General features: G+C 38.0%; 50 protein-coding genes, 1 tRNA gene and 4 pseudogenes (2 of these 55 only partly in view). 34 read left to right on the top strand and 21 right to left on the bottom strand.

Translation table 11 applies throughout. The features are described 5' to 3' along the window. The 3 genes from F944_RS14485 to F944_RS14475 all read left to right on the top strand — a co-directional run. Positions 1 to 269: the end of a DUF1266 domain-containing protein gene (locus F944_RS14485; protein WP_004992035.1), read on the top strand. 496 nt of this gene lie to the left of the window's left edge; 269 of the gene's 765 nt are visible here — the last part of the coding sequence; its start codon lies off the left edge, out of view; it ends in the stop codon at positions 267 to 269. A 484-nt stretch (positions 270 to 753) separates the two neighbouring features. Beyond that, a complete protein-coding gene (locus F944_RS14480; protein ID WP_004992034.1) occupies positions 754 to 2,286 on the top strand; it encodes an MFS transporter in 1,533 nt (510 codons plus the stop codon). A gap of 18 nt (positions 2,287 to 2,304) precedes the next feature. After that, positions 2,305 to 3,393 carry an HlyD family secretion protein gene (locus tag F944_RS14475; RefSeq protein WP_004992031.1) on the top strand — a complete coding sequence of 363 codons (1,089 nt, stop codon included), beginning with the start codon at positions 2,305 to 2,307 and terminating at the stop codon, positions 3,391 to 3,393. A 4-nt stretch (positions 3,394 to 3,397) separates the two neighbouring features. Here the strand turns inward: F944_RS14475 and F944_RS14470 are convergent, their stop codons facing one another. Together F944_RS14470 and ycaC are read right to left on the bottom strand one after the other, a co-directional pair. Continuing rightward, a complete protein-coding gene (locus F944_RS14470) occupies positions 3,398 to 4,324 on the bottom strand; it encodes a LysR substrate-binding domain-containing protein (protein WP_004992030.1) in 927 nt (308 codons plus the stop codon). Between the two features lie 104 nt (positions 4,325 to 4,428). Then, entirely contained in the window at positions 4,429 to 5,058 is a 630-nt protein-coding gene (gene ycaC / locus F944_RS14465; RefSeq protein WP_004992029.1) for an isochorismate family cysteine hydrolase YcaC, read from the bottom strand. Between the two features lie 286 nt (positions 5,059 to 5,344). Between ycaC and F944_RS14460 the strand changes: the two genes are divergently transcribed. The 3 genes from F944_RS14460 (at position 5,345) to F944_RS14450 (ending at position 8,757) form a co-directional block, all read left to right on the top strand. Next, on the top strand, positions 5,345 to 6,229 hold the full coding sequence (locus F944_RS14460; RefSeq protein WP_004992028.1) for a pirin family protein: 885 nt from the start codon (positions 5,345 to 5,347) through the stop codon (positions 6,227 to 6,229). Between the two features lie 409 nt (positions 6,230 to 6,638). After that, positions 6,639 to 7,937 carry an FAD-dependent oxidoreductase gene (locus F944_RS14455; RefSeq protein WP_004992025.1) on the top strand — a complete coding sequence of 433 codons (1,299 nt, stop codon included), beginning with the start codon at positions 6,639 to 6,641 and terminating at the stop codon, positions 7,935 to 7,937. A gap of 4 nt (positions 7,938 to 7,941) precedes the next feature. Further along, complete coding sequence (locus F944_RS14450; RefSeq protein WP_004992023.1) at positions 7,942 to 8,757, top strand: SAM-dependent methyltransferase; 816 nt, start codon at positions 7,942 to 7,944, stop codon at positions 8,755 to 8,757. A 32-nt stretch (positions 8,758 to 8,789) separates the two neighbouring features. Here the strand turns inward: F944_RS14450 and F944_RS14445 are convergent. Then, positions 8,790 to 8,865 (bottom strand) — tRNA-Thr (locus F944_RS14445). A gap of 228 nt (positions 8,866 to 9,093) precedes the next feature. Between F944_RS14445 and gloA the strand changes: the two genes are divergently transcribed. From gloA to F944_RS14425, 3 genes are all read left to right on the top strand, one after another. Further along, positions 9,094 to 9,624 carry a lactoylglutathione lyase gene (gene gloA / locus F944_RS14435; protein ID WP_004992021.1) on the top strand — a complete coding sequence of 177 codons (531 nt, stop codon included), beginning with the start codon at positions 9,094 to 9,096 and terminating at the stop codon, positions 9,622 to 9,624. 433 nt (positions 9,625 to 10,057) lie between these two features. Beyond that, positions 10,058 to 11,764, top strand: a complete 1,707-nt coding sequence (locus F944_RS14430) for a GGDEF domain-containing protein (RefSeq protein WP_004992020.1) — start codon at positions 10,058 to 10,060, stop codon at positions 11,762 to 11,764. 57 nt (positions 11,765 to 11,821) lie between these two features. Next, a complete protein-coding gene (locus F944_RS14425; RefSeq protein ID WP_004992019.1) occupies positions 11,822 to 12,532 on the top strand; it encodes a hypothetical protein in 711 nt (236 codons plus the stop codon). On the opposite strand, the gene uvrA is transcribed toward F944_RS14425, so the two are convergent. Continuing rightward, positions 12,521 to 15,355, bottom strand: a complete 2,835-nt coding sequence (gene uvrA / locus F944_RS14420) for an excinuclease ABC subunit UvrA (protein ID WP_004992018.1) — start codon at positions 15,353 to 15,355, stop codon at positions 12,521 to 12,523. The two genes, F944_RS14425 and uvrA, sit on opposite strands and share 12 nt — an antisense overlap. A gap of 194 nt (positions 15,356 to 15,549) precedes the next feature. Here uvrA and F944_RS14415 point away from each other — a divergent pair, with 194 nt between their 5' ends. Then, positions 15,550 to 15,903 carry a DUF1304 domain-containing protein gene (locus F944_RS14415; protein ID WP_004992016.1) on the top strand — a complete coding sequence of 118 codons (354 nt, stop codon included), beginning with the start codon at positions 15,550 to 15,552 and terminating at the stop codon, positions 15,901 to 15,903. A 96-nt stretch (positions 15,904 to 15,999) separates the two neighbouring features. On the opposite strand, the gene F944_RS14410 is transcribed toward F944_RS14415, so the two are convergent. Beyond that, complete coding sequence (locus F944_RS14410; protein ID WP_004992014.1) at positions 16,000 to 16,374, bottom strand: hypothetical protein; 375 nt, start codon at positions 16,372 to 16,374, stop codon at positions 16,000 to 16,002. A gap of 206 nt (positions 16,375 to 16,580) precedes the next feature. On the opposite strand from F944_RS14410, the gene F944_RS14405 reads away from it, so the two are divergent. Further along, a complete protein-coding gene (locus F944_RS14405; protein ID WP_004992011.1) occupies positions 16,581 to 16,925 on the top strand; it encodes a GlpM family protein in 345 nt (114 codons plus the stop codon). 20 nt (positions 16,926 to 16,945) lie between these two features. Continuing rightward, positions 16,946 to 17,230, top strand: a complete 285-nt coding sequence (locus F944_RS14400) for a YciI family protein (protein ID WP_004992008.1) — start codon at positions 16,946 to 16,948, stop codon at positions 17,228 to 17,230. A 64-nt stretch (positions 17,231 to 17,294) separates the two neighbouring features. On the opposite strand, the gene tenA is transcribed toward F944_RS14400, so the two are convergent. Then, positions 17,295 to 17,966, bottom strand: a complete 672-nt coding sequence (tenA, locus tag F944_RS14395; RefSeq protein ID WP_004992006.1) for a thiaminase II — start codon at positions 17,964 to 17,966, stop codon at positions 17,295 to 17,297. A 194-nt stretch (positions 17,967 to 18,160) separates the two neighbouring features. Between tenA and F944_RS14390 the strand changes: the two genes are divergently transcribed. The 3 genes from F944_RS14390 to ssb all read left to right on the top strand — a co-directional run bounded on the left by F944_RS14390 (position 18,161) and on the right by ssb (position 21,363). Continuing rightward, complete coding sequence (locus F944_RS14390; protein WP_004992003.1) at positions 18,161 to 19,240, top strand: DUF475 domain-containing protein; 1,080 nt, start codon at positions 18,161 to 18,163, stop codon at positions 19,238 to 19,240. Positions 19,241 to 19,383: 143 nt separating this feature from the next. Beyond that, a complete protein-coding gene (locus F944_RS14385; RefSeq protein ID WP_010588969.1) occupies positions 19,384 to 20,748 on the top strand; it encodes an MFS transporter in 1,365 nt (454 codons plus the stop codon). A 51-nt stretch (positions 20,749 to 20,799) separates the two neighbouring features. Beyond that, positions 20,800 to 21,363 carry a single-stranded DNA-binding protein gene (ssb, locus tag F944_RS14380; protein ID WP_004991990.1) on the top strand — a complete coding sequence of 188 codons (564 nt, stop codon included), beginning with the start codon at positions 20,800 to 20,802 and terminating at the stop codon, positions 21,361 to 21,363. Between the two features lie 690 nt (positions 21,364 to 22,053). On the opposite strand, the gene F944_RS14375 is transcribed toward ssb, so the two are convergent. After that, positions 22,054 to 22,749 (bottom strand): TetR/AcrR family transcriptional regulator, encoded by a 696-nt coding sequence (locus F944_RS14375; protein ID WP_010588970.1) that lies wholly within the window; start codon positions 22,747 to 22,749, stop codon positions 22,054 to 22,056. A gap of 250 nt (positions 22,750 to 22,999) precedes the next feature. On the opposite strand from F944_RS14375, the gene F944_RS14370 reads away from it, so the two are divergent. The 7 genes from F944_RS14370 (at position 23,000) to F944_RS14340 (ending at position 31,741) form a co-directional block, all read left to right on the top strand. Continuing rightward, on the top strand, positions 23,000 to 23,836 hold the full coding sequence (locus tag F944_RS14370) for a fumarylacetoacetate hydrolase family protein (protein WP_004991982.1): 837 nt from the start codon (positions 23,000 to 23,002) through the stop codon (positions 23,834 to 23,836). 61 nt (positions 23,837 to 23,897) lie between these two features. Next, positions 23,898 to 24,860 (top strand): VOC family protein, encoded by a 963-nt coding sequence (locus F944_RS14365; RefSeq protein ID WP_004991980.1) that lies wholly within the window; start codon positions 23,898 to 23,900, stop codon positions 24,858 to 24,860. Positions 24,861 to 24,873: 13 nt separating this feature from the next. Further along, a complete protein-coding gene (locus F944_RS14360) occupies positions 24,874 to 26,433 on the top strand; it encodes a bifunctional 3-(3-hydroxy-phenyl)propionate/3-hydroxycinnamic acid hydroxylase (protein WP_004991978.1) in 1,560 nt (519 codons plus the stop codon). Between the two features lie 13 nt (positions 26,434 to 26,446). After that, the gene (locus F944_RS14355; protein ID WP_004991977.1) at positions 26,447 to 27,160 is read left to right on the top strand and encodes a CoA transferase subunit A; all 714 of its coding nucleotides are present in this window, start codon (positions 26,447 to 26,449) and stop codon (positions 27,158 to 27,160) included. Next, a complete protein-coding gene (locus F944_RS14350; protein ID WP_004991975.1) occupies positions 27,157 to 27,801 on the top strand; it encodes a CoA transferase subunit B in 645 nt (214 codons plus the stop codon). Before F944_RS14355 ends, F944_RS14350 begins: the two co-directional genes overlap by 4 nt. 104 nt (positions 27,802 to 27,905) lie before the next feature. Beyond that, the gene (locus tag F944_RS14345; RefSeq protein ID WP_004991973.1) at positions 27,906 to 28,805 is read left to right on the top strand and encodes a SphA family protein; all 900 of its coding nucleotides are present in this window, start codon (positions 27,906 to 27,908) and stop codon (positions 28,803 to 28,805) included. A gap of 488 nt (positions 28,806 to 29,293) precedes the next feature. Next, positions 29,294 to 31,741 (top strand): type VI secretion system Vgr family protein, encoded by a 2,448-nt coding sequence (locus F944_RS14340; RefSeq protein WP_004991972.1) that lies wholly within the window; start codon positions 29,294 to 29,296, stop codon positions 31,739 to 31,741. A gap of 31 nt (positions 31,742 to 31,772) precedes the next feature. Here F944_RS14340 and F944_RS16830 read toward each other — a convergent pair. After that, positions 31,773 to 32,905, bottom strand: a protein-coding gene (locus tag F944_RS16830; protein ID WP_223235881.1) for an IS3 family transposase whose coding sequence is annotated in 2 segments (ribosomal slippage) — positions 31,773 to 32,653 and positions 32,653 to 32,905 — 1,134 coding nt in all. Because the reading frame shifts where the segments join, the coding sequence is not laid out codon by codon here. A gap of 88 nt (positions 32,906 to 32,993) precedes the next feature. Here F944_RS16830 and F944_RS16825 point away from each other — a divergent pair. The 4 genes and pseudogenes from F944_RS16825 to F944_RS14315 form a co-directional block, all read left to right on the top strand. Next, positions 32,994 to 33,209 (top strand): annotated as a pseudogene (locus F944_RS16825) (hypothetical protein); the annotation flags it as partial. Next, positions 33,210 to 34,115, top strand: coding sequence for a DUF4123 domain-containing protein (locus tag F944_RS14325; RefSeq protein WP_004991960.1), 906 nt, complete (start codon positions 33,210 to 33,212; stop codon positions 34,113 to 34,115). It abuts the pseudogene before it with no gap. 30 nt (positions 34,116 to 34,145) lie between these two features. Then, positions 34,146 to 34,583: a hypothetical protein gene (locus F944_RS14320; RefSeq protein WP_004991957.1), complete on the top strand. Its 438-nt coding sequence runs from the start codon at positions 34,146 to 34,148 to the stop codon at positions 34,581 to 34,583. 9 nt (positions 34,584 to 34,592) lie between these two features. Beyond that, positions 34,593 to 36,260, top strand: coding sequence for a T6SS phospholipase effector Tle1-like catalytic domain-containing protein (locus tag F944_RS14315; protein WP_004991955.1), 1,668 nt, complete (start codon positions 34,593 to 34,595; stop codon positions 36,258 to 36,260). Positions 36,261 to 36,282: 22 nt separating this feature from the next. On the opposite strand, the gene istB is transcribed toward F944_RS14315, so the two are convergent. After that, on the bottom strand, positions 36,283 to 37,056 hold the full coding sequence (istB, locus tag F944_RS14310; RefSeq protein ID WP_001053379.1) for an IS21-like element ISAba8 family helper ATPase IstB: 774 nt from the start codon (positions 37,054 to 37,056) through the stop codon (positions 36,283 to 36,285). Then, on the bottom strand, positions 37,056 to 38,075 hold the full coding sequence (gene istA, locus F944_RS14305; RefSeq protein WP_004988759.1) for an IS21-like element ISAba8 family transposase: 1,020 nt from the start codon (positions 38,073 to 38,075) through the stop codon (positions 37,056 to 37,058). Before istA ends, istB begins: the two co-directional genes overlap by 1 nt. Before the next feature lie 421 nt (positions 38,076 to 38,496). Between istA and F944_RS14300 the strand changes: the two are divergent. Beyond that, positions 38,497 to 38,628: pseudogene (locus F944_RS14300) on the top strand (IS256 family transposase); the annotation flags it as partial. A gap of 27 nt (positions 38,629 to 38,655) precedes the next feature. On the opposite strand, the gene tnpC reads toward F944_RS14300, so the two are convergent. The 3 genes from tnpC to tnpA form a co-directional block, all read right to left on the bottom strand. Beyond that, complete coding sequence (tnpC, locus tag F944_RS14295) at positions 38,656 to 40,263, bottom strand: IS66 family transposase (RefSeq protein ID WP_004985690.1); 1,608 nt, start codon at positions 40,261 to 40,263, stop codon at positions 38,656 to 38,658. 74 nt (positions 40,264 to 40,337) lie between these two features. Then, positions 40,338 to 40,673 carry an IS66 family insertion sequence element accessory protein TnpB gene (gene tnpB, locus F944_RS14290; RefSeq protein WP_004988643.1) on the bottom strand — a complete coding sequence of 112 codons (336 nt, stop codon included), beginning with the start codon at positions 40,671 to 40,673 and terminating at the stop codon, positions 40,338 to 40,340. Beyond that, on the bottom strand, positions 40,670 to 41,098 hold the full coding sequence (gene tnpA / locus F944_RS14285; protein WP_004985693.1) for an IS66-like element accessory protein TnpA: 429 nt from the start codon (positions 41,096 to 41,098) through the stop codon (positions 40,670 to 40,672). The genes tnpB and tnpA overlap by 4 nt, the downstream gene beginning before the upstream one ends. Positions 41,099 to 41,228: 130 nt before the next feature. Here tnpA and F944_RS17320 point away from each other — a divergent pair. After that, positions 41,229 to 41,407 (top strand): annotated as a pseudogene (locus tag F944_RS17320) (transposase); the annotation flags it as partial. Between the two features lie 55 nt (positions 41,408 to 41,462). On the opposite strand, the pseudogene F944_RS17315 reads toward F944_RS17320, so the two are convergent. Further along, positions 41,463 to 41,602: pseudogene (locus F944_RS17315) on the bottom strand (Arm DNA-binding domain-containing protein); the annotation flags it as partial. Positions 41,603 to 42,010: 408 nt separating this feature from the next. On the opposite strand from F944_RS17315, the gene F944_RS14280 reads away from it, so the two are divergent. Next, complete coding sequence (locus F944_RS14280) at positions 42,011 to 42,742, top strand: Fic family protein (protein ID WP_004991951.1); 732 nt, start codon at positions 42,011 to 42,013, stop codon at positions 42,740 to 42,742. A gap of 32 nt (positions 42,743 to 42,774) precedes the next feature. On the opposite strand, the gene F944_RS14275 is transcribed toward F944_RS14280, so the two are convergent. The 3 genes from F944_RS14275 to F944_RS14265 all read right to left on the bottom strand — a co-directional run bounded on the left by F944_RS14275 (position 42,775) and on the right by F944_RS14265 (position 45,457). Beyond that, a complete protein-coding gene (locus tag F944_RS14275) occupies positions 42,775 to 43,782 on the bottom strand; it encodes a hypothetical protein (protein ID WP_004991949.1) in 1,008 nt (335 codons plus the stop codon). Between the two features lie 72 nt (positions 43,783 to 43,854). Then, positions 43,855 to 44,943 carry a YagK/YfjJ domain-containing protein gene (locus F944_RS14270; protein ID WP_004991948.1) on the bottom strand — a complete coding sequence of 363 codons (1,089 nt, stop codon included), beginning with the start codon at positions 44,941 to 44,943 and terminating at the stop codon, positions 43,855 to 43,857. A 286-nt stretch (positions 44,944 to 45,229) separates the two neighbouring features. Next, the gene (locus F944_RS14265) at positions 45,230 to 45,457 is read right to left on the bottom strand and encodes a helix-turn-helix transcriptional regulator (RefSeq protein WP_004991946.1); all 228 of its coding nucleotides are present in this window, start codon (positions 45,455 to 45,457) and stop codon (positions 45,230 to 45,232) included. Positions 45,458 to 45,543: 86 nt separating this feature from the next. Here F944_RS14265 and F944_RS14260 point away from each other — a divergent pair, with 86 nt between their 5' ends. Next, the gene (locus tag F944_RS14260; RefSeq protein WP_004991944.1) at positions 45,544 to 46,854 is read left to right on the top strand and encodes a hypothetical protein; all 1,311 of its coding nucleotides are present in this window, start codon (positions 45,544 to 45,546) and stop codon (positions 46,852 to 46,854) included. Positions 46,855 to 46,914: 60 nt separating this feature from the next. Here F944_RS14260 and F944_RS14255 read toward each other — a convergent pair whose 3' ends face one another. The 4 genes from F944_RS14255 to F944_RS14245 are packed head-to-tail and all read right to left on the bottom strand — an operon-like array spanning position 46,915 to position 48,184. Next, positions 46,915 to 47,559: a hypothetical protein gene (locus tag F944_RS14255; protein WP_004991941.1), complete on the bottom strand. Its 645-nt coding sequence runs from the start codon at positions 47,557 to 47,559 to the stop codon at positions 46,915 to 46,917. Positions 47,560 to 47,573: 14 nt separating this feature from the next. Then, a complete protein-coding gene (locus F944_RS14250; RefSeq protein WP_004991939.1) occupies positions 47,574 to 47,798 on the bottom strand; it encodes a hypothetical protein in 225 nt (74 codons plus the stop codon). After that, positions 47,799 to 47,927 (bottom strand): hypothetical protein, encoded by a 129-nt coding sequence (locus F944_RS17400; RefSeq protein ID WP_004991931.1) that lies wholly within the window; start codon positions 47,925 to 47,927, stop codon positions 47,799 to 47,801. It abuts the gene before it with no gap. 2 nt (positions 47,928 to 47,929) lie between these two features. Continuing rightward, positions 47,930 to 48,184 (bottom strand): hypothetical protein, encoded by a 255-nt coding sequence (locus tag F944_RS14245; protein WP_004991929.1) that lies wholly within the window; start codon positions 48,182 to 48,184, stop codon positions 47,930 to 47,932. A gap of 605 nt (positions 48,185 to 48,789) precedes the next feature. Between F944_RS14245 and F944_RS14240 the strand changes: the two genes are divergently transcribed. The 4 genes from F944_RS14240 to dptH all read left to right on the top strand — a co-directional run. Beyond that, on the top strand, positions 48,790 to 49,776 hold the full coding sequence (locus F944_RS14240; RefSeq protein WP_004991927.1) for a hypothetical protein: 987 nt from the start codon (positions 48,790 to 48,792) through the stop codon (positions 49,774 to 49,776). Between the two features lie 423 nt (positions 49,777 to 50,199). Beyond that, a complete protein-coding gene (gene dptF / locus F944_RS14230) occupies positions 50,200 to 51,795 on the top strand; it encodes a DNA phosphorothioation-dependent restriction protein DptF (RefSeq protein ID WP_004991924.1) in 1,596 nt (531 codons plus the stop codon). Beyond that, on the top strand, positions 51,792 to 53,111 hold the full coding sequence (dptG, locus tag F944_RS14225; RefSeq protein ID WP_004991919.1) for a DNA phosphorothioation-dependent restriction protein DptG: 1,320 nt from the start codon (positions 51,792 to 51,794) through the stop codon (positions 53,109 to 53,111). Before dptF ends, dptG begins: the two co-directional genes overlap by 4 nt. Beyond that, positions 53,092 to 57,671: the 5' portion of a DNA phosphorothioation-dependent restriction protein DptH gene (gene dptH / locus F944_RS14220; protein ID WP_004991916.1), read on the top strand. The gene runs 718 nt beyond the window's last position; only the first 4,580 of its 5,298 coding nucleotides appear in the window; its start codon is at positions 53,092 to 53,094; its stop codon lies beyond the right edge, outside the window. Before dptG ends, dptH begins: the two co-directional genes overlap by 20 nt.

Here is a 57,671-nt window from a genome sequence, read left to right as displayed (position 1 = left end):
CTGATTTTTATCTTGCAGGCATGATCACTAAGGAAGATGCACTTCAACGCTCACTGGTGATTTGTCAGAAAATTCAGCCGTTATTTAACTCATGGCATGATTTTAATCGTAGCTATATTTATGGTTTCCGATTTTGGTTGTATTCCACAGAGACCGAGCTGAAATTAACAGCCGATCAGAATACAATTAAAATCATTGAAAAACTTGAGAAGCAAGCCCATAGCCCTTTTCAATTGGATTGGAATATGAGATTGGAAAAAGATTGGTAATTTGAATCACAATGCAGTCATTGTAGATTTAAATCGAGATATCCATTGAGTTGGTTTATCTAACACATTGATAAAATGAACTGTATTGAACACTATTGATCTATCCAGAACAAAAGCCTTTATCACATGATGAGGGCTTTTGGCATTTAGAGCCTAAGCATCGAAGCTGTATTTTTCGATCCACATTTATTTTTAGCTGTACTGAATCGTCAGAATCAAGCATATTTCAACGCTAAGCTTTAAAAAAAGCTTGGTGAGTTTAATCTGTTCTGATGATAAAACTGATTATCCTAATAATAAAACGATCTTTTTCGATGGACATCACATTTGCTGATCAAAAAACATTTAAAATCAAATGAGCTGAAAACTGATGAATAGTTGATGTGTGATCTTAACATCTTGTTCTAGCCGATGTTTATCATTGCAAAGATAGTTTTATAGCTTCACGATCAATATCCTGACCCAGTAAACCCAAGGAAATGACATGCCAGATGCAGTGAAAATGCAACGAATAATGGCAATGACCATCGCGGCTTTTGGCGCGATTGTGAGCAGTACATTTCCTTTGTCGATTATTTTTGCGCAGCAAGATATCGCAGGTGCTTTTGCAGTGACCTCGCAGGAAGTGGGTTGGGTGGTGACCCTATACAATGTTGGACAAATACTGGGTTTACCGATTGCCTTTTTGCTTTCAGGAGCCTTTGGTCGTCGACGCGCCATGATGATTGCAGGACTGGGTTTTATTCTGAGTTCTTTGTTGATCGTAATGACTCATTCTTTTGCCGTGATGTTGTTTTTACGGATCCTGCATGGTTTTTTTGCAGGCATGTTACCGATTTTAATGTTTATTATCCTGTTTTCTACCCATCCTGCGGGTCTGATTCGGACGCGGGGCTTAACCTATTTTGCACTTGCCACTGCGATTGGAATTGGCGTTTCTGCATGGTTAGGCAGCCTTTTTCTGTATAGCGAAAACTGGCATTTGCTGTTCATTATTCCCGCGCTAGGGATTATTGCTTATGTCATTCTTGCCAATTTTTTGTTTAAGGAAGATCCGATTCGACTTGAAGCATTTAAGTTGTTTGACTGGGTGGGTTATTTACTGATTTCGGCGGGTCTCAGTTTAATCGTGATGGTTTTGTCAGAAGGTGAGCGACATTTCTGGTTTGAAGCATGGTGGATTAGCGCCAGTTTTTTGGCAGGTTTTTTGTTGATGGGCTTTGCGATTATGCATTTTATTCGACATGATGCGGCATTGTTCAAATTAACTCTGTTTTATAAACCATTTAGCTATGCGCTTATTTTTCAGGTGATTTTCCGTTTTGGTTCACTGTTTATTATTTGGGTAATTCCTCAGTTTCTAATTCAGCTTTCAGGCTTTCGGATTGAACAAATTGCGGAAGTGCTTTGGCCTTTTTCTGTGGGTACTTTCATAGGCGTGATGACGGCTTATTATCTGAGCCCACGTATTGATCAGCGTATCATGATGTCACTGGCCTTATGCATTTTGGCTTTTAGTTCACTGTATTGTAGTTTTTCGACTTCACAATGGGCGATCCATGATTTCCTATGGCCTATTTTTGTGGCAGGTTTAGGGCAGGGCGTATTTTCTTTGGCGACCTTGCATCTGGTGCTATATGACATTATTCCAACGGAAGGTCCCACTTGTGGTATTGGTTTTAACTATGCACGGGTAATTGGTTTGGTGGGTGGTATTGGCATCTTAAATCACTTTATTAATGAACGTGAAAAATTGCATTCTGCCATGATCGGCGAGGATGTTCAGTTACAAAATGAGCAAACCTTATCAATGCTGGAAAGTATCCGTCACAGCTTGAGTACCGCATTAAGTGATCCGTCAGCATTAAATGCCGTGAGCTATGCACAGTTGAATCAACATATTCGGATTCAAGCTTTTGCGATGTCCTATAACGACGCATTTTTGCTGGTATTTTTCATTTTATTTATCGCATCCGCTTGTGTCTGGGTTTTCCCATACAGTAAAGCCATGCATTAACTTTGCCGAGATAAATTCATGACCACAGAAACTATTCAAGCTAAAAGACCGTTTCGTCCTTGGGTGCGTGTTGTGATTGCTTTGGTGATCATGTGTGCGCTTTTTGCGGTGGTATATTTTCTGTATTTTTACTGGAGTGTCAGTAAAAATTCACAGTCTTCTGACAATGCTTATGTCAAAGGCGATCTGACTTATATTGCCAATAAAGTCGGCGGATATGTGACCAAAGTCAATGTCTCGGATAATCAGCATGTCAAAGCAGGTCAGTTACTGGTCGAAATTGATGCAACAGACTATCAGTCTGCGGTAGATCAAGCGCAGGCACGGATTTTGGAAATTCAGGCCAGTCAACATGAGCTAGAGGAAAAAATTAAGCTGGCTCAAGATCAGGTTGAGATATCCAGAGCAGAAATTGCGGCATCCAAAGCTGCTCAGCTTCGTGCGGATAATCATCTCAAACGTACCAAAGAACTTGCTGCAATAGGGGGCATGAGTAAAAGTGAATATGACAAAGCGGTTGAAGACACGGTGAGCCAAACTTCTTTAGTCAATGTTTCTAATATTAAAATCAAAGAATCGCAACAGAATATTCAGGTGTTAAAAGCACAAAATGATTCATTAAAAGCATCGCTGGTCGCCGCCCAAGCCAATTTAGCGCAGGCGGAAAATAATTTGGCTGCCACTAAGCTGATGGCTCCACGTGAGGGAACTGTGGTCTCGCGTAAAGTTCGTGAGGGTGAGTTTGTGAGTGTCGGTAAAAATCTGATCGTGGTTGCTCCCATCCATCAGCTTTGGATTGAAGCGAATTTAAAAGAAACACAACTTGCTAAACTCGCACCTGGAGATCGGGTGGAATTTAGTCTGGACGCGATTCCTCATCAAAAGTTCTGTGGAAAAATTGATAGTATTTCACGTAGTAGTGGTGCAGAACTGGCATTGTTACCGCCTGATAATGCCACAGGAAATTTTACAAAAATTGTGCGACGTTTCCCTGTCAAAATCAGCTTTGATCCGCAACAAAAAGGTCTCGATAAAATTGCGATTGGTATGTCAGCGATTGTTAATCTGGAAGCCAATACAGCAAATCAAAGTTGTAACAACGCATAAGATTTTAAATGAGACGATAGCCTTTTTTCATATTGCCTAGTGAGCGCATGCCACCGACCAGTGTTTCGATTAACTTTTCAACCACGAGACGCTGGCCTTTGCGTGAAGCATACACCAGTTGTACCATCCCTTCATTGGACTCCCACTCGGGCAAAATATGAATTAATTTTCCCTGTTTAATGTCTTCTTCGACGGTCAAATAGGGTAAATCTGCGATTCCCAAACCATCACAGGCAGCGTAGTATACTCCCGCCAGATCATTGCAACGCATACGTGGATTAAAACGAATATCAACGTGTCGATTATTTTCATGATGCCTTAAAACCCAGACATAATCCTGTTTCTGATTGCCTAAACCGATACACGGAAAGTCTGTGAGTTGTTGATAGTTTTCGATGAGTTTGCCTTGTAAGACTTCAGGGGCTGCCACCAGACAATGCGTGGTCTTAATCACATCTCGAACAATCAGACTCGAATCTTCAGTCATCTCAAAATTGGTACGAATCGCAATATCAATATCATCATACAAAACATCGACTCGGCGGCTGGTCAGCTCTAATTCGATTTCAACTTTGGGATAAGCTTTTAGAAAATGATTGATCAATTCTCGAATCTGAAAACGCATCATCAATAACGGACAGCTAATTTTGACCAGACCTTGCGGTTCGGTACGTTGTTGTAATAATACATTTTTGGCGCATTCTACCTGTGCAATCACTTTGGCACATTCTTCATAAAACTCTTGTCCTAACGCAGTGACTTTAAAATGTCGCGTCGTTCGCTGGATTAAATTCACATTGAATTTATCCTCAAGCTCTAAAATGCGGCGACTGAGCTTGGATTTGGTTATATTTTCAGCTTCACTGGCAGCACTAAATCCACCATGTTTGACCACCAAATAAAAATAATAATAATCATCAAATGAATGCATGTTTCGGCCTCAATCAAACAGGTCGTCTTTGTTTTATTACATACTAAAATAAAATAAGAGTGATTGGCTCACTCTTATTTTTATTCGGATCGTTGGGTTGCAACTTATTTATGATCAGAATGTGTTAAGGCAAAACTGGTCATCAGATTACGATAATCAGGAATATGGTTTGAAAATAACTGACCTAGACCTTCAATGTCATTGCGCCAATCGCGGTGTAATTCACCTGCTGCACCGAACCATGTCATTAATTGTGCGCCAGCCTGAGACATACGATCCCACGCTGCATCGCGAGTAAGATGATTAAATGTACCAGATGCATCGGTAATCACGAAGACTTCAAAGCCTTCTGCCAGTGCAGACAGGGTTGGAAATGCAACACATACTTCGGTGACTACGCCAGCAATAATTAATTGCTTTTTACCCGTGGCTTTCACGGCTTTGACAAAATCTTCATTGTCCCATGCATTGATTTGTCCTGGACGGGCAATATATGGCGCATCTGGGAACAATTCTTTTAATTCAGGAACGAGCGGGCCATTAGGTCCATCTTCAAAACTGGTCGTTAAAATGGTAGGTAGATTAAAATATTGAGCGATGTCAGCTACAGCCAACACATTATTTTTAAATTTATCTGGATCAATATCACGCACCAACGAAAGTAGACCTGTTTGGTGATCAACCAATAATACCGCAGCATCATTTTTATCTAAACGCACATAAGGTTTGCTCATGATTTATCTCCTCTCTTGAGCGGTTGCCAGCCTTTAAAAAAAATAGGCTAGCCAAGTTTTCCATGTTAGATGAGCGAAGATGGGCATTTAAGAAAATTTATTGAGATAAACAATCATAAAAATAGGATATTTTTCTGTAATTTCGATAAATATTTCTAAATATCTAGTTTTTAAGCCTTAAATTGTCTTAAATATGAGACACTGAGTTTTATGCAGACGGTATCACTTCTATCAGGATCGGCGTAAAATTTGTACAAATGCTAGCCCTGATAGAGGAGTGATGGCAATGAAGAATATTCAAGGTATTTATCAAAACAAACACATGCACTGGGTCGGTGATGGCTTTCCAGTCAACAATCTATTTTCTTATGATCGTTTTGGACAAGCCATTAGTCCATTTTTGTTATTGGACTATGCCGCACCTTATGAGTTTAAACCGACGCATTCACAACGAGGTGTCGGCTCACATCCGCACCGTGGTTTCGAAACAGTGACGATTGCCTACAAAGGTGAAGTGACGCATAAAGATTCAGCAGGTGGTGGTGGAACGATTAAAACAGGTGATGTGCAATGGATGACGGCAGGCGGTGGTATTCTGCACGAAGAATTTCATTCACCTGAGTTTGCAGAGCACGGTGGTTTGTTTGAAATGGCACAGCTTTGGGTGAATTTACCTGCGCATTCAAAAATGACGCCTGCCAAATATCAGGCGATTGAATCGGATCAAATTCCATTAATTCCATTGGATGATGCAGGAAGTTATATCCGTGTCGTGGCTGGTGAGTACCAAACCGCACAAGGGGCTGCCACCACCTTTAGTCCTGTGAATGTCTGGGATGGCTTTATCACTGCGGGTAAAACCCATACGTTCAGCGTTCCTGTAGGACATAATTCACTGTTGGTGGTGATGAGTGGTAATGTCTCGATCAATGCAACACATGAAGTGGGTGAGCGTTCAGTGGTCATTTTTGATCAGGCTGATGTCGATTTTGAACTGACAGCCAACAGCGATGCCAAATTTCTGGTGTTGACTGGCGAGCCTTTGAATGAGCCAATTGAAGGTTATGGGCCATTTGTCATGAACAGTAAAAAAGAAATTATTGAAGCCATTCATGACTTCAATAACGGAAAATTTGGTCGGATTAGTACAGAGGCTCAACTCAACCACTAAACCGTGATTATTTTCAAATAAGAAAGCCCTTTATCAACCTTGATAAAGGGCTTTTTCGCTGTAATGTGATGATTATCATTTTAAGGTTTTTATAAGAACTTTTTGTGATTTAGTTTGCATTTTTATGGGTTCATCCTATCGCAATTGAAGATCACTGTAAAATCTTTATTGATCGAATGGTTAATTTATCTTGTTTTTTTTAATCAGTTTTTTGAAAAATATAAGATTAAAACTACAATAATTTCAATTATTTGTTTGATAACTATAGTGTGATGTAAATCACATTTTTATTTGATTATTTTTTATTCAAAATGCTAAAAATTTTAAGAAAAACTGGTAGATTTTAATACGGTGTTTTTCATGACGATCAGTCATAATCAAAAAAATTCTCAACTGATGGATCATAATTTTGGATATCGCAATTATCGGTAGCGGAATGGCTAGTCTTGCTACCGCAAGAATTTTAAAAGATGCAGGACATACGGTGACGATATTTGAAGCCCTCTCAGGTCGAGGAATGGATAGCCATAGTATTGAATTCGAGGGCGGGGTGATCGATGCTCCTTTGCGTGTGATGAATCCCTATTTATGGAAGAATACTTTAAGTCTGGCAACGCATTTGGGTATGAAAATGTTTCCAGTACGTACCTATATGGCGTGTAGCTGGTTATTTGAAGACCGTACAGAAACTTGGTTAACCACGAACCGCAGCCGCATTGGAAACTTCCCGATTATCAATAACAAAAAAGGGATTCAACAATATGGTTGGCGTCTGGTGAAAGGAATGTTACAGCTAAAAACTGCGATTAATCAGTTTTTTAAGTCTAAACAACAGGATATTACCTTAGCCGAATTTATTAATCAGAATCATATTGAAGAAGTGTTTTGGCATGGTGCGGTGATGCCTGTGCTATATACCATTTGTACCTGTAATCCTAAAACCATCGGTGAATGGCCTGCAAAACCTTTATTGACTTTTTTGCGTCAACTGACCGATGGTGATGCTTTATTGCGTATGCAAGGTGGAACGCCTGCCTTTGTTGATCGTTTGATTGATGGGGTGGATATTCGTAGTGGTTCGGCGATTACTCAGGTCGAGCAACAGGGCGAAAAAGTAAAAGTGGTCAATACTCAAGGCGAACAAGGGTTATATGATCGCGTGATTGTGGCGACGCCCACTTCCAAAGTTGAAGAATTTTTAAATACTGAACAATTTGCAGATGATATTGCGATCTTAAAACAATTTCGTTTTGAAGATGGCGATCTGGTGATCCATACCGATACATCGGTGATGCCGCCACGTCGCAAAGACTGGTCAGTCCTAAGCTATATGATGGATCGTAAATTTACCCGTCAACAATTTACTGTGTGGATGAATGCGGTTGAACCAACATTGGTGGGTAAAAATCCAGTGTTCCAGACTTGGCGACCTGTTACAGAAATTGATCCAAAGAAAATCATTTCTACTGTGAAATTGACCCGTGCAGTCGTGGACTCCAAAACAGTCGCGTTAAACAAGGAATTGCAACAACGTCACAAAATGCCAAATCGTAAGGTCTTTTTCTGTGGTTCATGGTCTTGCGATGGTTTACCTATTTTAGAATCTGCGGTGACTTCAGCCATGCATATTGCTGAAATTTTTAACGCGCCATTGCCGTTTGTAGGCTTAACACCTAAAGTGGAGGTTGCTCCCCAACTCGGCTACTAAATCGATGAAATTACTTCATGCGTTAACGGCTAAACTTCCTCATAAATATGCAATTGATGCCGCACAATTGGGGGATGAACGGACACTAGCATGGAGTAATCTTGGATATTGGGACAATACAACAGATTATAAAACCGCATGTTGCCAGTTAGCAGATCAACTGGCAAACGCAGTTCAGTTAACGGCACAAGACCGTTTACTGGATTTGGGCTGTGGTCAAGGTGCGAGTTTGCAACATTGGATCGAGCACTATCAGGTGCAACAGCTTAGCGCGCTCGAGTTACAGCCAGCACTTATTCGGCGGATTTATCAACATTTACCGCAGTTAGCGCACATTCAGCAAGGTTCATTTTTAGATTTAAATCAGCTTTATTCGCCAGAAGCTTTTGATGTCATCTTGTGTATAGATGCGGCTTATCATAGTGACTTACGACGCTTTTTAGATGCAGTCAAACCCGTGCTAAAAACACAGGGACGTTTGGGTTTTCATTATTTGGTTTTGTCGGAGAAATGGCGGCAACTTTCCCGATTTCAGCAACAAAAATATTCTTATTTGCTTAAAGCTGCGGATGTAAATCTGAGCTACATCGCCACGCTTAGCATGACTCGGCTTCAACTTGAACAACACGGGTTTTATCAAGTTAAAAGCGTCGATATCACCGAGTCGGTATTAGGTGGTTTTGCACGGTTTATGGCTTCAAATTCCAATACAAAAAAGGATTTGGCGCAATTTAAAATACAGGCAACCGCAAAATTGTGTGATTACTTGAACAGAGAAGGTATGATTCGTTATATGCAAATCAGTGCAATAAAAAAATAAAAAGAAAATTTTAGGATCAATAGAAGGGGAAATGGTGCCGGCACACGGATTCGAACTGTGGACCTACTGATTACAAGTCAGTTGCTCTACCAACTGAGCTATGCCGGCAACGTGGCGTGAATTTTACCGAAGCCCACGAAAAAAACAAGTCTCAAATGCGTATTTGTTTGAAGATTGAACATCTCACTTGTAAAAAAATTTTGAAGATAGGTTTGGATAAAAATGTATATTTATGCAACCATGATTTGCTCCAGATTGGATTTGAGCTTGTTGATGCGTTAAAGTTTCGCTATCTAATATGATTCCTCTTCCGAAATCTGGCTGGAGTAAGCCCTCATGGCATTACACGATTTATTAAGCAAATTTGATCTTCCTGTCTCTGAAAATCCTGAAACCAAAGATTATGTATTTAATCACACCATGATTCGGGTGAAAAATCTGCAAGAGTCGATTCAATGGTATGCCAAAGTTTTGGGTTTTGTGCCTGTGTATGAGCAGGTATTTGATGAAGCCGCATTTACCATTGTTTATCTGGTACGTCGTCATTTAAATGAAATTCCTGTAGACGATATTGAGCGTAAACAGTGGGTATTAAGCCAATCAGGGGTACTCGAATTGACCTTAAATCATGGTACTGAAAATGATCCAGAGTTTCATTATCACAATGGCAACAGTGAACCACGTGGTTTTGGGCACTTATGTGTTTCTGTCCCTGACGTCGTGAAAGAATGTGAGCGTTTTGAGCAATTGGGTGTGAATTTTCAAAAACGTCTCAGTGAAGGTCGTATGAATTATGTCGCCTTTATCAAAGATCCAGATGATTACTGGATTGAGATTTTACAGCCGACACCCCTCAGCCATACTTAATCATCTGGCGATGGCTAGCGAATAAGCTGTTCAAATCCTGCCGCATATAAAGATTTTATTGATAGAAGCCAACTCATTGAACATATCTTAGAGATGGAAAAGCATCCTTTCCTCTCAAGCTTAGAGCTAAAAATGGGAGATAAATGATTTTATCTCCCATTGTTCTAGGCAACTTGCCAAGCTTCTAAGTTTGATTAGATCGTTGAGGTTAGATCGACTACAAGATAAAAAATACTATAAGCTTTCTTGTCTTGAGATCAATCGTCTAAATATTTATTTTATAATCTAAAAATCAATAAATTAAAGCATGATTTATTATCATCTGGCTGAAATTAGGTATTGGTTTGGTTTTAAGCTAATATAATCAATTAGATCGAAAATAATACAGTTGATTTATAGAACCAGACGTAGTCTTGGGGAGTCTTACTTAAACATGCCAAAGTTAGGTTTCAGGTCTATTCGTCAGCGTTTATTTATGTTTATGACGATGATTATTTTATCGTTATTGTGTATTTGTTTTCCTCTAATGATCAATAGTTATCAAGCATTACAAGTATCTAAACAGGATCTAATCGGGGTTCAATCTTTAAGATTGTTGGCCCATACCGCCAATGAAATTTCAAGAGAACGCGCATACGCCAATAAATTGATGTCGAGTCCTTATGCCAGTCAAACCTCGCATCGGCAGGCATTGGCTCGATATCGCAAAGGTGTAGATCAGGATATTCACGAAAATCTGATTTTGCTTAAGGGTATTGGTCAGCAGCAGATTGCGCTTCAGCTACAACAAAATATGATTCATGAGCTAAAAATAGCGCGCGTCTTGGTCGATGATTATGCCGCTCTTCCTGACATTTCACGTACATCGGTTCAATATGACCATGCTGTTCAGGCCATGTTTGCAGCTTGGGATAGTTATCGTGAAATTTTGCGAGCGTTTGTGGTTCAAAGAAATAGTGTAGACAGTCAGCTCTCTGACTATGTCACCATGATTTTATTGTTATCAGATTTACGTGATCAGGCAGGACGAGTTGCATCTAATGTGATTGCATCGGTGAGTTTTCGCGAAGCAATTCCCGATAATAATCGCGCTCGTTCTCTGCAAACCCAATATCAGGCATTATATCTTTGGAACCTGATTGATACCTTGCAGCCACAATATGCCAAAACCCCTGAATATGAAAAACTGCATGAGCAAGTAAAACATGAGTTTTTGGATGAAGGTGTTGCATTAGTTGGGCAGCTTTTAGATGAAAGCCGTCGCCACGAAGCTTATTCAATGACTGGAACTCAACTTACAGAACGTATTGTGAGTAAATTCACGCCTGTGGTCGATTTACAGAAATATCTTTTGGATATCAGTGTCGAGGTGGCAAAAACACGTAAAGAAAAAGCGGAACAACAATTTATTCTCACTTTATTATTGTCGCTGTTATCTCTTGTTGTCGCTTTATTTACCATGAATTATGCACTAAGACGAATTATTCATCCTTTGATTGAAGCGAAACAGCAAATTCTTCAACTATCCGAAGGAACGGCAGACTGTTCCATCGGGACTACAGATAAGAAAAACGAGTTTGCCTTATTATTTAGCGCCATAAAAAAATTACAGCGCATGTTGCAGCAGCGTGATGCACTTGAATTTCAGTTACGCAACATTGCCAATACAGATGCTTTAACAGGTGTATCTAATCGTTTGGCCTTAGATGACTATTTAATGATTTTATCGCAGCATCCACAGAATTTGTCACGGCTATGTTTGATGATTGTTGATATTGATAATTTTAAGAGAGTCAATGATGAGTACGGTCATATGGTCGGAGATCAGGTGATTAAACTGGTGGCTGAAATTCTAAAAGCATCAGTACGCAACTCCGATTTAATTGTCCGTTATGGAGGGGACGAGTTTCTGGTTTTGGTTGAAGATATTTCGCTGGAGCATGCTTTAAATCTTGCAGAAAAAATGAGATTTAAACTGAGTCAACAAGCGATTGAAACGTCTGATCTTAAAACGCCGCTTTTTGTTTCAAGCAGTATAGGGGTAGCAGTGGGCGCGGATAATTGGCTGGCATTATTTCAAAAAGCGGATCAGGCATTGTTGAGAGCTAAAGCCAAAGGGAAGAATGTCGTGGAGGGATGAATTGCAAATCTATGAGTTCAAATTTTCATAGAGTTTAAATAATTAAATAGCAATATCATGGCTTTAAAATTTATATATAAAGTGATGCATAAAAAATACTTAGAACAAATTTATATAGAAATTCAAAACCGCCATTTTTTATGGAAAAAAATTTCTAGAATTTCTAAAGAATATAGTGTAGATGACATCATACAAGAAGCTTGGGTTTTTGCTTGCAATGAGTGGAAACAGGGAGATTTTTTCGAAATCGATAATGAAGATCACTGGAAATATTTATATGGAGCGATGTACAAGCATTTTGTTGAATGGTCTGAAAAACATAGCCGCTATGGTATACAAATTGATCAAGCATATACCAATCATAATTTCGATGAATGTACGCATCCATTATTAAGAGAATTATGTGCAGATGAAAGCAATGAACCTTTAGCGTATTTGGAGAAACAAGAGAGTGAAAATCAGCAGTTGAATATATTTTCAGAAAAAATCAGATTACTTGGATTCTCAAAATTGGCAGCTTTTTTAAGCTTGTCCCACAGTTTTAACTCATCAAGAATGCATACATCGTTACTTATGAATATGTCTTATTCTTGGTTTTACCGATGTGAAAAAGCATTCCAAACTTTATATTTAAATCAACTATCGATTTTTGATGAAATGAATCCTCAAATTGAAAGTGAACAACTCCAAACATGGCGAAAATTTAGAGTTGTTCTAGGAAAGAGGCAAAATATGAAGATAGATCTACAACTGCCCTTAGATTTTTAACATCGGCTTTAAGAAACGTCCTGTATGTGAAATCTCAACTTCAGCCACTTGTTCAGGTGTACCTTCGGCAATAATTTGACCGCCACCAGAACCACCTTCTGGGCCTAAGTCGATCACCCAGTCTGCGGTTTTAATTACATCCAGATTATGCTCAATCACCACAATAGTATTCCCCTTGTTGCGTAGCTCATGCAGGATATCGAGCAGCTTAGCAATATCATGGAAATGTAGCCCTGTAGTGGGTTCATCCAGCACATACAGGGTTTTGCCTGTATCACGCTTGGCCAGTTCCCGTGCCAATTTCACCCGCTGTGCCTCACCCCCTGAAAGTGTGGTCGCAGCCTGACCCAAACGAATATAACCTAAGCCCACTTGAGTCAGTGTTTCCAAACGGCGGTGAATCACAGGAATGGCATTAAAAAATTCTGCGCCATCTTCGACCGTCATCTCTAAAACATCAGAAATATTTTTACCTTTATAGGTGACTTCCAGCGTTTCACGATTATAGCGTTTACCATGACAGGCATCACAAGGCACATACATGTCAGGTAAAAAGTGCATGGCGACTTTAATCATGCCATCGCCTTCACACACTTCACAGCGACCGCCTTTCACGTTAAATGAAAAACGTCCTGCGGCATAACCACGTGCTTTGGCTTCAGGCGTTTGCGCAAATAATTCACGAATTGGAGTAAATAAACCCGTATAGGTTGCAGGATTCGAGCGTGGCGTACGTCCGATCGGGCTTTGATCGATATCCACGACTTTATCCAGATGTTGCAACCCATCAATCGAATCAAATTTTTCTGCGGTGAGTGTGGTTGCACCATTCAATTGTGTTGCAGCTAATGGCAACAAAGTACGGTTAATTAAGGTAGATTTACCTGAGCCTGAAACCCCTGTGACACAGGTCATAATGCCTAAGGGAATGGTCAGATCGACATTTTTCAGGTTATGACCTGCTGCGCCAGAAAGCTTGATTTTCTGATCAGGTGTAGGGGATTGCAGACGTTGTTTCGGGACTTCAATTTTTAAAGCGCCCGATAAATATTGACCTGTCAGAGAGTCAGCATGATTTGCCAATTCTTCATAGGTTCCTTCGGCGATGATTTCACCACCATGTATACCTGCACCTGGGCCAATATCAATAATATGATCGGCAGCGCGAATGGCATCTTCATCATGCTCCACCACCAAAACCGTATTGCCCAAATCACGCAAGCGAATCAGGGTTTGCAACAAACGGTCATTGTCACGTTGATGTAGACCAATCGAGGGTTCATCCAGTACGTACATCACGCCCATTAAACCAGCGCCAATTTGTGAGGCGAGACGAATACGCTGCGCTTCACCACCTGAAAGCGTTTCGGCTGAACGTGCTAGACTCAAATAATTGAGTCCGACACTGACCAAAAAGTGTAAGCGCTCACGAATTTCTTTAAAGATTTTATCGGCAATTTCACCTTTGGCACCGTCAAGATTTAAGTCCTGATAATAGCTTTCTGCATCACCAATCGACATGCTGGTAATGTCAGCAATGGTTTTATCCTTGACTTTGACATGGCGTGAAATTTCATTCAGACGTGAACCGCCACAGGCATCACAGGCGGCATTGGATAAATATTGTGCCAAGTCGTCACGAACATAATTACTTTCGGTTTCACGATAACGACGTTCTAGATGAGTAATCACGCCCTCAAAAGGAATCACTCGATTATGTTTGCGACCTCGTTCATCGATATAACTCAGGTCAATTTTTTCTTTGCCTGTGCCATATAAAAATTTCTTTTGCGTGTCTTTATCCAGTGTATTCCACGGCTCATCCAGCGAATAACCAAAATGTTCAGCCACTTTCTGCAGCATCGAATAATAGTACGGGCGTTGACGATCCCAGCCACGAATCGCACCTTGGCTCAAAGATAAATCAGGCGTAGGAATCAGTTTTTCTGGACTAAAATGACTACGTGTTCCCAAACCATCACAGACAGGACAAGCACCGAAAGGGTTATTAAACGAGAACATCCGCGGTTCGAGTTCTGCCACCGCACGGTCACATTCAGGGCAGGAGTGTTTGGCAGAAAATACACGATCAGGCTGTTCGTCTTTCATCCATGATAAAATTGCCAGATCACCACCTAAACGCAGCGCGGTTTCAAAGGATTCCGCAATCCGATTGCCCAGATCGTCTCGCACTTTAAAACGATCCACGACCACTTCAATGGTATGTTTTTTCTTTTTATCTAGTTCTGGTGGGCTATCAATATCGATAATTTCCCCATCAACGCGCGCGCGCACGAACCCCTGACCTTGCAGTTGTTCAAACAATTGTGAATATTCACCTTTACGTTCGCGAACTACGGGCGCCAGTAGCATCAAGGCTGTGCCTTCTTCTAATGCTTTAACTGCATCGACCATTTCAGACACGGTTTGCGCGACCATCGGCAAATCATGTTCAGGACAATAAGGCGTACCGACACGGGCATAGAGTAGACGTAAGTAGTCATAAATCTCGGTAATTGTCCCGACCGTTGAACGGGGGTTGTGGCTGGTGGATTTCTGTTCAATCGCAATCGCAGGACTTAAACCCTCAATGGCATCCACATCAGGTTTTTCCATTTGCGATAAAAACTGGCGTGCATAAGCCGATAGCGATTCAACGTAGCGACGCTGACCTTCAGCGTATAAGGTATCAAAGGCTAAAGAGGATTTACCTGAGCCTGAGAGTCCCGTAATCACCACAAACTTATCGCGTGGAATATCGAGAGACACGTTTTTTAAGTTATGGGTACGCGCACCTCGAATACGGATATGACTTTGGCTCATAAAATGATCCTAAACGAATTTTAAAAAGGTATATATGATAGCGCATGAAAAATGTTCAAGCATGAAATTTACCATTTTATGCGTCAATTTGTGTCGGCAGAAAACAAACAGAATAAACTTTTATACACATGAAGATAAATCCGTTATATTTAGAGTTCTAAAAATGAACTTGATCAAAAAATAGGATCATCATCATGTTGGCTAAAATACTGATCACATTTATCGCATTGTTACATGTGTATATCTTGATACTCGAAATGTTTTTATGGGATCGGCCTTATGGACTCAAGGCATTTGGGAATACGCTAGAAAAAGCACAACTCACCAAAGTTCTGGCACAAAATCAGGGTTTATATAATGGTTTTCTAGCCGCAGGACTCATTTGGTCATTGTTTGCTCCTGCAAGTTATGCAGTGCCTTTGGCCACTTTCTTTTTGAGTTGTGTGTTGGTGGCAGGGATCTATGGCGGACTTACAGCAAGTCGCAAAATTATTTATATTCAGGCAATACCTGCATTGCTTGGCTTACTGGCTGTGTATTTATTATAAAAATCTTATGAAAACTTGACCAAGCGAATAAAAAAAAGCACAACTTAAGCTGTGCTTTGGAGTCAAGCGGGAGACAGTTTTTGTAATTGTTATTCTTTAGCAAGCCATTGCAAAATCACGTTCAAAAATAGATTCGACTTGTTCAAAGGTAATGCGTTTGGGTTGATTATGCTGTGAAAAAGAATAATGAATCACCTGTGCTTCTAATTGTGACAGTAATTGTTCATAGTCTTGCTCAAAGTATTCTAAATCCATCAAATCAACACGTTTGGGATGGTTACAATTATATTTGGCAATAAAATCCAGCATCAATTTTTGTATTTTTCGGTTGGTAAAATAAATCAAATAGGTCGCTGCTGAACCACAATGTAAACAGCCTTTATTGATATAAATTTCTTCGTTTGCATACCAGCATTGGCGCAAGGTAATCATGGCATTCATCGCTTCACTACCTTGAGTTTCTATCAGCATTATGTTCTCCAACACGGTCGTGCCATAAATATTCAAGCTAAGTAAATAATAATCATTATCAAATAAGAATGCTTGAACTTGACCAAAATTGCAAGCCAAATTTGTAAAATTGCATCCTAGATTTTGAGTTGAATACGGCTAGGCTTCTATTTTTTTACAAGAAAAAGGAGTAAGTTCAATAGCATTGTTCCAGTGTTCTTTGTCTCATGATCGGGTTGTTTTTTAAATGCGCCTTAGGTGCGGCTGTGGTATTGCTGATTTCTTTATTATCTAAAAGCCGATCGTTTTATATTGCGGGTTTGGTCCCGTTATTTCCCACTTTTGCACTGATTGCGCATGTGATTGTATTTGGACAACAAGGTGCTGAGGCGTTGCGCAAAACGGCGTTGTTTGGATTGTGGTCGCTGATTCCCTATGCCATTTATCTTGGAACGGTGTATTACCTTGCAGATCGGGTCTCGATTGGGATGTGTCTCAGCTTTGCAACATTGGCATGGGTATTGGCTGCGGCAATTTTGTTATATGGCTGGACGTCTTTTTATTCTGCTTAAGGCTTGAGGTTGAAAATACAATGTTTATTGTCAGCTTAAATTATATCAAACCCCTCAATGAAGTTGATGCGTTGATCCAGCCACATATTGACTGGTTGAACCGATATTTTGCGGAAGGTCTTTTTATTAGTGCGGGGCGCAAACAGCCACGTACTGGTGGTGTAGTCTTGGTCAAAACCATGCCTCGTGAACAACTTGAGCATATTCTACAACAAGATCCTTTTCAGCAAGTTGCAGACTATCAGATTACAGAAGTTACTTTTTCCAAAACGGGGCCGGAGTTTGAGCAACTTCTAAATTGCTGATCGAAGCGATATACCTCTATCAGCATGTAGTGGAATATTCTCAAACGATGTTAAAAGAGAGGCGTCATTGTGTGAGCCCCATCCATTGTCGTTGCTGATAAGCACTATCCCAAAACAACCATTCTAGTTTTGCACCCATGGTATAGGCTGCATGCATTTTGGCTTTGGTGTCATCGTCACAACGCGCCGCAACTTTATCGACAGTGGCAATCACATTGCCCACAGCAGTGTGAAACTCTTCTCCCGAATAAGTATCAATCCAAGCCTGATATGGATTATTCACCACTGATTTTTCTACGTTATCTTTACCCACTTCCGCATAAATCCAGAAACAAGGTAACAACGCGGCTAACACCACTGGATAACTTTCAGACCATGCTGTCGCGGTTAAAAATGAAGTATAGTGATGACAGGCAAGTGTCAGTGGCGTGCTTTCAAATTGCTGTTTGCTAATGTCAAAATGCTGCATAAAGTCATTGTGCAGACTACGTTCTACAATAATTGCGATTTTGGCTGCCTCAGCGAACTGAATCACATCGTCGGCATCAAACGCTTTTGCTGCGGCAACTGCCAAAGCACGACCATAGGCCAATAAATAATGCGCATCCTGAATCACATAATGACAAAAAGCATCGGCAGACAAAGTCCCTGCGGCAAGCTCCTGATTAAATGGAAGATTCAAGGTTTTTTGGTAAAGTTCAATATTATTGTGCCAAAGTTCTTGGGTAAAACTCATCTGTTTTGCTCTAAATTCTAAAGATCATCCGCCCAGACTATAACAAAATTTTGTCATGCGTAGCCGTAGAGATACTTTATTAATTTTGCCTTAAGATTTTACTAAAAAAAGATAAAAGTCATCTGCAAGCACGCTGAAAACGCGCATAATATGCAGCGAAATCCTAATTTTAATATTTTTGATTCAGGGCACGCATGAAGCATTTCCGTTTTTCGATTTTTTTTACCGTGATTTGTTTGGCTTTGTCAGCTTATTGGGGCTATACCCATGGGCCAGAGGCGGGCATTTCGACGATGTTTAAAGCCCTAACCATTACTGCAATCCTAGCGGTGATGGAAGTGTCTTTATCTTTTGATAATGCCGTGGTCAATGCTTCAGTGTTACGCAACTGGGATCATTTCTGGAAAATGATATTTTTAACGGTGGGTATTCTGGTTGCCGTATTTGGTATGCGTTTAATTTTTCCTATTGTGATTGTCGCAGTAACCGCGGATATGGGAATGTTGGAAGTAGTACAAATGGCGCTGAATGATCCTGCGACGTATTCACAGCGTTTGATGGAACATCATCCTGAAATTGCCGCCTTTGGTGGAACATTCTTGTTGATGGTCTTTTTAAACTTCTTCTTTGATGATGGCAAAGATACTCACTGGTTTAGATGGTTAGAATCCAAGCTTTCGCATTTGGCTAGTGTTCCTGCAATGTCGGTATTTATTGCCTTGATTGCTTTGCTGATCATGTCTGCACAAGTGGCAGATGAAAAACGTCTGGTGGTGACCATGGCGGGGATTTGGGGCTTAGTAATCTATATTGGAGTTCAAGTACTCAGTCACTTACTAGGCGGTGAACCTGAAGTGGATGAAGAAGGTAATGCAGTCAAGCATGATGAAAATGGTGCAGTGACGGGAGTGGTAAAAGCTGGTTTCGGTGGATTTTTATATCTTGAAGTTTTAGATGCTTCATTTAGTTTCGATGGTGTGATTGGCGCATTTGCGATTACCAGTGATGTCGTAATTATTATGCTAGGCTTGGCCATTGGTGCGATCTTTGTGCGTTCCATGACGATCTATTTGGTGGAAAAAGGCACACTAGATGCCTACATCTTCCTTGAGCATGGGGCGCATTATGCGATTGGGGCACTGGCTTTTATCATGCTTGCCAGTGGTACGGGCGTCCATGTTCCAGAAGTGGTGACGGGTTTAATTGGGGTGGCATTTATTGTTTGGGCGGTGATTGCATCGATCCAATATCGCAAGCACCAACCATTGAGTTAAGCAAATTTTCAGTCTAATCAACTAAATTAGCAGGGTGTTTTTACACCCTGCTTGTTTTTATGTTCACAAGAAATTGAAGGAATGTAGCGAAGTTTTGATGTGAATACCCTATAATTTGTACAGGTTAAATTCAGCGTAATAAGATGATGAATGCTATAGAACGTCGCTCAACTTTTGCATTAAGCAGTATCTTTGCCCTGCGAATGTTGGGATTGTTCATGATTATCCCCGTGTTTTCTATCGCAGGTCAGTCTTACCAATATGCAACACCTGCGTTGATTGGCTTGGCTGTGGGTATTTATGGTCTAAGTCAGGCGATTTTACAGATTCCATTTAGCCTTTGGGCAGACCGTTTTAGCCGTAAACCTCTCATTATTTTAGGGCTGGTACTTTTTGCACTAGGTGGTGCCATTGCCGCAATGTCTCATACTATTTACGGTGTGATTATTGGACGTGCGATTGCAGGCGCAGGGGCTGTGTCAGCCGTGGTCATGGCACTTCTGGCCGATGTTACCCGAGAGGAACAGCGGACTAAAGCCATGGCGGTGATGGGCATGAGTATTGGTCTGTCTTTTGTTATCGCGTTTAGCTTAGGGCCGTGGTTGACCAGTCAGGTGGGCATCTCTGGTTTATTTTGGGTCACCACGATCATGGGAATTGCAGCCATTTTTATGTTGCTGCTGGTGCCGAAAGTCACTCGACATCATCGTAATTTTCGTCAGGGTTATCTGGCTCAGCTCAAACAAGTCATCCAGATGGGCGATTTAAATCGATTACATGTTTCGGTTTTTTCACTGCATTTACTGCTGACAGCCATGTTTATCTATGTACCATCTCAATTGATTGAGTTTGCCAATATTCCTTTAGCTAAACACGGTATGGTGTATTTGCCGCTTTTGGTGATTAGTCTGCTTTTTGCGTTTCCTAGTATTATTGTCGCGGAAAAATATCGCAAAATGCGCGGAATTTTTCTAACCGCAATTTTGGGCATTATTGCAGGTTTACTGATCTTAATTTTTGGCTATGAGTCCAAATATATTCTGTTATTAGGCTTGGGTTTATTTTTTATTGCCTTCAATGTCATGGAAGCACTGTTACCCTCATGGTTATCCAAATCTGCGCCGCTTCAGTCTAAGGCCACCGCGATGGGGATTAATGCCAGTAGCCAGTTTTTAGGGGCATTTTTTGGGGGGGTGCTGGGTGGTCAGCTTTTAATGTTACATAATACTTCGCTTGGTTGGAGTATTTTGGCTGGCATTGCTATGATCTGGTTGCTGATTAGTTTTGGTCTGGCGCAGCCGCGATATTTATCTTCGATCGTATTGCCCTTACCTGAATTAAAACAAACAGATGAATGGACTTCAAAACTATTGGCGATTCGTGGTATTGAAGAAGTGGTGGTGATGGCTGAGCAAAAAGTAGCGTATATTAAAGTTGATAAGCAGGTGATCGATGATACTGGGCGACAACATTTAACGCACTTGATAGGTTCAGAGGTAGCCATTTAAGCATAACTCTTATAAAGTAAAACACAGAAATACATAGGAAGAAATTAGCTAATGCGTGGTGTGAATAAAGTTATTTTAGTTGGTACTTTAGGACGTGATCCAGAAACCAAAACTTTTCCAAATGGAGGTTCACTGACTCAGTTTTCAATTGCGACCAGTGAATCTTGGACAGATAAAAATACAGGTGAGCGTAAAGAGCAAACCGAATGGCATCGTATTGTCTTGCATAATCGTTTAGGGGAAATTGCACAGCAATATTTGCGTAAAGGATCAAAAGTTTATATTGAAGGTTCTTTGCGTACTCGCCAGTGGACGGACCAAAACGGACAGGAACGCTATACCACTGAAATTCGTGGTGAGCAAATGCAGATGTTGGATTCTCGTCAGCAAGGGGATCAGGCAATGGGCGGTGGCAATGATTTTAATCAGCCACGTTTTAATAATGCTCCACAACAGTCTGGCTATGGTCAAAATAATGGCTCTAATCAGGGTAACTATGCCAATAATTCTTCTGGCGGTTATGGCAATGCGGGCAACAATAATCCAGGCGGTTTTGCGCCAAAAGCACCTGCTGCACCAGCGCCTTCTGATTTGGATGATGATTTACCGTTCTAGATCATATAACTAAATATTGTGCTTAATTATAGTAAGAACCTGATTGAGATCAGGTTCTTATTTTTTTGTCTTAAAAAACTGTGGTAAAAGCCACTATTAATTTGGAGTTTTAGTCATGGATATTTTTGACTAGCTCAAATTCGTTAGAAACAGTGTTATATTGATTTTAAATGATTTCTTAGCTTAATTTTGAATCTTTCTATCCGTTATATAAAGAATACTCTTCGACTACGGCGGCTAAATGCTGCACACCCTCAGATATTTTATCTAAAGCAATAGAACCAAAACCCAAACGTAATCTGGGTGCTAAAGGTTTGGATAAGAGCTTTGATATAAATTACTTGACCATATTGCTCCAGACTTTTAAGCGTAGGAGCGGTCGTTTTTTTCACCAAAACTTGGGCATCATCTTCTTCAATAATGATGCTATCGAATAGCTCCGCTTTTGCATAAATTTTGATACTTTTACGCCAGTTAGAAGCTTATTGTCTAATTTCTGCTTGTACATTCATTGAATTGTCGTGCTCAATAGTCGATTAAAACTGACCACTTCAGTTGAAAAAGTTTTTCTTGTTTGGGGTGATTCGCATTTATATGTAAATATAATCTGCATCTTTCGTCAAATTCAATGATAAGCACCCAATCTTAGAGTTAATGCAAGTGGGAAATTCGGCATTAGTTTTTATGACTTTAACTTTTAATTTGATGTTGCCTTAAGATCGTAAAAAAAGGAGTGGTAATCTCAATTTCACTAGGAAGTTCTAATTGATATAAACGTTGCACTTCATTTTGCTGAATGCCCAAATGTCCTAAAAGAGTTTTAATCACCAAGCCAAGATAATGTTGATCGACTGTTTCGGTCAGCATAGTTTCTAAAGAGTAATAGACTGACCCTAAAAACATATCGCGGGTAACACGATAGTCTTCAATTTTGATATGCCCGAGTTCATCTGCTTTTTTCAGATCACGTGTTAAGAATTTCGCAACATTTCGATCACGCACAACGTATCTGGGGCCGACACTGGTAATCAGCCTGCCCCACACTGGATAGTGCATGGCAGAACGCAAATATAATCGGGTCGCGATAGTTACACGCTCAATGGGGTGATTAAGTACCGCAATGATGGGTTCAATAATTTCAAGAACTTCATCACTCATATTCATTGAAATTTCAGTCAGTAACTCATTGGTGGATAAAAAATAGTTATAGAAAGTGCCTCTCGATACGCCTGCATATTTTACAAAATCATCAATCACTAAAACTTTTTCGGGTGAGCTCTGACAATATAAATCGAGGGCAGACAGCATTAAGTGACTTTTCATTTTTTGTTTTTTTTCTAAAGCAACTTTATGGCGATGGTTCGACAGTTTTTTTTGTTCCGTCATTGAATAACTCACATAAAGCAAAAAAGATATTTTTAACGCTTTTGAATTATAAGACAAAAAACTATAAATCACAGTAAGCCTTAAACATTCAAGACCATTGCTTACACTTTTATAAAAATAAGTACTTAAAAATCAGAAGAGTAAAGCATTATTGCGATGAGTTGATCAAAAAATGATTGACAGCAAATTCATTTAGAATAATTATGACGAAGTGTCATAATGACAAAATGTCAATAAAGGAAATTTTAGCATGAAGCTAGTACGATTTGGCGCCAAAGGACAAGAAAAGCCAGGGATTATCGATGCACAAGGTCATATCCGTGATGTCTCTTCAATCATTGCAGATTGGAATCCTGAATGGTTAACCCCTGAAAAGCTGTCACTAATTAATCAATTGTCGTTAGACATCTTTCCAATAGTAGATTCCACTGAACGCTTAGGTACCCCAGTCACTGGTGTCCGTCAATTTGTTGCAATCGGTTTGAACTACCGTGAACATGCCAAAGAATCAGGTTTAGATCTTCCAACTGAACCCGTAGTTTTTCAAAAAGCCATTACTTCTTTAAGTGGACCATTCGATGACATTGAATTGCCACCCAATTCGGTTGCGACGGACTGGGAGCTTGAACTTGGCTTTGTGTTAAGCAAAACGGCAAAGAATGTCCCACAATCTGAAGCATTGGACTATGTCGCAGGTTATTGCTTGGCAAATGACGTTTCTGAACGTGATTGGCAACTTAAACGAAATGGGCAATGGGGCAAAGGCAAAAGTTTTGAGACTTTTGATCCTATTGGTCCATGGTTAGTGACTCAAGATGAATTGACGAATCCGCAAAGTGTCCAATTTTCATTGAAGGTCAATGATGAAGTGATGCAGTCTGCAAATACCAGTGACATGATTTTTTCGGTTGCTGAAGTGCTGTCTTATTTGAGTCAGTTTATGACTTTATTACCAGGTGATGTCGTTATTACGGGAACACCCGCAGGTGTAGGTGGTGGCATGAAGCCCCCTCGTTATCTGAAAAAAGGAGACGTCGTCACGATTGAAAGTGATGTACTTGGTCAACAAAAACAGGTCGTTGTTTAATGTAAAAACAAATAAAGATTTCTTGATGGATTGAGAAATTTTAAAAAGCGAGGAATACGCTGTGTTAAATCATCATTACAAGCGAGCGGGTCAGCTTGCCATTCATTCTGTCTGGGAATTTGTTTTTAGTGTCCCAGACTTACAACAAGCTTATGACTTTTATCAGGCTTTTGGATTAAATGTCAAAAGATCATTAGCCAATGATTATCTTGAGCTTTATACCTATGGTCATGAGCATCGTTGGGCACGTGTTTATCAAGGCGGGGATAAAAAAAGGCTGCAATGGATTAGCTTTGGTATTTATCCAGAAGATCTGGATGCGTTTAAACAGCGTATTCAAGATCAAAATATTGAAACCATTGCGCCGCTAGAGACCTCTGATCATCCATCCATTTGGATCAAAAATCCTGATGGATTGGCACTGCAAATATGCGTTTCGCAAAAAGTATCACCCGACCAAAAATCACAAGTTATTCATCCTGTTCAGTTTTCATTGGTAGGTCGTGCATCCAACCGAAAGGCGATTACACAGGTTCAACCGACGCATTTGTCACATATTCTGACCTTTACACAGGATTTTGATCGCACATTGCAATTTTATATTGATGTGTTGGGGCTTCGAGTCTCAGATCAATCCAGTGGTTTGGTGGCATTTTTACATGGTGCGCATGGAAGTGACCATCATCTGCTGGCTTTGTCAAAATCAGATGGTTATGGATTGCATCATTCAAGTTGGAATGTGAATCGCATTGATGATGTTGGTTTAGGCAAACAGCAAATGGAACATGCGGGATACCATCAAGGTTGGGGTTTGGGTCGCCACGTTCTGGGATCAAACTATTTTTACTATGTCCGTGATCCATGGGGAAGTTACGCAGAATATTCACACGATATTGACTTTGTGCCGCACACCCATGATTGGCCTGCTGCTGATCACCCTGTCGAAGATTCAATGTACGTATGGGGACCAAATCCACCACAGGATTTTGTAAAAAACTACGAAACAACAGCCCCTGTATTTTAAAAGGATTTAAATCATGGAAATTCAAAAAACGGATGTCATCATTGTAGGTTTCGGTCCAGTTAGTGCAGTACTGGCCTTAAATCTGGCTAAAAAAGGTCATCATATTACGATTTTTGAACGCTGGACTCAGCGTTATCATTTACCACGCGCAATCTGTATAGATCATGAAATGCGCAGAATGCTACTGACGTTAGGTTTGGAAAAACCGCTTGAATCGATTATCCAACCGGGACAACTTTACCAATGGGTCAATGCCGATTGGAAGGAACTCATTACCATTGACTGGACTAAAGAGTCTATTTCAGGAGGTTCAGAAGTCAATTTTATTCATCAACCTTCTTTTGAAAAGCTGATTGATGAAGAGCTTCGAAAATTATCAAATGTTGATATCCATTTGGGTTATGAGGTCGTGGAAGTTTCACAAGACGAGCATCATGCGCAGGTAGTTTGTAAAAATCTAGAGACAGATCAGCTCGAAGAATATTCAGCATGTTTTGTTGTGGGAGCAGATGGTGCCAATAGTCTGGTTCGTCAAAGTATTGATGCCGATTGGTTTAATAAGGGTTTTGCTGCCGATTGGTTGGTGGTGGATATCATTCCGCATGGAGATGCCAGTCATAACATTCCTAAAGAAGCCATTCAGCATTGTAATCCTGAACGACCAACTACGATTGCGCCAGCAGGTATTCATGATGGTGCATATCTGCGACGTTGGGAGTTTATGCGCTTACCCCACGAATCGGTCGAAGATATTGAAAATGAAGCAAAGGTTTGGGAGCTACTTAGACCTTGGGTCACGCCTGATCAGGCGACCTTAATTCGTTTTAAACTGTATAGCTTCAAATCACTGATTTCACAAAAATGGCGTCAAGATCATATTCTGATTGCAGGTGATGCGGCTCATGTCATGCCACCATTTATGGGGCAGGGAATGTGTGCTGGTTTTAGAGATGCATGGAATCTAACCTGGAAAATTTCAGGCGTACTCAATGGTGATTATGAATCTAGCATTCTAGATACCTACTTTGAAGAACGTAGTCCGCATGTCAATGATGTGATTGAGCTTTCGATGTTTTTAGGTAAAGTAATTTGCGTTTCTGATCAGCAAGAAGCCCAGCAGCGTGATCAGGCTTTCTTTGATGGCCTTGTCCCTCCAATGCCAGATTTTCCAGAGTTAACACAGGGAATTTTGGCTCAGCATCCATTATTTAATCCACAACAACTTGCTGGGAAGTTATCTCCACATGCTTATTTACAATGTGGAGAACAAACACGTCGTCTAGATGATTTGATTGCAGGACATTTCAGTCTTCTCACTATACAAGCTATTGCGGAGGATGTGAGGATTCCTGAAGGTTTGGTCGTAGTTGATTTACTGGATAAACAGTCATCAGATCGCACGCAATTTATTGTCAACTTCATGCAACAACACCATATTCAAGCCATGTTAATTCGCCCTGATTTTTATATTTTTGGTGCGGTTGAACAGCGTCAGCAGATTGGCGATTTGATTGAATATTTTGAAGAAACTATGCAGCAATATCGCACTTCAGCCGATTATGCGCTGGCTTGAATAAGGACATGCCATGAGAAAAGTATATGCAGATGCCGAAACAGCTTTGGCGGATATTGTAAAAGATGACATAACGATTGCAGTGGGTGGTTTTGGAATTTGTGGTATTCCCGAAACGCTGATACGTGCATTACGTGATAGTGGAGTAACAGGGCTGACCTGTATCTCAAACAATGCAGGGATGAATGATTACGGTCTAGGTATGTTATTACAAACCCGACAAATTAAAAAAATGATTGCTTCGTATGTTGGAGATAATCAGGAGTTTGAACGTCAATTATTGAATGGCGAGTTAGAGGTTGAATTAACTCCTCAAGGCACACTTGCGGAAAAATTAAGAGCAGGCGGTGCAGGGATTCCTGCATTTTATACCCGAACTGGGGTCGGAACGATAATTGCTGAAAATAAAGAAATACGTGAGTTTGATGGAGAACAATATTTACTGGAACGATCTCTAACCGCAGACATCGCATTGGTTAAAGCCTATAAAGCAGATCGAGCTGGTAATCTGATCTTTAGAAAAACAGCAAGAAACTTTAATCCCGACTGTGCGGTAGCAGGCAAAATTACCATTGCTGAAGTTGAGAAACTGGTCGAGGTGGGAGAGTTGGATCCTGATGAAGTGCATTTATCGGGCGTATATGTACAACGAATCGTACACAATCCTAATCCCGAAAAACGAATTGAACAGATGACGTTAAAGCACATTGCAGGAGTCTTCGCATGAGTTGGTCAAGAGAAGAAATGGCTCAACGTGCTGCCAAAGAACTGCAAGAAGGTTTTTATGTCAATCTGGGCATTGGTCTGCCGACCTTAGTCGCAAACTATATTCCTGATGAAGCTGAGATTTGGCTGCAATCTGAAAATGGATTATTGGGCATGGGAGAGTTTCCAACAGAGGAAACGGTGGATGCCGATTTAATCAATGCAGGCAAACAAACGGTGACCGCGAAGCCGGGTGCATCTTTTTTTGGGAGTTCAGCTTCATTTGCCATGATCCGTGGTGGGCATATTGATGTCGCCATCTTAGGCGGTATGGAAGTATCAGAGCAGGGTGATTTGGCGAACTGGATGGTGCCGGGTCATAAAGTTAAAGGGATGGGTGGTGCGATGGATTTGGTGGCTGGGGTCAAAAAAGTCATCGTTCTGATGGAGCATCGTGCGAAATCCGGTCAATCGAAACTACTTCAGCAATGTCGACTGCCTTTAACGGGTAAAGCGGTGGTACAGCGTGTAATTACCGATTTAGGGGTCATTGATATCACACAAGAAGGATTTAAGCTCGTTGAATTAGCCCATGACGTTTCAGTCGAAGAAATTGTGGCAGCAACAGATGCCAACCTACTTATAGAAGTGTGCACAGCATAAAGCCAAAGTGTTTTAGACAACATAAAACAAAAATAGTGACGATAGCCTTTGAGCAAGAGAGGACATCTTGCAGGTTATCTCACGTGTGAAAAAGGGAATCCATCATGTTTAAAAATAAACGTAATCTATGCTGTGGTCTTTTACTGACTGTAATGAGTATAAATAGCTATGCACTTGAAAATGGCTCGGATTCTGCTGCTTTAGGTGCAGAAGGTGCGATGGCAGGCAATTTACCCCCTAAAGGTGTTTATCTCATTACTTATTATCAGAACTATCATGCAGACAAAATGCTTGATCAACATGGAAATATAAGTGTTCCAGATTTCCATCTGGATGCAAATGCTTTAGTGGCACGGTTGGTATGGATGACGGATCAAAAACTGTTGGGCGGACAATTGGGATTTTATGGTATCCAGCCCTTTGTGGATGTTCGATTATCAGCAGCGGGATTTTCAGATAGTAATAAAGGGCTTGGAGATTTTGTCTTTGCACCTTTATTGGCATGGCATCATGGTAATCACCATTGGGGCGTGGCGCTTGAAAATGTTTTTCCTACTGGCGACTATGATAAGAATAGTCCTAAGCCCGTTATTGCCAATATCAGTAAGAATTATTACACCCTTCGGCCGATGTTTGCCTATAGCTATATGACGGCTTCAGGTTGGGATCTTTCTACCAAAATGTCCTATAGTATCAACGAGAAAAATGATGATACCCATTATAAATCAGGGGATTATTTTGCATTTGATTATAATTTGAGTTATCAGGTCAGATCTGATCTGACACTGGGCTTACAAGGATACGCATTAAAACAGTTTACAGACGATAAGCGTGATTCTATTAAGGTTCAAGATACTAAGGCCCAAGTCCTCGCTTACGGTCCAGCGGTTTCTTATCATCCATCCAGACAGTGGTTTTTAGAAGGCAAGTATTTATTTGAAGATCAGGTTGAGAATCGCGCTAAAGGTGGTTCGACATGGCTGAAATTTGTTTGGAGTTTTTAAGGGATATTGAGGTTTTTAGGTTAAAAATAGCGGAGAGTAAAATCGAATGACCATAGTTTTTTACTCTCCGCTAGAGCTTCGCATTGGTGTGAATGGGCTGCCAAAGTTGATGTCTATTGTTATGAAATTAACATTCGGATTCTTCAAAAGGCACAATATATCTCGACAGTGAGCGTGAGCTTCGCTGCGGAGCTGATGATCTGAGTTATTCATGTGGATGTGGTTTAAACAATGAGCGGATTCAAGTGACAAATATAACAGTAAAAAGTTAGCGATTCATTCATTTGATATTTAACAATTTAATCTCTTTTTTATGCAATGATTCAACGCTTCTTCAACACAAATAAATTATTTCATTAATTTGCTCTTCGTTGCGATCCTATAAAAGCTTTTGCATGAGCTGAAACAAAAACACAAAATAACTTAAATTGATATAGACAGGTCGTTCTGGTAGCCTTTTTTGATCAATAATAAGGCCACTTACAATAATGTTGAATCATATTTTTGGCATTCTTGACCAACTGGGATTTAACCAACAAAAACGTGCAATCAGTGTTCAATTTTCGAATCAAGAACTGAATCATCAAGTCATGTTGCAACGCATTGACGGTTATCATGCCATGAATGAAGGTCTCTCTGCCGAGTTGATTTGCCTCTCAACCAATCCTTATATTCCGCTCAAACAATTTATAGGCTGTCAGGTTGCAGTCGACCAAGTTACCGATATAGGGCAACTGTATCGAACCACAGGCATTATCACAGGTGCCAGTCAGGGACAACGTGATGGCGCACTGAGCCTGTACCGTCTCACCTTACAAGATGCCACGAGTCTATGGCATAAACGCCGTAATAGTCGTGTCTTTATGAATAAAAGCGCGATTGAAATTATTGAAATCATCTTTAAAGAATGGCAGAACAAAAGTCCGCTGTTTGCAGCCAGTCTCAAGCTCGACAGTAGTGGACTCAGTAAAGACTATGATATTCGTCCATTTTCCATGCAGTCGAATGAGAGTGACTACGCTTATTTAACACGCTTAATGCGTGAGGAATCTATCAACTGGCTGATTGATGAAGACAGTTATTTGGTTGCTGCACAAGGGCAAGAAATTCAAGCACAAAAACTTCGCCTCATCGATGACAATAGCTACTTTCAAGCATTGCAACGCCGTTCCATTCGTTACCATCGTAGTAATGCCACCGAACAACAAGACAGCATCACCAGTTTTATCGCACAACGTCAACTGCAACCGACCGCCATATATGTGCAACGTTGGCAAGCCGATAGTTTAAGCCAAGAAGATGCTAGTGGTTCAGTCTTAAGCACCCATCAACATAGTCAACAACGTGATAACGAAAGCTTAAGTCTGGAACAGGCATGGAATATTTCTCCAGCATGGATCACAGATCTGAATGGTGAAGACCAAGTCACTACTTCGGGCAATAGCCAACTCGAAAAACTTAATAAACAATTGAATCAATATCAAGCATTACAAGCCAAATCCTTTATTGCGCGCAGCAGCGTACGCGATACCCAAGTTGGATACTGGTTCCAACTTATTGATCATCCTGAATTAGAGAAAAACCATAGTCAAAATGACAAAGAATTTCTGATTCTGAGCAAACGTTTTTACAACCAGAATAATCTCCCTAAAGACATCCACAACCAAGTTGAACAACTACTCAGCCTGAGCCATTGGCAAAGCAGCAAAGACAGCCAACAAGAACGCCAAGCCAATGAAATGACTTTAGTACGCCGTAGCATTGATGTTGTTCCAGAATATGATCCACTACAACATCGTGCGACTGCCCATGTGCAACGCGCCAGAGTTGTGGGTGCACAAGGAGAAGAAATCCATGTCGATGAATGGGGACGTATCAAAGTCCGTTTTCTCTTTACCAGAAATGAAGACCATCAACACGATGGTGGTGCAGGCAGTAATGATAGCGATACAGATTCCGCATGGGTAGATGTCCTGACCCCATGGGCGGGTGAGGGTTATGGTGCTCGTTTCTTACCCCGTATCGGGGAAATCGTGGTGATTGACTTCTTTGACGGCAATATTGACCGTCCTTTTGTTACGGGACGAATTCATGAAGCTCAACGATCACCGACCAAATTTGATATTAAAGGTCAGCTACCTGACACCAAAAAACTTAGCGGTATTCGTTCCAAAGAAGTCGGAGGAGAAGGCTACAATCAACTTCGCTTCGACGACACTACAGGACAAATCAGTGCTCAATTACATAGCAGTCATGGTGCCACGCAATTGAATCTTGGCAACTTAAGTCACCCTAAAGAAGGTGCGACAAGTGATGGACGTGGAGAGGGGTTTGAATTAAGGACGGATCATGCGGGTGCTATAAGAAGTAAAGGCTTATATATTTCCACTTTTACTCAAGATCGTGCATTGAGTACACATTTAGAATCTAAAGAAGCACTCAGTAATTTTTCTGAGAGCTTAGAAAGTATGAAAGTATTATCTGAATATGCTGTGAAACAGAAAGCTGAAGCTGCTGATACCCTTAAAAATATAGATCAGTATATCAAGACCATTGAATCACAATGGCTGGATTTAAAAGCTACGAAAGAGGCATTAATGTTTTTGGCCTCTCCTGAAAGTATTTCTTTAGCAGCAGGTAAAGATATTCACGTAAGTGCATTAAATAGTGTGACTATGGCCGCAGGACAATCAATTAATGCAAGTACAGATGAGCATTTGGTTTTAAATGCAAAGAAAAGAGTAAGTTTATTTGCTGGCCAAGAAGATTTAAAACTGTATGCAGCTAAAGGAAAATTTGACATACAGGCTCAAGATAATGTTTTTGAAGCTGCTGCACGATTAGATGTGAAAATTACTTCTTCGGAAGGAAAGGTTGAGATTAATAGTCCGACTGAAATTATATTAAGAGGTGGTCCCACATGTTTGAACAACTAAAAGCTTATTTATAAGTGATACTCTGCTCTAGTTAAGCTACCTTATTTTGTTGTGGTAGCTGGTCATAGTAAAACTCATCTGGAGTCATTTTGTCCAGACTCGAATGAGGTCGTTTCAAATTATAAAATTCAAAATATGCGTTTAATTGCTTCTTCGCATCCAAAACATTGCTGTAGGCTTTGAGATACACCTCTTCATATTTAACGCTCCGCCATAATCGTTCAACCATCACATTATCAACCCATCGACCTTTACCATCCATACTGATTTGAATGCCATTTGATTTCAATACATCAATAAATGCATCACTGGTAAACTGACTGCCTTGGTCTGTATTAAATATTTCAGGTCGACCATATTTTTCAATAGCTTCATTTAATGTTTCTATGCAAAATGTAACCTCCATACTAATCGATACTCTATGCGCAAGTACCTTGCGGCTATGCCAATCAATCACAGCACATAAATAAACAAAGCCTTTTGCCATAGGGATATACGTTATATCCGTAGACCACACTTGATTACTGCGCTGAATAGCCAATCCTTTGAGCAGATATGGATATTTGCGGTGAGCTTGATTAGCCTGGCTTAAATTTGGTTTGCAATATAACGCATTAATGCCCATTTTCTTCATTAAAGTACGTGTATGACGTCGTCCTATATGATGTCCTTGACGATTCAACAAATCACGCATCATACGGCTACCTGCAAAAGGGTATTGCATATGTAACTCATCCATACACCGCATTAGCTTCAGATCTGATGCACTCACAGGTTTTGGGCGATAGTAATAACAACCACGGGAGACTTTCAGCAGCTGAGCTTGCTTAGATACTGAAATCTGAAGTGAGTCATCGATTAACTTTTGTGGTTGAAGCGGCCCAGTTTCTTCAACACACCTTCTAAAAAATCAATTTCTAATGCCTGCTCACCGATTTTTGCATGTAGTTTTTTTAGATCGATGGGTGGTTCTGTTGGAGCTTTTGATTGATCGAAAGCTTGCGAGGAAGCTGAAATCAGTTGATTTTTCCAGTCGATAATTTGGTTTTGATGAACATCAAATTCAGCACTCAATTCAGCAAGTGTTTTTTCTGCTTTAATCGCAGCAAGTGCTACCTTAGCTTTAAAATCATTTGAATGATTTCTTCTTGGTCTACGTGCCATAAAATACTCCATATATTGATGTTTATAACATCATTTGGGGAGCAAAATATCACTTATAAGTGTTGTTCAAATTTCCTGATCCACCTCTTTAAAAGCAAAGGATAGTGCCCTAAGAATAGATGGTAATGGTGTAACAGTGATTACACCGAATCAATTTACCGTGAAAGCAGGACAGCATATTTTTACGCAAGGAGCATCAGAATCACCGACATTACCTATTTTTCCAAATAATATTTGTTGGGAATGTTTAGCACGGCGAGCAGCACAAAGAGGCGCTTTTATCAATAAAGGAGATGGCCTCTAAATGCAATTGAATCAACCTCTTGAGCTTCTATTCAAAACATTTCAAAGATATCCATTAGATGAGATTGGTTTAAATGTTTATGCAATCGCAGATGCTGCACAAGATAAATCTTTTCTTAAAGTTCTCGCACATCTCAGGCAAAAGTGCTTATTAATTGAAGCTAGCGGAGAAAAAGCAAAGGCAGTATCACCTCATTTATTACAATTACCCAAAGATTTTTCGTCAGTTGAATGGGATTGGATACAGCAAAAAATTGCGGGTACTCCTAAAATGACGATTCTTATTAGCCCTTTATCTTTTGATTATTTATTTGAGCACTTACGTCATTTTTTAGAGGTTCAATTTGAAGGTGGGCTGGAAATGATACTTGCATTTTGGGATCCTATAATTTTAGCGCCATTAGTTGGGCGAAAAGAAGATCAAACTTTATATATATCAGGCCCTATATTGACTAAACATCAAGTTGAAACATTATTAGAGCCTATTCAGAGTTGGTGGTATTGGGATCGTCTAGGATTTTTACAAACAATTTTTGGTTTAAATGAAAGGGTCGATGTGTTGCCTCAAATAGAAGTCCCAATTAAGTTAAATGTAGAACAAGAGGAAATGCTTGTAGAAGCATCCTTTCCAGATAACCTTATCTATTATTTAAAACTTAATAATTCATTTCTAATAGAAAAAATGGATGATTATGCTTTATATCAGTTCGTAATAAAAACCATACCAGAAGCGAGGGAATTTCAACTTTCTGGTACAAGAGATATCTTAAATTTTATTTGCTTAAAATTAATTTATCAGGACAATTTTTACACAGATTTAAAACTCAAAGAAAAATTGGAAAAGATGAGAAATAAGCAGATCACAATTGATGGTTTAATGTCTCAAGTTATGACTGAGATGATTTGAGAATATTAATCAATATATAGGAATTTAGAGATGAATCTAAAAAAAATATTACTTTTACCCATTAGTTTGGCTTTAAGCACAGCCGGATGTGCAGGTATTGGTCCAAATGCAACGTACTACATGGCTACAACTTCATTTAATTATGATCCAACTTATACTAGTTATATGGTTAGATTAAATGGTCATGAAATAGGTGGGGGCTTTGGGGGGGGTATGAGTACTTCTCCAGTAAAATTGGGTCCTCAAATTGTAACGTGGGAAGAGTCGAATAGTGACAAAATTCATAGAGCAAAAAATCAAGTTGTATTAACAAAAGAAGATTTAAAAGGCATGAAATATTTGGCGGTGCATTTATATCCTGATGATACGATTGAGATTAAAACATCTAATAATTGGCCAGAACCAACAAAAAAGGGAGCAAAATGGCGTACACAAATATGGGAAAGAGCGCATTCCAATAATAAATAAGAGTGAATTATGCTTAAGAAATCAATTATTCAGCGAACTCTAGAAACAAATAGTGATGTTTCGAATACTCCTCCTATGGCAAAACAAGACTGTACTGATGTGGTTCATATTTCAGTTTTTTTTGACGGAACGGGAAATAATAAAGATGCGGATGAAGATAAAAAGAAATGGTCTAATCCAGCACGACTATGGCGAAATGCTCAGTCACTAAAAGAAACTGAGCTAGCTGAAAATAACCAGTTGGTATCACCTAATCATTCTATTTATGTATCTGGTGTCGGGACACGTTTTAATGCTGAATTAAATATCTTTCAAAGAGCGATTTCTGTATTGCAAGATCATACTGGGTTAGGTTTAGGTATTGGTCTGGGTGGTACTCGACGCTTGGATTATGGGGAAGATCAACTTAATGATGCTTTAAAACAAGTATTAATTTTTAATGCAAAAAAAGCAAAACTTAATGTAGATAAATATGCGAATGAAAAAAAAGTTTACAGTTTTGCTGAAGTTGAAAAAAGTCTAAGCCAGCATCGCTTAATTAAAAAGATAAATATTTCTACATTTGGCTTCTCACGAGGTGCGGCACTTGCACGTGCGTTTACTAATCAGTTTATCTGGCAATGTGAATCAGGTTGCGATGGACTGACATATGGTACTGGAAAATACCCAATCGAATTTAAGTTTTTAGGTATATTTGATACGGTTGCTTCTTTTGGTTTACCTGCGACTAATTTAAACAATAACTTGACCTTTAAAGGTCGGGATCTAGTCATTGATGAACGTGTCAAAATGTGTGTGCATCATATCGCGGGGAATGAATTACGCTTCGCCTTTCCACTTGATTTAATTCATAAAGAAAATGGTGATCTTACCAATGCCAATTGGAAAGAAATTGTTTATCCAGGTATGCACTCTGATGTGGGAGGGGGTTATACGCCAGGTAGCCAGAATGTAAACGATAATTTTGCACGTATTCCTCTAAAGGATATGCTCACTGAAGCGGTAAATTATGGCGTACGAATGTATGATTATGATGAGCTTAAAGTAAAACATTCTAAAGTTTTTGAACAACAATTTGCTATCCAAGAGGAAACACAACGGTTATTTAATGCCGTAAATCAGCAAATGTACTGTAATGGCAAAGTTCAGGATCAAATTATTGCGGCAATGAAAGTCTATTACAGTGCTTATGGAACTTTAGCAAGGACTTATACCCTTTCTGTGAGCCAGCAAGTAAGAAGTGAAAGCAAAATTCGTGAATTAATTCCTATAGGCCCTTCAGATATGGCGACTGAAATAAGTCGTCTACAAAAGCTTAAGGATTTGACAGCGCCAAGTAAGTCAGGAGGTTTCAATATATATAGAGTCTTGTCACCTATTTCAAAAGCCTATGAATTCTTTTTAGGTGTTGATGAATGGGAGTTTTCTAGCTGGAATAACAACGCAACGCAAGATGTTGTTGATTTTTACCAAAGTTATGTGCATGACTCCAAATATGGTTTTATAAGTAATGCTGAACCGTTTAGTTATTTTAGACAAAGAACGATTTATGAATCGCCTAGAAGTAAGCAAGGCAAAGAAATAGATGAAAAGTTGGTCGCGGAAAAAGCGGTGTGTAGTATCGTTGTCAACGGCATTCTAAAATTGACCCCTTTTACCTTACAAATGGCAAAGTAAAATTGACCCCTTTGATCTCGTATTAAGTTTCAACCTGGGGCTGAATCCCTATTCTTTTTTTATCCTTCAAACGATAACTCTCACCCGATATTTGTACCACATGACAGTGATGCAATAACCGATCTAACATCGCAGCGGTCAACGTGACATCATCTGCAAAGGATTTGGACCACTGGCTAAAGGGTAAGTTACTCGTCAATATCGTACTGCCTTTTTCATAACGCTTGGCAATCACATTAAAGAACAGATTCGCTTCTTCACGTCCAAACGGTAAATAACCAATTTCATCGATAATCAGTAACTTTGGTCCCAGTACCGCACGTTGCATATAGGTTTTCAGTTTACCTTGCTGATAGGCTGTACTCAGTTGCAGCATTAAATCCGCTGCGGTAATGAACTTGATCTTAATGTTGTTCATGATGGCCTTATAGCCTAATGCCATAGATAAATGCGTTTTTCCTACTCCGCTAGCCCCCAGAAACACCACATTTTCTGCTCTAGCAATAAAGCTCAGATTGAACAGTTCAATCACCTGTGATTTAGGGGCCCCTAGGGCATAATTAAAATCATAGTCTTCCAGGGTTTTGACTTGAGGCAGGCCTGAGAGTTTCATCAGTACCTGCTGACTGCGCTGTTGCCTGGCAGCATATTCATGCGTCAAGATCGCTTCAACAAAGTCGGCATAACTTCCATCCTGACCTAATGTTTGTTGTGCATGATGTGACCATTGTGATGCGATGGCAGGCAGATTGAGCTTTTGGCAAAGCTGCTCTATACGGTCGTATTGCAGATTCATCAGGAAACTCCCAGCAACTGGTCATATACAGATAAGGGATGCTGCAAACTCTCGTAGGGCATGACATGCTGAGCTGCTGCAACAGGTACAGTGCTAGAACCTGTATCTGATTGCGGTAATGGCGTAAATTTTTGCTGCTCCTGTTGCAGTCGAACAGCCGGTTTTTCTTGCGTGGTGGCATGAATCCGCTGATTGGCGGTTTCATGCAGCCACCGGCCAATATGGGCATTGGCGACATCAACATCTAACAGTAAACCCGAAGTCTTCAGGCTTGCTTTCAATGGCACAATAAAGCTTGATTTGAGGTATCCATTAAAGCGTTCAACTTTGCCTTTGGTCTGTGCACGGTAGGGCTTACATACGCGAGGACGAAAGCTGTATTTCTTGGCGCAGTCGAGCAGTTTGGGATTCCATTTATGCTGCCCCTCCTGATAGGCATCCCGTTCAATCATGATCGTTTTAGCGTTATCAAACAGGATTTCCTGAGGTACTCCTGCAAAGAACTGAAATGCATTTTCTAGACCATCGATCCATGCACTGGTACGTTCATGATCATAAAATTTCACGAAAGTCGCTCTGGAATAGCCTAATGTTGCGACAAAGGCTTTCAAAGTCGTGTTGTTGCGTCGAATCGTGGTGAAATCCACCTGCATTTGTTGACCAGGTTGGGTTTCAAAACGAATGATCGGTTCCGGTTTGGCAACTGGTTTTAATGTTGCAAGATATTCCCTCAAGATCCTGATCTTTCCTGGATATCCCAACCTTAAAATTTCCTGGTAGAGCACAACAGCAGGAATCCATTCAGGATGAGCTGCGTTTACACGTTGGAGTAAATAGGGTTTATATGGGTCAAGGATACTTATTCTAGGCTGTATACGCTGATACTGAGGTGTGGTGTTTTGCCGTAAATATTTACGCACAGTATTTCTGGACACCCCCAGTTCACGAGTAATGGCTTTAATAGATTTACCTTGCTGATGAAGTATTTGGATTGTCACTGCTTGCTCCAAAGTTAACATGTTGAGCAGTCCAAAATGACCGCTATATTAACCAAGGGGGTCTGTTTTTAAATGCCATTAGGGGGTCATTTTTACACTGCCGCTAACATCGTAAAGCGAGATGTTAAGCAAGATGAACTATTTGATGCATATGATAAGGCCCAAAAAGAACAACAACTTTTGGCAACATCATGAGTATCTCTTTCAAATTGCTACTTTGTACGGCAACGCTACCCATGATAATTTCATGTAAAGCGGAAACCGTAAATTTATCTTTCACGGTCTAAAACTATAGTACTGAAGAGCTAGGTGAGATTAAAGTCAATGGTGAGGGAAATACTATCGCTGACGCAGCAGATCGATATTAGGGAGCTTGTAAATAAAACTGTGTAAATATCCAAATCTTAGTACTCTGTACAAGGGGTAGATGGGATACATCACAATGGATCATAGTCAATTAATGGCATTGGTAACGGAGTTTGCCGAAAGCCTAAAAACGGATGCCGATCTAAATGAATTCAGTAAAGCACTCAAGAAACTTACCATAGAAACAGCCTTAAATGCCAAACTGACGTAAGCATCCAGTGAACCGCACTTGAATTCAAGCAGGCTTCCAGTTATGCGGCAGCAACTCTTCAATGTCTTTCATTTTATGCGTTGGTAACCTTCTAAGAACATCGGTTAAATAAGCATATGGATCAAGACCATTGAGCTTGGCGGACTGAATTAACGTCATGATATTGGCTGCCCGTTGACCACTTCGCAATGAGCCAGCAAATAACCAGTTCTTACGTCCCAAAGCCCATGGTCGCATTTGATTTTCCACCCAGTTATTACATATAGGCAAATGACCATCATCCAAATAACGGCTTAAGGCAGACCAACGTTTTAGACTGTAATTGATCGCTTTTGCCGTAGGCGAACTTGCTGGTACTTTGAGCTGATGTTGTTTGAGCCAATCATACAGTTGCTGCATGATTGGCTCACTGTCCTGTTGCCTTCGCTGTCGTCGTTGTTCTGCTGTACAGTCTGGAATGTCTCTTAATTCTGCTTCAATTCGGTAAAGCTGTTGAATCATTGATAACGCTTGCTCAGCAATCAAACTTTTACCCGTCACATGCAGCTCATGGAATTTACGACGGGCATGCGCCATACAACCCACTTCAATCATCTGACCTGAGGCAAAACGTGCCTTATAACCACTGTAATCATCACAGACCAGATGACCTTGCCAGCCTTTAAGGAAATCTTCGGCATGTTGACCTGATCGACTCGCTTGAAAGTCATACACGATCGCTTGAATCGAATTGTACTGTGTGGTGGCATAAGCCCAGACATAACCTTTCTTCGGTTTCTTCTCAGCAATCTGCATCACGGTCACAGGCGTTTCATCTGCATGAATCACCTGTTGTTGTAATATGATCTGTTTTAAAGCTTCTGCCAATGGCTCAAGTTCCACGCCGCAACGGCCCACCCAATCAGCTAAAGTGGATCGAGCCAAGTCTACGCCAGCTCGTTGGTAGATCAGTCTCTGACGGTATAAAGGTAAATGGTCCGCATATTTGCAAACCAGTACATGGCTGAGCAGTTCAGGGCTCGCAATGCCTTTATCAATCACATAAGCAGGCATCGGTTCCTGCTTGATGATTTCGCACTGATCACACACCCATTTGCCACGGATATGCTGCTCTTTCATAAACTGTGCGGATTTAAAGGTCAGTTTCTCACTGACATCTTCACCGATACGACGCAAAGTACAGCCACAAGTGCATACTATTGAGGCGGGTTCATGCTCTATACGAATGGTGGCGAGATGATCTGGCAGTGCTCGACGTTTAGGTTTGATTGCCTTGGTTTTATGGGTGTTGGGTTGATCCGCATTCAGTCGTTCCAATTCAAGATCAACGGCTGCGATGTCTTCTTCGACTGCTTCATCTAACAGGCTAATTTGTTTAGCTGTTAAGTGTTCATTCTTCTGAGCGAATTTATGTCGTTTAAACAGAGCAAGTTCATGCTCGTATTTTTGCGTGAGAATGGAAAGATGTTGAACTTTGGCATCTAGGTGTTGATTAGATTGTTCTAACTGTTGTTTTGATGCTTCAAGCTGCTGCTTATCTTCTACAAGTTGCCGATTCTGCACTGCCAACTGCTGGGTAAATTCCAGTAATTGTTCATGGGTCAGTTGGCTTAAATTAGGCAATATATTCATGACCGCAGTATGCCTGAGATCAGGTCAAGGAGGAAATAGATCCTTTGGAGGATGGCAAAATAGATCTATCTGGTTTAGAGCATATTGACCACCTGAGATTGTCCAATTCTCTGCCAGGCTAAACCCTGAATCAGTGCCTGTAATTGTTCTACACTGATACTCATTGTTTCACCCTGATGAATCTTAGCCCAGTGGAATTTCCCTTGTTCCAGCCGCCTTGCACAGAGCCAAATACCCAATCCATCATGTACCAATACTTTCATACGATGACCACGTTTATTACAGAACAGATAAGCACAATGCGGTTTGACACAGCCGAAGGCTTTAAGAACTTGAGCAAGTGCAGTATCTGTACCTGCTCGCATATCCATGGGCTGGGTAGACAACCATATTTCATCAATACGAATCATTTGATCAAGCCTTGCAGCAGACATAGCAATTCAGTTGTTGATTCCACAGGCCACTCGATTTCAATCATTTGATGTCTTACGGAATGTTGTTCCTCATGCAGTGGAATCCTGATATAGGCAGTAGCTTTCTCCTCTGGTACAGACGGCGGTGATGTCTCTTGTTTGACTGGCATCGGGTGAGCAATGACAGGAAGAAAGTCGGCCTGTGGGCTAGGCGGTCTTTTTAATGGAGGGGGCATTGATTCGGACTGGCGAATCCATTTATGCAGTAGATTGGCATTGATCTGATGTTGCATTGCAACCTTGGCCACAGATGTGTCTGGCTGCTGGCATTGTTGAATAAGCTTATTTTTAAATTCAGCTGTGAAGGTTCGGCGGGGCTTTTTTAGCGTCGGTGCACTGTCTGTAACTGTCTTTAAATCCATAAATAGGTGTCCACTAAAATTTAAGTGGACACTATCGGCATATACATGCGTTAGAAAAAGTGGGGTTCAGCGGACGCTTACAAACTGACTGCACATTTAGGACATGAAGGTAAAACTTAGTGTTAAAGGCAATGCCCATAATGTGTATAGTAAAAAGTAAGTACTCACTGGTGATGGGGAGTTTGAGCACAGTGCTCCACGTGATCGGGATGGTAGTTTCCAGCCACAATTGTAAAGAAACATGAGGAGCGCTGCTACGCAAGACGTATCATCAATATGGACAATCAAATCCTGTCCTTATACGCCAAAAAGACATGACTACCCGTGTGAAATCGTTACTACCTTTTGTCAATACTAAAAAAATTTCTTTACCAAGAATTTGAAATTTCATACGGCAATGCATACCATCTGCCGGAATAACTTCTAGATATAAGCCTTTTTCATCTGGATATTTAGTCTTCTTTTCTAATGGTTTTATTTTCTGATCCTTGCATCTGTAAGCATTGCAACGTTTCCCGTAGAAATTTGGGGGTATAAAAATGGGGGTAATTTATTATACCCCCAGTTATACCCCCAACTATATGAGGATTCAATAGGGCTAATTGGAAAGCATGAGGCAATAAAAAAAGCTTAAACCCTTTAGATTTAAGCTTTTAGGACTCTATGAGATATCATAGAAAGTAAACTTGGCGAGAGAGGGAATCATATTTAAAGGTTAAGCAATTGATAATATTTAAATAAAAAATAATTAATTTTATTTGATCCCCCAATCGTCCCCCAGCCTATAAAAAATTTAGATTAGCATTTGAAGAACCATTCTTATTATACATCAATGTGATGCTGTAGCTATCAGATTTCATTGCTATGACTTTTTCATGTATGATCATTTGATTGCATCTGTAGAGATAAACCATGTTTGAGATCATTGATGATTTAAAAGCTAAATTAGATCAGCATCGACCTCTTTCACCTGCAATTGTTAAAAATCTACATGAAGACTTGATCTTACGCTGGACTTATCATTCGAACGCCATCGAAGGTAACACTTTAACTTTATTAGAGACCAAAGTAGTTCTAGAAGGAATTACCGTAGGTGGGAAAGCGTTAAGGGAGCATTTTGAAGCGATCAACCATCGTGATGCAATTTTATATGTCGAAGATATTATAAAAAAACAAGAACCGTTTTCAGAGTGGCAAATTCGTAATATTCATCAATTGATTTTAAAAAATATTGATGATGAGAATGCAGGACGATATCGTCAGCAAAATGTCTTAATCTCAGGTGCTACCACCAATCCTCCAGATCACACATTGCTCAATGACAAGATGGCTCAATTTATAGATTGGTATAACATGGAAGCTCATACATTGCATCCAATTGAGCGAGCAGCCAAAGTTCATGCTGATTTTGTGGGTGTCCATCCTTTTGTGGATGGGAATGGACGTACATCTCGATTGTTGATGAATCTTGAATTGATGAAAGCAGGTTATCCACCGAGTGTGATTACTGTAGAAAATCGCTTAGCCTACTATGAGGCTCTGGATCAATGGATGGCGTATGGCAATAGTGAGCCATTTAATAGCTTAGTTGCTGCTGTTGTATTGGAAGGATTCAAGCCATATCAAACAGTTTTAGGAATCTAGGAAAGTAAAAGAAGGGTAAAAGCCCTTCCTCGTTAATTTTTGCTATCACACTCTATGTATATGAATTTTGGTGATACGAATTCAGATTCATAATAAGTATATTTGTATTTTTCAACTTGTTGCCCAAAAATGACTTTCCATATCTTTTCATTTATACCGTCTACACCTTGAATATTCATTGAACTTTGAAATTCAAAAATACTCATGGTGATCTTCGTAAGTGGTGCAAAATTAAGAGTGCCATTATCACGAAAGCTGATGCAATCTTTCATTGATAGAGGCTGGCATTCTCGCTCTGTCGCACAATACACATTTAAGACATAGTTATCAGATAAATCACGTTGTATACAAAAAAATAATGCTAAAATTTCTGATTGATGTTTTTCATGAAAATGATTGATGATGCTGCGCATTTTTTGGGTCAAAGCATTTTCCACAGATTTATTTGCTTTAAACAGTTCATGCTCATTCATGTGGAACACATAAGTAAAATGATTTAGATTAAATTGTTGATGAGTTTTGAATAACTTTTTCATCACAGGTACATTTTCTTTACGTATTTCTTTGATTAATGCAATACGCTTATCACGATCAGCGATTGCATTTTTACTGGTTGAATGCTTTTTCAATTCATATATGAATGCATCTACAACAGGTTTTATCTGCTCAACATAGTATTCATTGTGTAGCAGCATTGGATTAATAGGTCCATCTGAATTGTAACCCAAATTTACATATGCCTGATGCACAGCCTTTACACTTTGACTGATTTTGAATAGTGAGTGTTCTCGTAATTGAACATTAATTGGTTGAAAGCTCAGTAGTAGTTCAAATACATGATCTGTATGCGGAGTATTACTGACATAGTATTGAGTAGAGATTCGACTGATTTTTTTAAATTTTTCTTTGAAAGGCAAATAACTCGGATTCGTAGCGATTTCCGAAACGCTTTGCATATTGAATAGGTTAAACTCACCCATACAAAAATAAGGTAGATTGGTGCTTTCTGTCGTATTGGTAGGTTGCATTAACATGTTCATTATGGTCTCACTTTTTTTAAATATGGGTATTGGTGCTCTCTATGGCTGAGAGCATTATTTAGATGGTCTGAATTAGCCTAAATTTGATCCTGCATTGATCTGACGAGGCCTTCCAGCTTTGCTTTTTTCAAGCTTGCGAGTGCTATAGCCAAAAGTACGATGGTTCTTAAGTGTTTTTTCGATAATGAACTGATCGGCTTTGGTGAAGTAATCTACGACCGAATGCAATGTGTCAATTTTTTCATGGTCATCATGCACAAGTATCCCAAGCGCAAGTTTTTTGTAGGATTTCATTTTGTTATTGCAGTTATAGTAATATCCTTTGTTCTGAGTGATGCTCATCCATAATTTACAGAGTTGGTCTGCATAGAAAGAATGATTCCAATAGATATTGCCATCCATAAAAAAAATAAAATGATAGTGGTAGCCTTTTTTTATTCCATATTCTAATTTCCAGATAAAACCGACAATTGGTGGTACTTTGTCATTTGGCGTATGGAGTTTTTTTAAGAAAATGCTCAAGTATGCTTTCAGTAGTTCAAGTGTGATTTTAAATTTTCGATTAATGGAGAAATCAATTCGAATTACCAGTAATTTACTGAATTTAATAATTAATTTTTGGATAAGCTTTTTAGCCTTCTTGTTCTGATTTAAGCTTTTTTCTTTGCGTAGTTCTACTGCTTTTTTATAGTCTATATCATTCGATAATGCCTTGAAGAGACGTTGGTAGAACTCATTTAAAATTTGAGCTTTAGGCTTGTAATGAGTTGGGCTGATCGCTATTTGCTCATTGTGAGCAAGTTGCCAAAAGTTTGTAGATGTATCATTTACAATATGTGCAGGGAAGCACTCTACGTATATCTTACGAAATAGGTCAGTCTCAGCACTCGTGTAAGTGACATCATATATAAATCGTGGATCAATGTTTTTTAATGCATCATGTAAAGGCCTGTGATTAATTTTGTAAGATTGCTTTTTATCGGGATGAAGGACGTAGATTAAAAACTTTCCCTCTTTGTGCGTTTTTTTTATGAGTTGAATGATTCTATCCTTCTGTAATGCTTCTGGATCATCAATTATTACAATGCTTTTATCATCCACCTCATGTATGGAATATTTTTCATAATTATCATCAGGATAATTATTTAGATCTGTGTTCATATAATGCTCTTTTAGGTAAATTTTAAGTAAGTGAATCCCTACCTAGGCATGGATAGCCTTGGTATGAATCGTGATATATTTGATGTAGGTTTTAGAAGAGTTGTTGAATGAATAATAAATCTAATTAAAAGTATTATTTATCAATAAAATATATTGATTATTAGTACTTATTAATTAAATATAAAATCCTAAATTATTGAAAAATATGAGAACCATAATTCCGACAATCCATTTCATCTATTTTTCAGAAATATCGACTTTCGCAGTTGAAAGTCGATTTGGAAAGTTAGCAGGTAAAACGTTGCTTAGCTTTAAGCTCAAGCCACTGAACTAATTCATGCTCAAACCACCCAACAGCATTTGAACTGAGCTTGATAGGTTTTGGGAAAGATGGATCGTAACTTTTCGATTTCTTATTTAATTTTTCATATATGACTGAGCGACTTACACCCGTAAAGCCAATTACTTCTTTGAATCGAAGGATGGTTGGTCTTGGATATATATCTGATTGCATGAGATTTGACTCCGTGATTGAATAAGTCAAAATTAACAGCAAGTCTTCGGACAAAAAACAGCGGATCTAATTCCGAATGGGGAAAAATGAATCAGAAGCAAAAAGAACTGCTTAAGACAGCATGTCTAATACGCACTCAAAGCTTTATTGAACAAGAATTTGATCATTTTTCTCTACTTAAATCTCAGCCTGAATTATTAAATTCATTGAAAGAGTTAAATAAATACGTTCTGAATTTATTTCTAAAAAAATCATGGGCTACTATTGAGGAAAACCGACATCCATCTATGGGTAAGGTAGAACAAATCCTAAATCTGAATTCTCAAGATTATTTTAATTGCGAGGTGATAGCCTGTTTTTGGGGGAATGCTCAATATGGACAAGATTTTAAGAATCCGATCCATAATTGGTTTAATCTCAATTCGACTAGAGAGTTTCATTCAGCTTATTTTGAAGTATTTTCTTTAATTCGAAAAAACGCTGATTTTAATGCTATATATTTAGAAGTACAGCAATTAGCTAGTTGCTATGATTTAGCTGCTTTGAGCTATCGCACTCAGTTAGATTTAGATAAATATATAATTCCTATGTATTTAGAGTTTTTTATGGGATTGCAGACTCTATCTTATAGGGAGGAAAATTTCGAAGGTTACTATGCTTTAGTTAATTTTCTCACTCCAATAGATACATTGAAACGTGGTGCTAGTTCAGTATTACTGCAACCATTAAACCATCTATCTTGGAGTAACTTGGTTGGGCGAGATAGTGAAAATAAAATTGTGGAAATGCAGGAAGGACTTTTACATTTTCAAATTCCTATAGGTAAGGACTCTTCATTCCATGAAATATTTTTTTCAAATTATTATGCTCTGTACTTACTATTGAATAAAAACCTAACATCAAAAATTTGGAAAAATATTGAAGAACTGGAAGAAATTCTTGAATTTTTATCAAAAAAATTAACTTCTAAAAAAAATGCACATCTGAAAGAAAAGTCTACATTAGTTGCATATGAGACATTAATACTCGAATATTTTTGTATGTTTAAAAAAGATGAATATTGTAAAAATGGGCTATCTGAACCAAATGGTTTTAACAAATTTTTATATACGGCTTTGACTACTGAGCTTAATAAAATAGCAGATAGTGGTTATAAGTTTGAGCATCCGTCCTACAAAGAGGGGCTGGAAGGTGTAGAAATAAAATTAACCAACAGTGAGATACGTTTATCTCTAAAGCATGAGTCAATTAGAAAGAATCTTGAGAGAAGAAAAAAGTTACATCAATTACCCCAAATATTAAAACAAGAAAATTCCGTTCAAGATAAATCTCATGTAGTGGATTTTCTTAAAATTTCAGAAAAATCAGTAGATTATAATTTTTGTGAACGTAAGTAATATTATTCAGAAGAGAGAACACCAACATTAACCGTGTTCTCTCTATTTTATAGCCTGACATTAAAAAGACAAACTCACATTGCCTTGATCGGTTGTCAATTCAGCTTCAAGGACTTGATCACCACGACACTTCAACAAGTACGATACCGTTGAGCTATAACTCATTTGTACAGGCATCTTGCTATGGAAATCTGCGGTGTAATAACCACAACGACCACGATTAATACTCATACCTTGTAAGACAAAAGGTTGATCGTTGGTTGACTGAATTTCTAAAATATATTCGATCGCTCCTTGTACATTGAAGGCAGATTGAGATTCCCGACTGGTAATTTGAGCTCGAACAGATAATGCAGGTTGTTCCGTTTCCATAGGAATATGATTGCTGTAATCAGGACTGTTTGGATCAAGATCAGACTCCATCATGGATTTGAGTGCTTCAGGATGTTTATCCCAACTCTCAAGAAATGACTGCGCTTCTTTAACTGCCGCAGGCAGATACTCGGTATCATTTTCTATAATCTGAGTTAAGGCTTGTACTTTGGCTTCGACTTCATCCTTGCTATATGGAGCATATTTGGATTGCTCTGTCTGGACGGGTGAACTGGATGTTTGATCTTTCGTACTTTTCTGAGCTGGCTGATTGTTCTGACTACATGCAATCAGTAAAGTTGACAGTGCTACAGTGGACAGTAATTTTTTCATGGCTTGACTCTCACTTACTTAGAGCGCATGGTCAGAAATCCGACCAAACATAGAATTAAAATTCCACCAACGATTTTTCCCACTGTTGGAAACATTACCGCAGGCCAAACCAAACCTTGCCCTAAATTATAGGTAAATGGCTTATAGTTGTATTGCCCCCAAAAGTGTTGATAGATGGCAAAGAAAAAACCAATCACTAAGTAGCCACTGATCATCCATGATTTAATATTTGAATTCATTTACTTTCCCCCAGTTGCAAATTTTGCTAATGCGATAAATAGTCCCATCACGATCATGAAGCCAATAAATGGCAAACCTAAAAAGCAAATCACTGCAATGATGCAGATGATGCCAGCAAGTGTTCTCATGGTTATTCCTTCATGCACTGATAGGAAATATTGACCATATCTCTTTGGAAGGATTCAGTTTGCTGCAAGGTGTAGAGATTTTCTTTAAGTCCATCTTCTCCATATTTATTTTCAAGTTTGTCGTAAATACATGAACAGGTATTGCCATCAATGCCACCTGTTTTACAACCACTGATAAACTGACGTTCTGTTTTACTGGCACAGCCTGCTGTCATCATGACAAGTGAGATGAGTACAAGCGAAGTAAGCGTTTTCATCATTTCCCCTAATTTTTATTGTGTTATTTGATGTGTAATAAATTTTGCTGAATTGACTAAAGTGTAGATGCGACAAAGCATTCCAAGGCTAGATAGCGTTTAGATCAGTCAAATAAGCAAAAATTTATGAATGCTGTTAATGCAACAGAGGAATATAAAATCGTTTCAGGGAGAACAATATAGATAGGAAAAACTTAGTCATGGGTATGACTCCTTTGGGTATAAAAGAAGCTTCACCGCATTACTGTCAAATAATGGTGGCGAAACGAAAGAGGGTTGACAGACTGATACCCAAAAAGATCAGCACACCCGAAGGTGTCCCCCTCCCGTTCCGCCGCAGAGGGGGCACGCAGGGTCGCCCACCAAAAAGATAAACTTTTTAGTGTGCTTTGGGTAAGCGGTCTGTCAAAACCGACTGACGATGTAGGTCAGCAGTTGAATGATAAAATTAAGGGTGAGTTTAGTCAATCGAGGTTATGAAAATATATAAATAAATCAATAGTTTTATTATTTTTAATACACTAGTACTTTTTCAATTTTAAGTAATATAATTCTGATGTCTAAAATAGTAAATTATCTGAAAATTCAAAAAATTAGGGGTATATATGAATTTTAAATTACTTAAAGTACGACTAGATAGAATTAAAACTCAAAAACATACACTTACTCCAGAAGATATGTTGATGTTAGTTACTCAAGAAAAAGCTGATCTTAATTCGGGGTTTTTCTCTCGTTTATTTAGTGTGACTATTCCACAAAAATGGGAATTCTCTATCAATTCTTTTGAGGAAATTGGCGTTTCTTTAGAATTGGTTGAATTGATTGAAACAGTATTTATCCCTCACTATCAAGGGCATGCAAAAAATTATGCTTGGTTAGAGCAATGTATTTTATTCAAACTCAAGCATCAAGCGTCGATGAATATTTCTGAATTAGTCAGTCGGTATTTATCGAAGATTGAAAAAAGTGAACATTTACAGATTAGTCGAGAGATCTTAAAAATTTTATTTGAGCGTGAGCCTAGCAATGCTGTCATTAAAGCACAGGCGATAGTGTACAAACGCAGTGAAATCTATACTAGCGCTATAGAAAAGTTTGAGTACTATTTTGAGCATTGTCCTTATCAAGAAACATTATATTTTGATTATCTTGAATGCTTAATAATGCGGAAGAATGTTATCTATAATCAGGAAAAAGGAGAGTTTGGTGATTTGCAATATGCTGTATATTTACTTTGCTCTATAGACGATGCGAAAGATAGAGCATTACAAGGGAATCTACTCAATCGTGCTATAACAGCCCTTTTACCAGAAGACGTTATTGCAACTCGTCCTGAAGATACGAATTTCTTAGCTGACATGGGACGTGGGCTAAATAGTTTTAGTAAGGGAGTTGGTACATTTTTTGGAGGGCGTGATTCGCAGATTCCATATAGTGAGGGAATTATTGCGAGTGCACCAAAACTTTTGAAAAATCAAAAAATTGTTGAGTGCCTTAATCAAAATCAAAAAGCACAAAAAGAGCTCGAAAAAATATTATCAGATCAAGAACTAAAGATGGGGGTGGGCTTAATGACGAGTCATATAAAATGACTAGTAAAGCAAATCAGAATTTCGAAGTTATAAAAATATTTGTAGAAAGTTACTTAGTTAAGAATCACGGATTCAAATTTGAACACAATTGTCTATGTAGTAATGATGATTTGAAATTAATATTTTTCTTAGATTCTAATTGCCTAGTATTAAAAAGCTTAACTTCTACTAAAGAGTATTTTATTGTTGAGATTCCTAAAGATATACCTTCAAATAATTGTGTAAGTTTCGCAATCAAAGTCTATGGAGAAATCTTAAAAGTATTAAGAAAAAGAAAGCCATAGAGCTTTCTTTTTTTGTAATATTCCAATAGATTAATATAAGAAAATTTCTTATCTGACTAATGTATCACTAGTGCACAATATAGTTTTATGTTATTGTTTAAGATATTGTTTTATATTAATATTTTTATAGAAGAGAATCATGCTTTTTACGGATGCTGTAAGTATATTGTCTAAATCATCATCTTATGCTGTTTCCACAGAAAATGACTTAGACTCTTATTTAGTTAGTATAAAAGAAGATCTATATGTAGAAATGCCGATAGAGCATAGATTTTTTGATGTTTTAGAAAATCTTTCAGAACACTCAAGAAAAGTCATATTTTTGTGTGGGAGTAGTGGAGATGGCAAATCTGAGCTATTAATTAGAGCAAAGAAAAGATTTTCAGAATCATATTTAAAATTTCATTTAGATGCTACACATAGTTTTGCTCCTCATCACTCTGCCGTAGATACTTTGAACAACTTATTTAAAGAATTTGAAAATAGTAATTATTCATTGGTCATTGGAATTAACATAGGTATGCTAGGGAATTATGCTGAAGAAGCAGAATCTCAACATATTAAAAGAATTTTAAAAGAATATTTAAGAAATGGGAAAAGTCTTGAAAATTTTGAATTTATAAATTTTGAAGACTATCCAAAATTTAGAATTACTCGTGAGGGTTATGAAGCTGATTTTGTCAGTCAGTTACTAACTAAGATAACGAATCCTAATTCATATTTATATAAAAGTTATATTTTGCAAGAAAATAGTGAAAATAACTCAAGTGAACAAGTTCAAAAGCTAATCAATTATAAGCTATTATGTGATAAAGATGTTCAAAAAGTAATTATAGAGTTGCTTTTTAAGATTAGGTTGTTTAATAATCAATTTATCACAGCACGTAACTTTCTAGATCTAATACATGAGCTTATATGTGGTAAAGGATATTTATTTGATAATTTATTTAATCAAGGTGATAATGAATTATTAGAAAAAATAAAAGAGTTTGATCCGACACTTTTAAGAACGAAAAATATTGATCGATTTATTCTTTCGTTTGAATTAAGTACTACAAGTGAGAAATTTAAAGAATTTAAGGAGTATTTAAAAGATTTTTTAAAAATAGAAAATTTAAATAATGCAATGTCATATATTCGACTGTTTTATTTGTTGAAATTTTCTGATTTTGGAAATGGCTATCAGCAAGATTTTAAAGAGGATTTTATTGAAGATCTTTTATTAAATTATTTGGAATTTTATCGTCATCATCAATATTATGACCCCTCCATCTCTAAGCCAATACTTAAAAGTTTTTACTCTCGAGATTTAGTTTTTGCTATCAGAAATTATATTAATAAAAAAGCTCCATATTTGGAAGAAGATCAATACTTAATTTCTGAATATGGGCACAATCAGATTATTTCAATTCTCAAAATTACACCTAACTTTGCTGCGATTGAAAAATATTCTAGTCAACAACCATGTGTAAAATTCAAAACTTTCTTGAAAATTAAAGATCATGAAAATATAAGTATTCCTGTTGATATTAGTCTATTTGATCTGATTCTAAAGTTAAAGTCAGGGTATAGACCAAGTAAAAATGATCGCAGTGTAGTGGTTATCTTAAATAAAATTGTGAATCAATTATTAGTCTTAGCTAATAAATCGAATCAAATTACAGTCAAGACAAGTGAGCAATTCTTTCGTTTAACTTTGGAAGATGACGAAATTGAAGTGGCAGGTATTAAATGAATTTGGATTTGAAATTAAAAGTAGCCAAAAAAAATATTATGGGATCTTTCTATCCTGTGGGTACACGTGGTGAGAGCAAAGGATTTGATTGGGAAATTTTAACCAATTTATTTATTTGTGAGATTTACGGTCTAGATATTTCAAGTTCATCTAAAGTAGAGCAAAAATTAAATGATTTTGAAAACTATTGCCGTTCAAGTTTTGTTCAAGCATTAGATGATCCAAGAGCATGGGATCATCTTAAAAAAATTTATTTTGATGAGAGAAATCTTGTTCTGATCTCCCCTAAACTATGTATTTATTCTATTGTAGATAAAATTGATAGTGCAAATGTTGAAAAAAGATTTTTAGGCTTAATTAAAACACTTCTTAAAGCAGGAAAGATATATCAAAATTATTCCGAACAATTAAATTTTCTAGAAAAGATTATTACAAAAAATTTTGATAAAAAGTTTGAAACAAAAGTTTCAAATGAAACTTTATTCGTAAATTACTTGCCTAGCTTAGCTGAAATTTTTTCTAACGATTTAGAATTTTTAATTAAGTATCCTAAATATTTTATTGAAAATATTCAATTATTTATACAAATATATATATGTATTTATACAATACAATTATCATTAACTATTAATAGTTGGCAAAGTTTTAAAGATCAGCATCTTTTACAGTGTTACTTTATTCTAGATTTTGAGAAAGCAAGTCAAGAACGTAATTTATTAATTCAAAGAGGCTATAAGGCTGTTGAGAAAGAATTAAGTTCAATTTTCCCTGTTCTTGCTATGACTGAGAGTTTACAAAGTGCTTTAAAAGATAAACAACCGTTATGGAAATTTTTTGAGAAAATTAATGATGTTGATTTAGATGAACTTAACAAATATTGCGAAGATTTTGCATTAGAACGTAAGTTAACGTTAAAAACAGAAAAATTAAGTACACATCTAGAGACTTTAAAAGAGTTAGAAAGATTGTTCAAGGCCCAGTTTTCTAAAACTGAGAATAGTTCCGAACGTGCTGGTAGGAATGATAATGTAGTTAAAGATATTAAAAATATTATTTTAAAGCCATTTATTAAGGCTCGAGGTCGTGCAGGAAATCTATTCGTTTTAAATCAAGAATATTTATTATTGCTGACTAATCTCGTGATCGGTGAAAATGAGCAGTTAAGGCTTTATGAGTTGATTAAAGGATTTGAAAAAAGAGGAATCTTTTTTGATCGAGAAAGCCATAAAGCTTTGGTTCTATTTTATGAAAGATTAGGTAACATCGAAAAAATGAGTGATAGTGGGGATGCAATCTATGTCAAAAAAACAATATGAAGATTTTTTAGTTGAATTATTTTGTGGTTGGGCAAAAGATCATTTAAGTACTACTGATAATAAACTTAAATTTCGGTCACCAAATCATGAAAATAGTTTAGCACTTTTTAATGCATTCAAAAGAAAATCTATATTCTCTTTTTTTTATCATGATGAAGTATTGCCAAGCCATGAGTTTTTTTATTTTGCTATAGACAGTTTTAAAGTGATTCCTATACTGCAAAAGGATCCTTCTTTAGGATCCATAGACGGATACACGGAAAATTTCATCTCAACAATTAGAGATCTAGTATCAGGTCAAAAAGACCACTTTAAAGATAGTGTGTTACTTATTATTCATAATTCATCTTTAGATACTTTAAACAACTCTTCTAAAGATTTAAGTGTATTAGGAAATGTTTGGAGTCCAAAAGCAATTCATGAAGCTTTAATACAATTTATAGATGATAGTTTTATTAATAAAGATAACCAATTGTCCAAACAATTATTGAATCACCAATTTGAATTAATCTGCTCCGATGGCGCAACAATGTTCGGTTTTCGAGAACTCTTCGATGCAGTGCAAGATGGAAAAATTGAATTTCATGAACTTGGCTATCTTAATGATGAGGGTATACAGAATTGGGTTCAAGCAGATCCTCATCAAATAGATAAGCGCTTAAGTCAAAATAAAAAGCTTAGAGATGAAATTGAATATATTGTTGAACAATTTCCAACTGAATATAAAGAGAAGCTAATTGATTTAGATTTTAGTGAAAAGTTTATAGCTGATAATTTTGATGAAACTAATTTACAAAGTTGGAAAGCCAAATTAGATTTTGGGGCATGTCAACAAGAACAAGAAAAAAACTCTTCACAGTTGATTACATTTTTAGATTATAAAAATAATGTAGGAAAGTTATATGCTCGAGTTAAAGGTGATATTTCAAAAAAAAATACATCAGCCAGTCGTGAGCATTATTTAATTATTGAAGTTCCATCTGAAAACAGAGTGGTTGATTTAAATTTAGTTTTTGAAAATGGCCAGTTGGTTGAAAATGATATAAAAAAAATAGGGAAAGCAAAAAGAGAATTAACATCAAGAATTAATAATCGTTCAAGTAAAAGAACTGTTTTAGAATTAGGAGCCACTTTTGAAGGGATACCTAAGTTCTTGGATATTAATATTAAAAGAGCTAAACCAAAAGAATGTTTTAAATTTAAAATTCTATTATTGCCTGAAAATATATTTCCAATAGAGGCTTTTTCAACTAAATATCTATTAAATTCAAAAAGTGAGACTGTGATCTTACAGACAGATGAGAAAGAATTTAAATTTAATGAGAAAATAAGCAAAGTATATACTTTGGAAAAGTGTGATGAATATATTGATTTAGAAGCATTTAGTATTATTAATTTTGAGGACTTGTTAAATACAGAAGAAGTAGTTACTTTCATTCTAAAGGGTGAAGATAGTACGCTGAAGTTTGAAGTACAAGGAGTTTCTTCTACAACTTCTTTAACTTTGCCATTATTTTTTAATCAAGAGTTTTATTCAAATTTTTTTAATGATGATGTTTATAGCATCTATAATGTTGAGAAATCATGTATTGCTTTTATGGGGCGTGAATATAAGACTAGGTTTGAGTATAAAAAGTTACTTAATCTAGAAAATTATTTATTAGAAAATAATATTTTATCAAGTATTTTGTCAACAAGATCAGAGATAACAATTGATGATTTGCAAAAAGTTTATCCTGATTTGGCAAATGCTTATGCTGAATTATATTCTTATCTAAAAAATAAAAAAACCTTAGTGAGTTTGGTGTCATGGGGAGAACAATTCTGTCAATTAGTTGAGAATGTAGTAAATATATATATAAAACACATTAATAATATTCAAACGACAAAAATGCTTTATGCTGATGAGATTTTGTTAGTTAATCTTGGTTTTGGTGAGTTGAATGGTGAAGAATACATCACACCATTACATCCATTGAATTTAGCTTACTTTCTTAAGTTAGTATATATGTGTAAAGCTGATAAAAATCATGCTTTTAAAGATATCCATCTCACCACAATCCGTCGTCTTAATGCACAGGGATTACTTCCATTTAATTGGCATCCTAAACATCGATTTACATATAGTCAGGCGATCACTGAGCATCCATTGTGGATTAAATTGGTACCTCAAAAGCAAACAGAGTTAAGTTATATACAACCTTTGGTTAAACAAAAAACTCTTGAGTTTTTAGAGGCTTTCAAAGTTATATTCAAACAAGGCGAAAGAGATACGCTCTTAATTAACTCTATTCATAATGGCTCAAATAAAGAGTTGTTTTTAGGTATCGTGGATTTAATAGAAAGGTTTAAGTTCAAACCTGAAAGTCTACCTAAAATACATATCTCGATTTATGATCGAAAATTAGAAAATACCTATTTTGATGAAGTTGCAGACTCAACGAGCTATACAACGTTAAAAGAATTATCAAAGTTAAGTTTGAATGATCAAAATTCAGATCAGATTATAGATCTTATACGCCAACGTATTACTTATAGTAAATTTGAGATAGAAGAAGACGAAAATTTTAACTATGCTCATCTCACATTTATTAGAAATGATACTGAAGTTGAAGAGGCTCCAGTTAATTTGCGTGTGGGAAAATCTGGTATTGCATCTGATGGATTACTTGCAGGAGAAACCTCTTTTCATCAGGGGGATTCATATTTTACTAGTGCAGGACTAGAAGGAATTGATATTGAAAAAAACCTATCATTTAAAATTATCAGCCGATATAGTGCTTTGAGCTATGCTGCTTGGCAAAAGCAAAATTTTTATGAGTCACGTGGTTTATCGCTAAAAGTTTCTAATGAGTTGCAAGAGTTGTTGGGAAGTGTTTATGAAAATAGCTTATGGACAACAATTATTGATCCAAAGGTAACTCTAGACTTCTTTAAGTCACAGCAGGATGTAGTTTTAATCCATTATTCGGATAGTTACACAAACTCGGCACATTATGATGCAATTACTGTGACGAAACGTCGAGACCTATATGACCAAATTTTAAGTCAAGGTCAGGTAGGTCATATTGATGAGTTTAATGCATTCAATGGTGAATGGTTACTTAAAATGCTTACTCTGCCAGAAAATAGTAGGCGCGAAAAGAAAAGTATTATTGCTGCATATAAGTATGTAAATTGTCTATTGTTCAATAGCGATATTACCTGGGTACCTTTAAGTGTGGCGGAGATGGTACGTGTCTCAGGTAATATTGGACTCAAGATGAGTGAGTCTGATTTTAGCACCTATTGTAATGGCAAAACATTTGGAGTGATGTCTGATGATGTTTTATTTGTTGGTTTTAAAGATCAGCAAATGTATCTTCTTCCCCTTGAAGTAAAAGTAGGACAAAAACAAAGGCATCCTAAAGGAATTGAACAAGTCATAAAATTGAAAGAATATTTAGAAAATCAATTGTTTGGACGTAAGGATATAGCTGGTCATTTATATAGAGGTTTATTTGTACGACAAATCATGATGCAGGTGGAAAAATACCAACTATATAAAATTTATCCTGAAAATTATTTTGATAAATTATTAGCAAATAGAACACGTTGGTTACAAGGTAATTATGACATTACAAATATTCGGGACTATCCAAAAGGCTTTGTGGTTGCTTTTGTAGAAAATAGTAATTTCTTTAATGAAAGTTTTGAATTGATTCATAATATTTTAGTCGTTACATTGCCTGGTCCCTACCAAAATCACTTTATTTCTTCACCATTAAGAAATTTACTCAATGATTGTCGAAGTGAAACTTTATTGCATATACCAGATGAATATATTTTATCTGGTGATACGACTTCAAATGAAATAACACTATTATCAAATGAGTTAATTGATTCAGAAGATAATCTTAATAATGAGCAACATCAAGAAGATATAGAGCAAAATAATCTAAATGAAAGTAATCAACAAGAATTGTTTTTTGATAGGGAACAAATCATTAAGCCTTATAGCATAACAATCTTGGATACTAAGACTATCATTCCTGAGCCTGAGCCTGAGCCTGAGCCTGAGCCTGAGCCTGAGCCTGAGCCTGAGCCTGAGCCTGAGCCTGAGCCTGAGCCTGAGCCTGAGCCTGAAGCGACAAGAACTTTGCAGATCCATTTTGGAGAAAATGTCATTAGGCGTGAACAGTTATATTGGGAACCGACAAATACAGCTAAGTTCATGAATACCAATACAGGGATTATTGGTACGATGGGAACGGGTAAAACACAATTTACAAAGTCATTAATTACTCAACTGGTGCAGAAGCAGTCTGATAACGTAAATTCAGCGTCAATTGGTATGCTAATTTTTGACTATAAATCAGACTATGTGGATGAGAAATTTATTCAGGCAAGTAATGCACAAAAATATAAATTATTTAAACTGCCTTACAATCCACTGAGTCTATTTGGCGATTCACCGATGTTGCCAATTCATACCGCAACAGGTTTTGCCGAAACAATGGGCAAGGCTTTTAATTTAGGGATTAAGCAGCAGCTTAAATTAGAGAATCTAATTTTATCTTG

This window comes from Acinetobacter ursingii DSM 16037 = CIP 107286 (genome assembly GCF_000368825.1).
GTDB lineage: Bacteria > Pseudomonadota > Gammaproteobacteria > Pseudomonadales > Moraxellaceae > Acinetobacter > Acinetobacter ursingii.
The sequence above is the reverse complement of the archived record's forward strand: the minus strand, read 5'-3'. Positions and strand labels throughout refer to the sequence as shown.

Bases quoted from the DNA above. Each gene is read 5' to 3' on its own strand.
- F944_RS14325 (WP_004991960.1), top strand. From the start codon at position 33,210: ATGCAATTGAATCAACCTCTTGAGCTTCTATTCAAAACATTTCAAAGA.
- F944_RS14350 (WP_004991975.1), top strand. From the start codon at position 27,157: ATGAGTTGGTCAAGAGAAGAAATGGCTCAACGTGCTGCCAAAGAACTG.
- F944_RS14450 (WP_004992023.1), top strand. From the start codon at position 7,942: ATGAAATTACTTCATGCGTTAACGGCTAAACTTCCTCATAAATATGCA.
- F944_RS14405 (WP_004992011.1), top strand. From the start codon at position 16,581: ATGATCGGGTTGTTTTTTAAATGCGCCTTAGGTGCGGCTGTGGTATTG.
- tenA (WP_004992006.1), bottom strand. From the start codon at position 17,966: ATGAGTTTTACCCAAGAACTTTGGCACAATAATATTGAACTTTACCAA.
- F944_RS14360 (WP_004991978.1), top strand. From the start codon at position 24,874: ATGGAAATTCAAAAAACGGATGTCATCATTGTAGGTTTCGGTCCAGTT.
- F944_RS14370 (WP_004991982.1), top strand. From the start codon at position 23,000: ATGAAGCTAGTACGATTTGGCGCCAAAGGACAAGAAAAGCCAGGGATT.
- F944_RS14415 (WP_004992016.1), top strand. From the start codon at position 15,550: ATGTTGGCTAAAATACTGATCACATTTATCGCATTGTTACATGTGTAT.
- F944_RS14480 (WP_004992034.1), top strand. From the start codon at position 754: ATGCCAGATGCAGTGAAAATGCAACGAATAATGGCAATGACCATCGCG.
- F944_RS17400 (WP_004991931.1), bottom strand. From the start codon at position 47,927: ATGAGAACACTTGCTGGCATCATCTGCATCATTGCAGTGATTTGCTTT.
- F944_RS14260 (WP_004991944.1), top strand. From the start codon at position 45,544: ATGAATCAGAAGCAAAAAGAACTGCTTAAGACAGCATGTCTAATACGC.
- F944_RS14340 (WP_004991972.1), top strand. From the start codon at position 29,294: ATGTTGAATCATATTTTTGGCATTCTTGACCAACTGGGATTTAACCAA.
- F944_RS14265 (WP_004991946.1), bottom strand. From the start codon at position 45,457: ATGCAATCAGATATATATCCAAGACCAACCATCCTTCGATTCAAAGAA.
- F944_RS14255 (WP_004991941.1), bottom strand. From the start codon at position 47,559: ATGAAAAAATTACTGTCCACTGTAGCACTGTCAACTTTACTGATTGCA.
- istB (WP_001053379.1), bottom strand. From the start codon at position 37,056: ATGAATCTGCAATACGACCGTATAGAGCAGCTTTGCCAAAAGCTCAAT.
- uvrA (WP_004992018.1), bottom strand. From the start codon at position 15,355: ATGAGCCAAAGTCATATCCGTATTCGAGGTGCGCGTACCCATAACTTA.
- F944_RS14240 (WP_004991927.1), top strand. From the start codon at position 48,790: ATGAATTTTAAATTACTTAAAGTACGACTAGATAGAATTAAAACTCAA.
- dptF (WP_004991924.1), top strand. From the start codon at position 50,200: ATGCTTTTTACGGATGCTGTAAGTATATTGTCTAAATCATCATCTTAT.
- tnpC (WP_004985690.1), bottom strand. From the start codon at position 40,263: ATGAATATATTGCCTAATTTAAGCCAACTGACCCATGAACAATTACTG.
- dptG (WP_004991919.1), top strand. From the start codon at position 51,792: ATGAATTTGGATTTGAAATTAAAAGTAGCCAAAAAAAATATTATGGGA.
- ycaC (WP_004992029.1), bottom strand. From the start codon at position 5,058: ATGAGCAAACCTTATGTGCGTTTAGATAAAAATGATGCTGCGGTATTA.
- F944_RS14270 (WP_004991948.1), bottom strand. From the start codon at position 44,943: ATGAACACAGATCTAAATAATTATCCTGATGATAATTATGAAAAATAT.
- F944_RS14410 (WP_004992014.1), bottom strand. From the start codon at position 16,374: ATGCTGATAGAAACTCAAGGTAGTGAAGCGATGAATGCCATGATTACC.
- F944_RS14250 (WP_004991939.1), bottom strand. From the start codon at position 47,798: ATGAATTCAAATATTAAATCATGGATGATCAGTGGCTACTTAGTGATT.
- F944_RS14390 (WP_004992003.1), top strand. From the start codon at position 18,161: ATGAAGCATTTCCGTTTTTCGATTTTTTTTACCGTGATTTGTTTGGCT.
- F944_RS14280 (WP_004991951.1), top strand. From the start codon at position 42,011: ATGTTTGAGATCATTGATGATTTAAAAGCTAAATTAGATCAGCATCGA.
- F944_RS14320 (WP_004991957.1), top strand. From the start codon at position 34,146: ATGAATCTAAAAAAAATATTACTTTTACCCATTAGTTTGGCTTTAAGC.
- F944_RS14460 (WP_004992028.1), top strand. From the start codon at position 5,345: ATGAAGAATATTCAAGGTATTTATCAAAACAAACACATGCACTGGGTC.
- F944_RS14400 (WP_004992008.1), top strand. From the start codon at position 16,946: ATGTTTATTGTCAGCTTAAATTATATCAAACCCCTCAATGAAGTTGAT.
- F944_RS14375 (WP_010588970.1), bottom strand. From the start codon at position 22,749: ATGACGGAACAAAAAAAACTGTCGAACCATCGCCATAAAGTTGCTTTA.
- F944_RS14470 (WP_004992030.1), bottom strand. From the start codon at position 4,324: ATGCATTCATTTGATGATTATTATTATTTTTATTTGGTGGTCAAACAT.
- F944_RS14245 (WP_004991929.1), bottom strand. From the start codon at position 48,184: ATGAAAACGCTTACTTCGCTTGTACTCATCTCACTTGTCATGATGACA.
- F944_RS14315 (WP_004991955.1), top strand. From the start codon at position 34,593: ATGCTTAAGAAATCAATTATTCAGCGAACTCTAGAAACAAATAGTGAT.
- istA (WP_004988759.1), bottom strand. From the start codon at position 38,075: ATGTTAACTTTGGAGCAAGCAGTGACAATCCAAATACTTCATCAGCAA.
- F944_RS14430 (WP_004992020.1), top strand. From the start codon at position 10,058: ATGCCAAAGTTAGGTTTCAGGTCTATTCGTCAGCGTTTATTTATGTTT.
- F944_RS14275 (WP_004991949.1), bottom strand. From the start codon at position 43,782: ATGAACATGTTAATGCAACCTACCAATACGACAGAAAGCACCAATCTA.
- ssb (WP_004991990.1), top strand. From the start codon at position 20,800: ATGCGTGGTGTGAATAAAGTTATTTTAGTTGGTACTTTAGGACGTGAT.
- tnpA (WP_004985693.1), bottom strand. From the start codon at position 41,098: ATGGATTTAAAGACAGTTACAGACAGTGCACCGACGCTAAAAAAGCCC.
- F944_RS14475 (WP_004992031.1), top strand. From the start codon at position 2,305: ATGACCACAGAAACTATTCAAGCTAAAAGACCGTTTCGTCCTTGGGTG.
- F944_RS14355 (WP_004991977.1), top strand. From the start codon at position 26,447: ATGAGAAAAGTATATGCAGATGCCGAAACAGCTTTGGCGGATATTGTA.
- tnpB (WP_004988643.1), bottom strand. From the start codon at position 40,673: ATGATTCGTATTGATGAAATATGGTTGTCTACCCAGCCCATGGATATG.
- F944_RS14345 (WP_004991973.1), top strand. From the start codon at position 27,906: ATGTTTAAAAATAAACGTAATCTATGCTGTGGTCTTTTACTGACTGTA.
- F944_RS14385 (WP_010588969.1), top strand. From the start codon at position 19,384: ATGATGAATGCTATAGAACGTCGCTCAACTTTTGCATTAAGCAGTATC.
- F944_RS14425 (WP_004992019.1), top strand. From the start codon at position 11,822: ATGGCTTTAAAATTTATATATAAAGTGATGCATAAAAAATACTTAGAA.
- gloA (WP_004992021.1), top strand. From the start codon at position 9,094: ATGGCATTACACGATTTATTAAGCAAATTTGATCTTCCTGTCTCTGAA.